Raw genomic sequence first — 53,283 nt, 5'->3', positions numbered from 1 at the left:
CGTGGTGCCGGACGACGTCAAGCAAGACCGCTGGGAGCGCTTCATGGCGCATCAGCAGGCCATCAGCTCGGCACGCCTGCAACTGCGCATCGGCAAGGAAATCGAAGTGCTCATCGATGAAGTCGACGAGCAAGGCGCGGTGGGCCGCTGCTTCTTTGACGCCCCTGAAATCGACGGTAACGTGTTTATCGACGATGCCAGCGGCCTGAAGCCGGGTGACAAAGTGTGGTGCACCGTGACCGACGCCGACGAGTACGACTTGTGGGCCGAAAAGCGCGACTGATCGCCCGATGATAAAAAAGCCCCGCCTCTGAGAAGATGCGGGGCTTTTTTAGGTCTATCGTATTGCCCATCAACCCCGAATACAGCAAGGGACAGCGGGTATGCGTCAGCATTCGGTGATTCACACACCTAAAACCAGCGACTACGCGCGCCTGGTGCAGATCTGGGAGGACTCGGTACGTGCCACCCACCACTTCCTCCCGGACAGCTATATCGAGTTGCTGAAAAACCTGGTGCTGACCCGCTACCTCGATGCGGTGATGCTGATCTGCACCAAGGACTCGCGCCAACGCATCAACGGGTTCGCCGGCGTGTCGGCGGGCAAGGTGGAGATGCTGTTTATCGACCCGCACTACCGTGGCCAGGGACTGGGCCGGCAATTGCTGGGTTACGCGATCGAACACATGAATGCCGATGAACTGGACGTCAACGAACAGAACCCCCAGGCCTTGGGGTTTTACCTCAAGCAAGGCTTCGAGGTGATCGGGCGCACAGAGCATGATGGGCTTGGGCAGCCTTATCCGTTGTTGCACCTGCGTCTGCGCCAGCAGCAACAGGCGCGTAATGCCTGAAAGCACACCGTACAAACTGTGGGAGCTGGCTTGCCTGCGAAGACGGCCTTACAGTTGGACCGTGTACATATCCATTCCTGCGGTAACGGCCACTTAGGGTTCCGCTCTGACAGCGGCTCACTTTTGAAAAGCGCAAAAGTAAGCAAAACGCTCTTGCCCCACCACTCGGCACCTCGCCTAGGCTCGGTGTGCCCGTAATCCGCCAGTGATTTGGGGGGCCGCCGCCACGCGCCATCCATGGCGCGGGGCGGCTAAACCGGCATCCCTGCCGGTTTACCCCCCAAATCCCTGTCGAATTCCGGCCAGCGTGGTTTAACGGGGCGCCTAAGATCAAGATCAAGGGCGACTCGCTTCGCATCGTGGTTACCGTTTGCTGCAATGGCGGTATACCAGCGCCCGATAGGTAGACTGACCCGCCGCCTTCGCAGGCAAGCCAGCCCACATTTGACCCGTGTCGCGTCAGTTAAATATTGTTAAGGCACATGCGCTGAAATGGAGCCGGGATTAACCGGCGCCAGACAGGTACAATAGTGGCCCCCTTTTGTTACGGCCCTTGTCATGACTGACCCCATACGCCTCTCCAAACGCCTTATCGAACTGGTCGGTTGCTCCCGTCGGGAGGCTGAGCTGTTTATCGAAGGCGGCTGGGTCTCGGTGGACGGCGAAGTGATCGACGAGCCGCAGTTCAAGGTCACTGACGAAAAAGTCGAGCTGGACCCAGAAGCCAAAGCCACCGCGCCAGAGCCGGTGACTATCCTGCTGCACGCCCCCGCAGGCGTGGACGCTGAAACCGCCATGGCCTCGATCAGCGCCGATACCCTCTCTGAAGAACACCGCTTCGGCAAGCGCCCGCTCAAGGGCCACTTCCTGCGCCTGAGCGCCAGCGCCGACCTGCAAGCCAAGGCCAGTGGCCTGCTGGTGTTCACCCAGGACTGGAAGATTCTGCGCAAGTTGACCGCCGATGCCGCCAAGATCGAGCAGGAATACGTGGTGGAAGTCGAAGGCGACATGGTTGCCCACGGCCTCAACCGCCTGAACCACGGCCTGACCTACAAAGGCAAAGAGCTGCCTGCCGTCAAAGCCAGTTGGCAGAACGAGAACCGCCTGCGCTTTGCGATGAAAAACCCGCAACCGGGCGTGATCGCGCTGTTCTGCGAAGCCGTTGGCCTGAAAGTCATCGCCATCCGCCGCATCCGCATCGGCGGCGTGTCCATCGGCAAGGTGCCAGTGGGCCAATGGCGTTACCTGTCCGGCAAAGAGAAGTTTTAAGCCGTTCCCCTTTTCCCGACACCGCCTGATTCCGGCGGTGTCATCCGTTGAATACCAGGATTGCCCACCATGATTCACAACGACGTACTGCGCAGCGTGCGCTACATGCTCGACATCAGCGACAACAAGATGGTCGAGATCATCAAGCTCGGCGGCATGGACGTGACCAAGGAAGACCTGCTGACCTACCTCAAGAAAGACGAGGAAGAAGGCTTTGTGTTCTGCCCGGATGAAGTCATGGCCCACTTCCTCGATGGCCTGGTGATCTTCAAGCGCGGCAAGGACGAAAGCCGCCCGCCGCAGCCGATCGAAACCCCGGTGACCAACAACATCATCCTGAAAAAGCTGCGTGTGGCCTTCGAACTGAAGGAAGACGACATGCATGCCATCCTCAAGGCGGCGGAGTTCCCGGTGTCCAAGCCAGAGCTGAGCGCGCTGTTCCGCAAGTTCGGCCACACCAACTACCGCACCTGTGGCGACCAGTTGCTGCGCAACTTCCTCAAGGGCTTGACCCTGCGGGTTCGTGCTTAAGCCATGAGCTATCAAGTCTCACCGGTCGGCTTCGTGCGTTCCTGCTTCAAGGAGAAGTTCGCCATCCCGCGCCAACCGCAACTGGCACCGGCTGCCCGCGGCGTGCTGGAGTTGGTGGCGCCGTTCGACCAGGGTGAGGCGGTGCAGGGGCTGGAGCAGGTCAGCCATGTGTGGCTGCTGTTCCTGTTCCACCAAGCCCTGGAAGACAAGCCGCGCCTGAAAGTGCGCCCGCCACGCCTGGGGGGCAATACCTCCATGGGTGTGTTTGCTACCCGTGCGACCCATCGTCCCAATGGCATCGGCCAGTCGGTGGTGAAGCTGGACAAGGTGGAGCCGGGGCGGCTGTGGATTTCCGGCATAGATTTGCTCGATGGCACGCCGGTGCTGGATATCAAGCCGTATGTGCCGTATGCCGATAGCGTTGATGCGGCCACCAACCACATCGCCAGCGATGCGCCCGCGCTGATCGGCGTGCAATGGCTCAAGGCAGCGCTGCAACAGGCGCAAGGCCATGCCCAGCGCCTTGGTGAACCGTTGGTAGAGTTGATTGATCAGTGCCTGGCGCAAGATCCGCGACCGGCCTACCAAACGCCCGGCCCTGAGCGTGAATACGGTGTGCGGTTCTGGGACGTGGATGTGCGCTGGCACTACCCGGAGCCGGGGATGATTTGTGTGCTGGAAGTGGTTCCGGCGCAGTAAATCGCAGAAACGCAAAAGCCCGCGCTGCCTTCACAGGCAACGCGGGCTTTTCTTTGCAACACATTCAACTGTAGGAGCGAGCTTGCTCGCGAAAAACGAGCAGGCACCGCGTTCAGTCAAGATGCCAGCGTTATCGTTGACGGTCTTCGCGAGCAAGAACTAGGCGTCCCCCTCGCTCCTACAAGTGACCCGAAGTCACTTTTCGACGAACGCGCGCTCGATCAGGTAGTCACCCGGCTCACGCATCCGTGGCGAAACCTTGAGGCCGAAGCTGTTCAACACTTCGCTGGTCTCATCCAACATGCTTGGGCTGCCGCACAGCATGGCGCGGTCGTCCTCGGGGTTGATCGGTGGCAGGCCGATGTCGCTGAACAGCTTGCCACTGCGCATCAGGTCGGTCAGGCGGCCTTCGTTTTCGAACGGCTCGCGGGTTACGGTCGGGTAGTAGATCAACTTGTCACGCAGGGCCTCGCCGAAGAACTCGTTCTGCGGCAGGTGCTCGGTGATGAATTCGCGGTAGGCGACTTCGTTGACGTAGCGCACGCCGTGGCACAGGATGACTTTTTCGAAACGCTCGTAGGTCTCCGGGTCCTGGATCACGCTCATGAATGGGGCGAGGCCAGTACCGGTGCTGAGCAGATACAGATGCTTGCCCGGCTTCAAATCGTCAAGCACCAGGGTGCCTGTCGGTTTTTTGCTGATGATGATCTCGTCGCCTTCCTTCAGATGCTGCAACTGGGAAGTCAGCGGGCCATCGGGCACCTTGATGCTGAAGAACTCCAGATGCTCTTCCCAGTTCGGGCTGGCAATGGAGTAAGCGCGCATGAGCGGGCGGCCGTTGGGCTGTTGCAGGCCGATCATCACGAACTGACCGTTCTCGAAGCGCAGGCCCGGATCGCGGGTGCACTTGAAGCTGAACAGAGTGTCGTTCCAGTGATGAACACTGAGGACACGCTCGTGGTTCATGTTGCTCATGTACGGGGGACTCCTGGAAATGGGTCTGCGCCAAAGGTAAGGATGCGCAATTGCACAGCATTCTAATGGCGGCGACAATATCTGTTAACTGGATTATTAAGATAAGGGTTATCGGTTATATCGATATGCGATTTACTCTCCGTCAACTGCAAGTTTTCGTCGCCGTCGCCCAGCAGGAAAGCGTCTCGCGCGCTGCTGGCCTTCTGGCCTTATCTCAATCCGCCGCCAGCACCTCAATTACCGAGCTGGAGCGTCAATCCAGCTGTCAATTGTTCGACCGCGCCGGTAAACGCCTGAGCCTCAACGCCCTCGGTCACCAGCTATTGCCCCAGGCTGTGGCATTGCTGGACCAGGCCAAGGAAATCGAAGACCTGCTCAACGGCAAGTCTGGCTTCGGCTCGCTGGCGGTCGGGGCGACGCTGACCATCGGCAATTACCTGGCGACGCTGTTGATTGGCAGCTTTATGCAGCAACACCCCGAGAGCCAGGTAAAGCTGCATGTGCAGAACACTGCGCATATCGTGCACCAGGTGGCGCACTACGAAATTGACCTGGGTCTAATTGAAGGCGACTGCAGCCATCCGGATATCGAGGTGCAAACCTGGGTAGAAGATGAGCTGGTGGTGTTCTGCGCCCCTCAGCATCATTTGGCCAAGCGCGGCGTGGCCACCATGGACGAATTGACCCACGAAGCGTGGATCCTGCGGGAACAAGGCTCGGGCACGCGCCTGACCTTCGACCAGGCCATGCGTCATCACCGCAGCGCACTGAATATCCGCCTGGAGCTGGAGCACACCGAGGCGATCAAACGGGCAGTAGAGTCGGGCTTGGGGATTGGCTGCATTTCGCGGCTGGCGCTGCGCGATGCGTTCCGCCGTGGCAGCCTGGTGCCGGTGGAAACCCCGGACCTGGACCTGGCCCGGCAGTTCTACTTCATCTGGCACAAGCAGAAGTACCAGACCTCGGCGATGCGCGAGTTTCTCGAACTGTGCCGCGCTTTCACCGCAGGGGTGCAGCGCAGCGACGAGATCGTGCTGCCGAGTATCGCGTGATCCTCAGATCAGGATGACGGCCCATACCAGGGTGATCATGGTCAGCGCCACGAATTGCGCGGCGCTGCCCATGTCCTTGGCATTCTTGGACAGCGGGTGACGGTCCAGGGAAATACGGTCAATGGCCGCTTCTACCGCTGAGTTGAGCAATTCGACGATCAGCGCCAACAGGCACACTGCAATCAGCAACGCCCGTTCAACCCGACTGACCTGCAGGAAAAAGCTCACGGGGATCAGGATGACGTTCAGCAACACCAACTGGCGGAATGCCGCCTCGCCAGTGAAAGCTGCACGCAGGCCATCCAGGGAATAGCCCCCTGCGTTGAAGATACGTTTGATACCGGTTTGACCCTTGAAAGGCGACATAGATGTAGGCAACTGAACCAAAGAAGTGGGGAAGCTAGATCACGCAAAGTCAAAAAAGCGTGAAGCGGCTGTAACTTAATGTTGCGAAATAGACTCAAGTTGCTGCAACAGCAACGCCGCCTGGGTGCGCGTACGCACGCCTAACTTGCGGAAAATCGCCGTAACGTGGGCCTTGATGGTCGCTTCGGACACACTCAACTCGTAGGCAATCTGCTTGTTCAACAACCCTTCGCAGACCATGGTCAATACCCGGAACTGCTGGGGCGTCAAGCTGGCCAGGCCATCGCGGGCGGCCTTGGCTTCATCGGACACATTGATTTCTTCAAACGCCTGGGGTGGCCAGGACACATCGCCGTCCAACACCGTACGCACAGCTTTCTGGATATCTTCCATCGCGCTGGACTTGGGAATGAAACCGCTGGCGCCAAACTCCTTGGAGCGCACCACCACATCGGCTTCTTCCTGGGCCGAGACCATCACCACCGGTATTTGCGGGTATTGCCCACGCAGCAGCACCAACCCGGAGAAACCGTAGGCGCCCGGCATGTTCAGGTCAAGCAACACCAGGTCCCAGTCGGATTTTTCGGTAAGGCGGGTTTCCAGTTCGGCAATGCTGGCCACTTCGACCAGACGTACATCGGGGCCAAGGCCCAAGGTTACGGCCTGATGCAGTGCGCTGCGAAACAGCGGGTGGTCATCGGCAATCAGGATTTCGTATGTGGCCATTGGTTAAATGATCCTGTTTTTTATGGGAGCCCTGATGGGTTCAGGGTTCACCAATACACGAGGCGACGGCCAGGCAGCGATCGCCACAGGGCCCGTTCAACGTCAAAAACACATGAAACGACGTCGATAATTCACGGTTGCACCCAATCGGCGCACAGCATGCCCAGCGTAGCCTGGAGGGTCAAGCACTACGCCCGTGGGGATTTTAGCGGGTTGCGGGCTTACAGTGCCATCATGCAAACGTCGTCTGGTTATCCCGCCGGGATGTAGGGTGCAAGGCGCGTATGCACGGTATCCGCTGCATCCAGTGGCATTTGAAACTTGGCAGCCAGGTAATGGGTGCTGAACACATCAAGGTAGGCATCCAGCACTTCGCTGGCGGCGAGGTCATCGGCCAGCTCCAGGCACAGCGCCGCCACCTCGGCGGTGCAGAAATGATCATCACGCTTGGAGCGCCGTAGCTTGTAACGCGACAGCTGCTCGGGCGCCAGGCTCAGCACGGGTAAATGTTCCAGGTAGGGGCTTTTGCGAAACATCTTGCGCGCTTCGCTCCAGGTACCGTCCAGCAGAATGAACAGCGGGCGCCTGCCCTCCTCCACGCACACTTCACTGACCACCCGTTGCGGCGCCACGAATTCACCGGGAAATACGATATACGGTTGCCACTGCGGGTCGGCCAGCAACCTGAGTAGCTCAGGGTCGACTTCGGTGCGCGACCAGGCGAACGCGGTGGTGTCGCGTATGACATCGGCGATCAGCCAACCCGTGTTGCTGGGTTTCATCGGTTCAACGTCATGCATCAACAGGCACATGGCGGACTTGGCTTCTACCTGCGGCCGCCAGGCACACAGGCAATACTCAGGAATGACCCGACAGCCGGGACAGCGCTCAGCACGCGAACCCCGATTGAGAAACGGCCTGACGGCACGCGCCAGACGCTGGGTACGCAAACGGGAGACGGCGTGGCTCATCGGGCACGCGGCGAAGAAAAGGAAATCAACACGGAACAAACTCGTGAAAAACAGAAGTCCCGCAGTTTACCAGCGATACGCCTGGCTGTAGTGGCAAGGGCTCACCTATAATTGCGCGCCACTGAACGCACAGCCCAGTGGCTGGTCTATGCACCAGTAACCGAATCAGGAGAGTTTCATGCTGCGTTCCATGCTGCGCCTTGTTGCCCCATCCGTCGCCCTTGCGCTGGTCTTGCCTATGGGCGCCCATGCGGCCTCGCTGCTGGAGGCTCAAATGAACAAGAAGCTGCAAAGCGTCGCGGCTGAAAGCAACAAAGACCTGCCCCGGGAAATCGATGAAAAAACCCTGGAAGTCGCCTACACCGTTGAAGGCATGCAGCTGATCGATCACCTCAGCGTGCTGCCCGACCGTGCCGAACAGATGCGCGCCAACCCCAAGGCTGTGTATTTCCAGCTGGGGCGCAGCGTGTGCACCAACCCAGGCTATCGCGAGCTGATGGCCAAGGGCGCAGTGATGCGCTATGAAATCACCGAGAACAAGACCAATCGCCCGGTGGCTTCGGTCAAGTTCGCAGAGTCCGATTGCCCGGCGCCAGCGAAGAAGAAAAAGTAACCTCTGCTTGACCCTCCCGCGCTGCTTCCCAGCGGCGCGCACGCTTGCTCTGCGTTTGCCACCAACGACTAAACTGCGTAATGAGCCACCAATAAGCGGTTGCCAGCCAAGGGTTTTTCGGCCCATGATCAATTCATCCCAGATGCCCGCCCACCACAGCTTCTAATGCTGTTCTGTCATATTTTCAGGGCAAAAAAGGCCTGCCCTCCTGCGGCATGCCGCGACACAAGCAGTGTCGTGGCCCAGGCGACGTTTTCGTCGACGACCCAGGCCCTGTAAAGAAGGAGAAATTGAATGCCTTATGAATCAGATGACTTGCTGCTTCGTCATTTTGAAAAAAACGGGACCGACCTCACTCAGCAGGTCGACGCACAAATTCAGTTGATCGCCCCCAACAGTCCGAATATTCCTCTTTATCGAGACATGATCCTCACCGTCCTGCGCATGGCACAGGACGACCGTGACCGCTGGAACGCCAAGATTACCCTGCGCGCCATTCGCGAATTGGACCATGCCTTTCGCGTCCTCGAACAGTTCAAGGGCCGGCGCAAAGTCACAGTATTCGGCTCGGCGCGTACGCCAGTGGAAAGCCCCCTGTATGCGCTGGCCCGAGAGGTGGGTGCGGCGTTGGCACGTTCCGACCTGATGGTCATCACCGGTGGCGGTGGCGGCATCATGGCCGCAGCCCACGAAGGCGCGGGCCTGGAGCACAGCCTTGGGTTCAATATCACCCTGCCCTTTGAACAGCACGCCAACCCGACCATTGATGGCACCGACAACCTGCTGTCATTCCACTTCTTCTTTACCCGCAAGCTGTTCTTCGTCAAGGAAGCCGACGCGCTGGTGTTGTGCCCTGGCGGTTTCGGCACCCTCGACGAGGCATTGGAAGTGCTGACCCTGATCCAGACCGGCAAGAGCCCGCTGGTGCCGGTAGTGCTACTGGATGCGCCGGGCGGTGGGTTCTGGCAAGGCGCCCTGGACTTCATCCGCAACCAGTTGGAAGCCAATCGCTATATCCTGCCCACCGACCTCAAACTGGTCCGTCTGGTCTACAGCGCTGAAGAGGCGGTAGACGAAATCAACCAGTTCTACGCCAACTTCCACTCCACCCGTTGGTTGAAACGTGAGTTTGTGGTGCGCATGAATCATCCCCTGAGTGAGCGCGCCCTGGCCCATATGCAGCAAGCGTTTGCCAGCCTGCGGCTCAGTGGCGAATTCCAGCAACTCGCCTATACAGGCGAAGACCATGACGAACCGCGGTTCAGCCATTTGACGCGCCTGGTATTCAATTTCAACGGTCGCGATCAGGGGCGGCTGCGGGAGTTGGTGGATTACATCAACCTGCCGGAGAACTGGGCGCACGCTCAGGGCAAGGCCCAGCAACGGATGACGCCAGAGACGGCGTGACTTTTTACAGGCGAAAAAAAAGGCCCACTATTTTCATAGTGGGCCTTTTGTTTTTTGGCGTTCAGTCGTCCATATCCCGACCGCTTAACAAGCGGCTGATCATGTCCATCGAAAACCCGCGATAACTCAAGAAGCGACCTTGCTTCGCACGCTCCCTGGCATCAATTGGAAGGTGGCCCGCAAACTTTCGACGCCAGGTTTCCTCCAATTGCGACTGCCAACTGATACCGCACTCACGTAGCGCGAGGTCGATATCGGCACGTTGCAGGCCACGTTGGCTCAACTCTTCGCGAATCCGCGCAGGGCCATAACCGGAGCGTGCGCGGTAAGACACAAAACTTTCAAGGTAACGGGCTTCCGACAACAGCCCTTCTTCCGTCAACCGGTCGAGGGCTGTTTCGATCATCTCAGGCTCTGCACCGCGCTGACGCAACTTGCGCGTCAGCTCGACTCGACCATGCTCGCGGCGAGCGAGCAGGTCCATTGCCGTGCGCCGAACGGCGACGAGCGTATCCAGTACAACAGTCATCGTTTGCTTCAGATATCAGTGTCGGCTTCTTCCACTTCTTCAACCGGCTCACGGTTGGCAGCCGCTTTTACATCTGGCGCGGCAGTCAGCAGCTTGTCGCGGATCTGCTTCTCAAGCGTGGCAGCGATATCCGGGTTATCCGCCAGGAACTTGGCCGAGTTGGCCTTACCCTGACCGATCTTGCTGCCGTTGTAGGCATACCAGGCACCGGACTTCTCGACGAAACCGTGCAGCACGCCCAGGTCGATCATCTCGCCGTTCAGGTAAATACCCTTACCGTAGAGAATCTGGAACTCGGCCTGACGGAATGGCGGCGCCACTTTGTTCTTCACAACCTTGACGCGGGTTTCGCTACCCACAACCTCGTCGCCTTCCTTCACCGCGCCGGTACGGCGGATATCCAGACGGACCGAAGCGTAGAACTTCAGCGCGTTACCACCGGTGGTGGTTTCCGGGCTACCGAACATCACGCCGATCTTCATACGGATCTGGTTGATGAAGATCACCAGGCAGTTGGCGTTCTTGATGTTACCGGTGATTTTACGCAGCGCCTGGGACATCAGGCGGGCTTGCAGGCCCACGTGCATGTCGCCCATTTCGCCTTCGATTTCAGCCTTGGGCACCAGAGCAGCCACGGAGTCGACCACGATCACGTCGATGGCGTTGGAGCGCACCAGCATGTCGGTGATTTCCAAGGCTTGCTCGCCGGTGTCCGGCTGGGAAACCAGCAGGTCATCAACGTTGACGCCCAGCTTGCCGGCGTACTCAGGATCCAGCGCGTGCTCGGCGTCGACGAACGCGCAGGTGGCGCCCATCTTTTGCGCCTGGGCAATCACCGACAGAGTCAGGGTGGTTTTACCGGAAGATTCAGGACCGTAGATTTCAACGATACGGCCTTTTGGCAGGCCGCCAATGCCGAGTGCGATGTCCAGACCCAGAGAGCCAGTGGAAATAGCCGGGATCGCCTGACGGTCGTGATCGCCCATACGCATTACGGCACCCTTGCCGAATTGACGTTCGATCTGACCCAGGGCCGCAGCCAAGGCTTTCTTCTTGTTGTCGTCCATTAAAGTCCTCACGTAATCAATAAGGCCTGACGGCCAACACCTGTATAAGTAGACAGTATTGTTCCACAAAGATCGGTGATCGCCTACCCCTGATTGTCTATTTCTGCTGCAGCTCGTCGCAACAAGCCCTCCAGCGCGGCTTTTACCGTTTGTCGGCGGACCTCGTCGCGGTTGCCGGGGAAGTGCGCAAGCTCGGCCGTGACTTCGTCGCCCACGGCAAAGGCCAGCCAAACGGTGCCCACCGGCTTGTCCGGCGAGCCGCCATCGGGGCCGGCCACACCGCTGACCGCCACGGCAAATCGGGCCAGGCTTTTTTCCTGCGCGCCCCGGGCCATCGCTTCCACCACTTCCTGGCTGACGGCCCCGACTTTGGCGAACAGTTTTTCCGGCACATTCAGTTGCCGGGTCTTCTGTCGGTTGGAATAAGTGACATAGCCCGCCTCGAACCAGGCCGAACTGCCCGGGATCCGCGTGATGGCTTCGGCAATACCGCCGCCGGTACAGGACTCGGCAGTGGTGACGTGGGCGCTGAGCACCTGCAAACGGCGCCCCAGTTCGGCAGCCAGTTGAGTGATTTCCTTCACGGTCGTCTCCAGGAATGGGCGGGGGTTTGCCTACCCTACAGGAGCCCATCGACCATGCAAGACACAGAGTGCATCAAGAGACTAATGCGCGACGGCCTGCAAGTAGGCCTGGCAAGCACGCAAGGCGATCAGGGCGTTGTCGCCGTCGTCGGTGATGCGGATAATTCGCTGAGCATGCGCCGGGTCAAGTCGGGCTCGCGAGGTTGCATGAACCACGCCGCCGGGGCTGGGGGCGGCAGGCACTGTGCAGCCACTGGCGACGGTGTCGAGAAGGACTGACAACCGCACATCAGCAGTGGCCAGGCGGTCACGCAGAGCAGCTTGGTTGCCTTGGGCATCGTTCAATTCCTGAATATGTTGGTGGTCACTAGTAGAGAGCTGTTGTTCAAGGGCCTGGCGTTTGGTCTGTTCGGCCTGTTGCTGGTGGAGGATTGCCTGGTTTTGCTGGCTGAGCGCCTGTGCATGTCGGACTGATTGCAGCTCCAACTGCGCCCCGTATCGCCATGCCTGCACCTGCCACACAAGCGCCATAAGCAGACACACACCGATCAAGCCAAACGCGCCTAGGAAACGCATAGCACCGCCTTCGCCCGCGCCCACAACTGCAAACGGTCGTCCAGGCCATTGAGGCCGCCATTGATGCGCCGGGTGATGGTGGTGAACTGGCCTTTGTCGGCGAGCTCGTTGAGACCGTTGCTTTGCCAGAACCAGGCGGCGGATTCGCAGGCCCATTGCGGTTGTTCCAGCAGTTGCGGCTGGAGCAGCAGGCGATCATCGCCGAAAAGTGCCTGGCTGCACGCAAGGTAATTACGGCGGCCGGTTATCTGGATCAGCCCTCTGCCACGATACTTTTGTCCATCTGCGTCCGCTTCGGGAGTGTTACCCAGGCGCGCCGCCAAGACGCCGGTGTCGTATTTGCTCAGGTATTGATCACTGCCCAGTTCGCGCACGTAGTGCAGTTCACCGGACTCGTGACCGATTTGAGCGAGGAAGGCAGCGGCGCGTTGGGGAGTGTTGATTTGCCGATTCCGCATTGCCAAGTTGAGTGAGGATATGAAAACGCCCGCTAGAGAGCGGGCGCGTGGGAAGACTTGCTGAAGTTGCGTGAGCGTCATGGGATGACCTTGCCACGGGCCACCGCCCTGGCTGCCAGAATCGCTTCGGGTATGGGCGTATTCTCTTCAAGGAACCGCAAGCTGTACCAGTCGGTAGACGCCAGATAAGCAAGGGCCTCACGCGAATCAGCTTGTGCCTGGAGGTCTTGGGGTGTCTGGTTTTTTTCAAGCTTCGACAAATCAAACATCGCTCAAGTCCTCCGCAGGTTTGGCTGAGTGGTTGGGCAGATCAATCGGCTCGACCGGAAAGGGAACCGGCCCGGCCGATACCTGGAGCCTGCCGTTCTGCCACATGTAAGCTGGCGCATCCGCATTGACGGCCAGTCTCAAGGTCAACTCGATCTCGCCGTTACGACGGCTGACGGGCCCTGCGAACAACTCATGTCCGATGGCGGACATGGGTAGGGTCATCCCTTCAGGGATCAGCGAAAGGTCAATCCTTTGGTCATTCAGGATCAATGTTTCACCCTCGACAAAGGCTGTCGTGGGAGTCGCGGCGCCAAGAGGCCGAAAAGGAACGTGGTGAATGATCATGCGTGCCATCTCCCGATTGCCGTCACTGTCACGATATTGTTCAGCGTCCGGTCGGACATAAAGAAGTAGGAACCGACGTTGCCGTAGCACCTGGCAGACATGTCCCAGTCAACCGACGGGTAAATGTTGGGGAACACCGCCACAGGGGTGTCCGCAAAAGCCGCCAGCCACGCGACGTTACGCGTGACACCAGCGGTGTAGCCGGTAAACCGCTGCTGGCAAATTTGCAAGCCACCGGCAAAGCGGAAATACCAGTTATCAAGCGAACCACCGCGCTCGATGAGCCCCGAATTAATCGGCAAGGCGCCCGAAGGGCCAGCATTGAGCACCCCGGATATCGCGTTGCCGTTATGAAGAATGCTTCGCCAGTTGGGCGCAGCTGCACCTGGGTTAACGCTGAACTGGCGGAAGTGAATACCATCCCCCGATACAGCCATCGACAATTGCGCTCGCCATTGTGGGTCATGTCCCCAAGCCTGAGACAGTACGCTGATTGCCCCGAAGCCTGGCACGCCATCCGGGTGGCCGTAATAGCTGTACAGACCCGTGTTGGCTTTATTCGGAGACGCGGATTGTGCAGATGACAACCCCATCAGTTCCCCCGCAGCGGCACCTTGCCCTATACCGATCGCAAACAACGATGAATTGATATCGGCACGCCATGGAGACCAGGCACCATCACCCCGTCGCCCCCGCATATACACGGACTCATCAAGCATGGCCTTCGCCGTTTGCCAGACGTAGCCGCCTGAATTGGCAATTTGCAGGATCTGCACGTAAGGATTGGGCAGGTTCAGCCCTCCATTACCGAACTGAAACAACCCACTGACACGCGGCAACTCATTGGCGTCGTCGGTCGGCTGTTTCGAAATGGGCTCGGCGCCCCAGCCCGCATGCCCCATCATTGACACCCGGCCAGGGGTGAAGTCATCGCTGCCGGTCACTACGTTTTGAGTGGCTGCTGTGCCCAACTGAGCCTGGCGAGCGAACAACTCCTGGGTCATTGCGTTGATCTTGATACTGGCGCTGCGCGGTGTGTCGCCGCCGACGCCAGTGGGTGCCGCACCAATATTGATTTCCTGTCGTGCCATGGGGACTCTCCATAGTCTGGGCAATAAAAGACCCGTTAAAAAGCGGGTACGGGATGTCTGTGCATTTTTCAGGGCAGGCGTTTTTCAGCAAGCCTGTAGATCGTGGCGCGTGCCGCATTGCGAGCGGCTTTGATATCCGCAGGCATCGGGGTGCCTTCCTCCATCTGCGCAAACGCATACCAGTCACTGTCCCTGAGGTAGCCATGGGCCTGATCAAGGGCGAGATCCTCCTCCAGCTCCTGGGCGCTCTTTATTTTTTGCAATTGGCTGACATCAATCATGGATCACCTCTTCCTGGGAGGGTGCTGAACGTTCTTCAGTTATTGCAGAGGTGGGTATTTCAACTGGCCCATTGGAGCTCACCTCAATGATCGTAGGCTCAACCGGGTTGCGCAGTGACGGCGGATCATCCCACTTGACCGGCAATTTAAGCGTCAGTGTCAGCTCGCCGTCGATACGTACGACGGCATCGACAAAGCAGTCACTTCCCATTGCACTGGCCAGAATGCGATAACCGTCCGGGATGACCGAAAGATCAAAAGCCCGACCATTAACCGTGATCACTTCATCGCGCACAGAGACCTTCAGCGGCTCATCCGTCAAAAAGGGAAACAGTTTGATCCTGATCATTTCCAGGCTCCCCATACAGTCACGGCGTTTTGGAAACTTTGAGCTGTCGAGCCATTTCTAATGATGATGTCCACCGCACTGGTTCCATTGACATAGCAGTTCACCGCACCGAAATGTTCATAAGTCATTTGTGGCTGCGGATTCACGTAAACACTGCCACTTCCCAAAACGATTGCCACGGGCAACGAAACCGTCACCACCGTCGGCTGATTCGGTGGCAGAACCGCACTGACCGCGCTGACGCCCTGAACGCAGATTTGGCCGTTGATGTACTTGCTGATGTTCCAGCCACCGACCACCGTTTTACTCATCAACCCGATTCCGGATGCCGGGTCGCCCTCGGCGTTGGCACCGGTGTACAGACGCGCCCATGGCGTCCACGTGCCGTTGGCATTGACTCGCCTGAACGCGGTGTTCGTGGTGTCGGGGTTGACCCACTCCTGAGTGGAGTACACAGCCGACAAATATTTGTGCGACAAAAAGCCATAGCTGTTGGGGCCATTGGGACCGGGAATATTGTTGCCGTAGTACTCTCCGGTGGCCGCCACTGCGTCCGCACTGGTGGTGAGTATCTTGACCACACCGCCTACGCCAAAATCACCCGCCTTGATAACCTGCGTCCAGGCTTTGCCCGCAGCGGCTCCTTGCAAAAACTGACGTTCCCAAGTCACGTTCTCTAAAAGGCTATAGGCAATTTGCCGCACATATCCCCCCGATCCCGAGAGCACCTGAATGATGAATACGTAAGGGTATGGCAGGGAGACACCACCATTGCCGAACATGAACAGCCCATTTATCACGGGTAGGCCATCGGCGCTGTCGGTGGGTTGCATAGCGAAGGGAACATTCCCTCCCCAACCACTGGCTTTTGCCAGTGCATCGCCTTTATACAACTCGTTGGTCATTGCATTGATTTTGATCATGGCGCTGCGCGGTGTATCACCGCCCACACCGCTGGGGCGCGTACCGAGATCAATTTCTTGTCGAGACATCCTTAACCTCCAAATTGAAAATCCATTTCAACCTCAGCAAGTTCCTTATCTTATTATCACTTGCAGTCATATCCCGCTCACATCGACTACGAGGTAGCTGTAGGCTTCAGCTCGATAATTGAACTCTTTCACCTGATGCTGCTTGGTATACCCATAGTAATAATAATATTTGACCTTAAAATTTATTTTACCTGGACCATGAGTGAAGAAGTTAGTGCTCGCATATTCATTAATCCTGAAGTTTCCACCACCACCCGTAAATTGCGTGGTACGCCAACTTCGCCCACATCGACCTCCAAACACAACTGCATATTTCTTGCCTGTCTCATAATTATGATCGCCGACCACCGCCTCAAAATTATCCGTCCCTACCAATACGTCTCTTACAATTAACTGAGGCGTCGTCGCGTCATACACCAACTCGCCATGGTCATTGAATATCTGCATGCCAAAGGCTCCTCCCGCAGACACGCCCGGCCGGAAACGATAAACGTCCAGGTTGACGATCGTTGAACCATCCGTGACGTAACGCTGGATGTAACCGCCTCCACTGCGCGATACATTCGCCAAGCACACTGAGTGAGCTTCATTCTGAGCGCGTACAGCCACAATTTCCTCGGCATCCGGTATCCAGACATCCAAGTACTGCCCCCATGCTGGGTTACTGCTGGCGGCGGTACTCACCTGAGTTGTCTTACTCACAAAACCATAGGTTTTAAAGTTTTGGTCGAGTAGCACACTACGGTCATCGTTTAGAACTTGAAAACCAATAGCCATCATGAAATACCGTAAGTAATAATCCCTGGATTGACACAGGCACTCCACATCAACGTGTTCTGCGAAATACTGCATTGGGGCCCATCAGTGACATTGATGCCGGCCTCAAGTGTGACCATATACCAAGGGCGACCTTGAGCGAATGCATCAACCACCAATGACCCTGCTCCCGTTCCGCTACTTATTCTGCCAATTACCCGGGCAAGCCGACTGTTTACATCGACCAGTACTTCGCCCTGCGCGTTGAACGCTTGAAATCCTGCTGCCATACCCTCTCTCCTGTTGGTGGATGGGTGACTAACCCCAGATCCCGAATCGAACACGCAACACTTGGTTAGCATCAAATACTTGAACCAACTGATTGCTGATGGTCATCCGACCACCGCCCCCCACGCCGTTAAGTTCCAACCCACCAGCCTTATCAAGTTTCCAACCACTGACACCCGGCTGATAATCATTGGACTGAATAACCTGACCAATTTTGGCGTTAGTGATCGTGCCGTTCTGAATGAATGCACTATCGATAAATGTTTCAGCACCTCTAACCGCGAACGGTGTCGAAGGTTTACCCGGCGTATTTTCGTTATAAATCGCAAACTGATCCGCCGAAATCAGAAACTGACTTTGCAACCCACCTGGACCATTCTCGATACCCAACCCAATACCGGCGAACTTGTACCCTCCGCCTGCGGCAACCTGCATCCGCACTGACCAATTCGCCGCCAACTTCCCATTGGTATCCGCAATCGCCGAGGCATTGGTCTGGATACTCACTGACTGTTGGTTAACTTTGGTCTGCACCGTCTCAATACTTTGGGCCAGCGTTTTGTCCGCTGTGGCCAAGGTCGTCAGTCGCGTATCAATCGACGCCGAGTTGTTATTGACCTTTGCATCCAGCTGCGTAACCCGCTGGGCAAGGGCCTCATCCCGGGAAGCTGAAGCGCTGTCTACGTTGGTGATACTGGCCTGGTTCTGACTGACCCTTGCATCCAGCCGCGTAACCCGCTGGGCAAGGGCCTCATCCCGGGAAGCAGAAGCGCTGTCTACGTTGGTAATACTGGCCTGGTTCTGACTGACCCTCACCTCCAACGCATCGGTCTTCATCGCCTGAGCAATATCACCCTCGACAATCGCTGACATCACCGACCAGGTGCCAGCCATGGAAACGTCATCACCCGCGAATGAGGTTTGCTCATCACCTGCCATCTTCGGGTTGACCTGGGCATACACCCCGTCGGTTTTCTGGGCAGTGCTGGTGACCTTGCCGTCCACCGTCTCGATCGCCGTTTTGTTCTGCTGGATCTGCAACGCCAATGCATTGCTGGTTTGCACAAGGGAGCCAATGTCCAGCCAATAAGCCGCGTTAGGCGGTGGGCTGTTAGCCGGTACTGCCTGGATAGCTTGGTAAAGATGATTCTCCTGGCGTACAAACTCGCCACTGGCATATGCCCTGGCCGCGTCGTACAGCAACGCATCCGTGACTTGATCAACCAGTGCTTGCAGTTCTTTACGGGTATTGTCCAATCGGTCGTTGACCGAACCCGCGCCCGATCCATCAATCAGCTCGATACGGTCGAGCAAGTGCTTACCCAGTTCCGTCTCGCTGATTTGCCCGGCGATCAGATCCAGGATCGGAGATGCATCCGAACTCGCTTGCCCGTTGACGCCCGATCCGTTTGGAAACCAAGGCCCGATATTCCCCGTACGATCCACCAGCCGCGCCCAGAAAAACAACGACGCCCCCGCCGCCAGCCCCATCATGGTCAAATCGGTCTGCGGGAACGCGTAATCCCCGAGCTTGGTCGCTTGCGCCAAGTCGGAGGTCTTCCCGTACCAGATTTCCGTACGCTGCAAATCCGCCGTGCTCACTCCCTGCGGAATCAGCCATTTCACCTTGATCGCAAACACCAACGACTCCGTCGTCAGCGCTGCCACGGTCGGCGGCAATGTGGTCTTGCCGTTAAGTACAGTTTCTACAGACTCGCTATACAGGGAGCCGATATCCAGCGCGTTGATCGCCCGTACCTTGGCCACATAACGCCCGGCATAAATGCCGGACACTTCGATAGAACTGCCGCCCGTGCGGCCAGCGTAGATCCATTCACCGTCGTTCTTGCGCCAGTAAGCCTCATAGGCAATGGCATTGACCGCTCGCTGCCATTCGATGGTCATGACATTGACCGCGCTACCCTGCTCGACGAAATGGTCATTGCTGACACTCACGCCGGTCGGGGCCGCTTGTACGCTCGGTGGGATTACGGTGATCGGTGGGCTGTCGATTTTGGCGCCGTTGTCGATGGCGGCAAATTTGCTCGGTACGTGCTTGACCGCGCTGAGGCTGTATTTGATTTCGTTATCCGAGAAGTCTTCGGAGATCGACAGGACGCGGAACTGTTGCAAAGCCAGGGTCGCGGAGTCGATGGCCCAGATCGATTGAGCCGGCGGCATGTCGTCGAGCTTGGTTTGCAGCGTAACCAACTGCTCATCCGCGCCTGAGGCACTGACGGATTTGACCTCTCGGGACACAGCCTTGCCGTTGGGCATCACCAAGGTGATGGTGTCGCCGGCAGTGGCGGTGACTTCAGCGTCCAGGGTCAGGGTGTCGAGGGTGGCGGCACGCAGGCGCCCGCCAATGCGGCGGCCGGCGCGGTCGTTGTCGGCCACGCGGATGATCTGGCCGGGCCGCGCCAGGGTGCCGTCGAGGCCGACCGCGAAGGTCACGCTTTCGGTTTCCAGGCGGTTGGTCAGCAATGCCCATTTGCCGATGCGCTGGGCTTGCGCCTGGGAGGTGCAGCCGGTGGCGCTGATTTCGGTTTGCTGGATGCCATAGCGCGCGATACCCTCGGCGTCGTCGACGTATTGCACCTTCTGGCGATAGAAGTCCGTCGGGTCGTTCCAACTGACCAGGGCAACGGTGTAGCGGGTCTTTTTCGCCGAACCGCCGTAGATGAACTGGCCACCGATCACGTTGGCGTTGGAGTAGGTGTACACCGGGTCTTCCGGCATATCCGCCACGGCCATCACGGAACCGGCCCCCCAATAGGCCATGCCCCGGAAGGTGGTCGCCAGGTCTTGCAGTACCTTCAGTGCATCGGCACGTACCGACAGATACAGGTTGCAGGTGAAGCGCGGTTCGGTGCCGCCCTTGCCGTCGGACACCGGCTGGTCGCAGTACTGGCCGATGCGGTAAAGCTCCCACTTATCCACTTGGCCGGCGTTGAGCAGGTGGCCCAGGCCATAGCGTTGGTGCAATAGCAGGTCGTAGTAGATCCACGCCGGGTTGTCGGTCCAGGCCGATTTGAACGTACCGTCCCATACACCGCTGTAGGTGCGGGTTTGCGGGTCGTAGTTATTTGGCACCTTGATGATGCGCCCGCGCAGTTCGAAGGAACGCGAGGGGATCGACTGAAATTGCGCGGCATCGAATTGCAGGCCGATCAGCGCCGAGCCCGGGTAGCGCAGCTTGGCGTCAATCACCTCGGTGGACGATTCCACGGTGGTGGTATCGGCAATCGCGCCACTGGTGGAGTTCGGCGTGATACGGCGCACGCGCAAGGTCCAGCCGACTTTCGCGGGTGGCAAGTCGACACGGTGGGAACGTTCGTACTTGGTGGTGGTTTTGCCACTGAACGCGGCGGCCAGCACCTCTGTAAATGCGCCGCCGTCGGTGGACAGGTCAATGGCGTACTGCACGGTATAACCGTTGGTGTCGCCGTTGCTGGTGTTGGTCTGCGACAGCCGCGTCACGGCCAGGCGAACCCGTACCGCCGACAGTTGCAGGTTGGAATAGGACTTGGTCCAGGGCTGATCGCTGCGCAGCTCGATCGACACCGGGCTTTCGTTTTCCACTGCCGGGAAGCCAGGGATATGTGACTGGTCCTGGCTGCCATTGCGGGTGTCGAGGGTCACGCCACTGAAGTTGAGGCTGCCATCGGCGTTGGCCAGCGGGGTCTCGTCGAGAAACACCGAGCGCTTATCGTTTTTCAAACCGACAATCTCGCCTTCGCTGACGAGATCGAGGATACGGGCATAGGCCGTACTTTGCAGGCTGTCTGGCGCCTCCACGGAGGGACGGGGCTTGGACGCGCCGCCTTTGCTGCCAGCGAGAGTGAAGTCAGTCATGGCTTTCCTTCAGGCGAAATAAAGCCCGCACTCGGCGGGCTGGTTGAAGAGCAGGAACGTTAGAGTTGATCCTGGGTGTAGATCCCGGCGCTGATCACGGAGCTGCCCACGATCAGTTGGCCGTAAAGCAGGCCTACCGGGTTGCCCTGGGCACTGGTGTTGACCGGTCCGTTGAAGCTGTAGCTGGCGCGGTTATTGGGGCCATCTTGTGCCGCCAGCCCCTTGGGTACAGGTGACAACATCTGCATCACGCCTCCCATTACCATGGAGGCGCCCATCATGATCATGCCTGAACCAAACGGTGCGCCGGCACCAAAGGTACCGCCTGTGATAATCGCGCCAACGACAATCAGCACCGCGCCGACAATGGTCTGCAGGGCGCCCGCGCGCTTGCTGCCGATCAGCACTGGCGCCAGGCGGATGTCGTCATTGCCGACCGGGGCACCGAGGCGCTCCTGGGGAATGTTTTCCTTGCCCGTGAACACCGAATAGGTCAGCCCGTTGTCTTTGGACTCCATCAGGAAACGTTCAAAGCCAGGCAGGAGGATGCTCAGGGCATGTATGGCCTCTGAAACGCTACTGACTGCCAATCGATGCACTCTGCCAAAGCGCGCACCCAGCACGCCATACAGGCGAACCGTGCGCACCTTTTCGGCAGCAGTTTGTTGTATGGCTGGCACACACGTTTGGGAATTGGGAGTCACCGCAATCTTCCTCATAGTTGGTCCTGTGCATAAATGCCCGCGCTGATTACCGCGCTGCCTACCGTCAACTGACCATAAAGCAGACCCACCGGGCTGCCTTGAATACTGGTATTGACCGGCCCATTGAAGCTGTAACTCGCACGGTTTTCCGGACGGTCCATGGTGCCCAGGCCCTTGGCCATCGGCGACATCAACTGCGCGACGCCCCCCATGGCCATGGAAATCCCCATGCTCGCGGCAAAGGTCCAGCCAGTGGTGGATGAAGCACCGATCAAGGCAGAGGAACTCCCCGAGGCCAGACCGCCTGAGAAGTACGACGCCGCCACAATCAGCGCAACGCCAATAATGGTTTGCATCGACCCTGCGCGCTTACTGCCCACCAGTACCGGTGCGATACGGATATCCGCAGCGCCTGGAGGTGCCTTGAGGCGATCCTGGCCAATGTTGTCCCGGCCCAGGAAGATCGAATACGTCACGCCCCGGTCCTTGGATTCCATCAGGAAGCGCTCGAACCCCGGCACCAGAATGCACAGCGCATGGATCGCTTCCGAGGCGTTGCTCACCGCCAGTCGATGCACGCGCCCGAAGCTCGCGCCGAGGCTGCCGTAGAGGCGCACCGTCCTGACTTTTTCATGATGCATGGCATCCTCCCGGCGAATGATCCGCCGATGTGGTTAATGTTTGGCCCGCAGGCCGTGTCGCCAATAGCTCACTGTCACCTCACCCCAGTAGCCGCCGTAGGTGTCGCGCTTGCTGTCGCGACCATACAGGTGGTGCAGGATCGAACCTGGCGCCGGGTAATGTTCGGGTTCGCTTTGCAGCACGCCGTCGGCCAGGTAGATCGCAGCATGGTTGGGCACTGGCGAGCGGATCTGCATCAGTACGATATCGCCCTGTTGCAGTTGGCTGACCTGCACGAAGCCAGCGGCCGGCAGGTTGTCCAGGTAGAGGTTGCCGCCCTTGTCCCACCAACCGTCTTCACGCTGATAGTCACCCAGCTCGATGCCCAGCTCGCGGCGGTAGTAGTCAAGGATAATGCTCAGGCAGTCATGCACGCCGTGGGCGAAGGCGCGACCGATCAGGGGCGCCTGGTAGCCGTTTGGCGTGCAACTGGCCCATTCACCGGTGCGCACCTGCCCGTCGTCGTCGGTGCGTACTTCAACGATGTGCCAAGGCAACCCGGAGGCTTCGCACGCCACGCGGTCTGCTTCACTGGGTGTCGCCGGGCAATCCGGATGGCTGTGCACTACAGCGAGGATTTCGCCGCGTTCTTCCGCGGCGGCATAGTCCTCGGGCGCCAGCCGAAAGTGTTCGCTGGGTGTGCTCGCCGTATTTCGACAAGGCACATACACACGCTTGCGCCCTTCACGAATCAGCAAGCCGCAACACTCATGGGGATACGCGGCCACGGCGTGCCGGGCAATCACCGCCAGGTTGGTCTTGTTCATGCTCAACTCCGCAACAGGCCCGCCGCTGGAAATGAACCGTAGGGCAGTGGGTTGTTCTCGCCGAAACGCAGCTTGCAGCTAGTCAGCCGCCCACCGCATTTATCCTTGGCAGCGTCGGTGACGATCACGTCATTGGCATCCGCCACCGGCCCGCCGTTGTAGCCGCAATAAGGGCCGCGGTAACCGCCGCAACTGAGCCACCAACACACGTTGGCGACGATCTGTCGACGTGGCAGTTGCACGCCGTTGAAGTCCAGCGCACTGGCCAGTTCAAACTTCACCGTCTCGCTGCTTTCCGCGACTTTGCGCTCGACGTACCAGATGTCCGGCGGCAGTTCCTCTTCAGGGTCGGCTTCGGGTTGGCCGTCGAGGTACTTGCCCAAGGTGCGATGGCGGATCAGCCGCGCGCCTACCAGATCTTCGAAATACAGCACCAGCGCCGTGATGAAACCGCCGACGTTACCTACGGCCAGCGTCGGCGTCGGTTGGGTACCCTGCCCCGACATTTCAAAGCCTTCGGCCTGGATCGGCCAGGGTGAATATTCGTGGCCCTGCCAGAAGATCGATGATTCCTGGGGGTAACCGTGAAACCGGTACAGCTCGGCGCCCAGGGGAGTGGCATCGAGCTCGAAAAGCTCCACCCAGGCCCCGGGCTCCAGGGTCTGGATATCTGCGGTGATGGACATATGATTCTCCGGGCAAAGAAAACCCCGCACTGTGGCGTAATGCCGTTCAGTTAAGGCTTTTTGTAGGAGCGAGCTTGCTCGCGAAAAACTCACAGGCGCCGCGTTCAATCAGGAAACACGCGTTATCGTTAACGTTTTTCGCGAGCAAGCTCGCTCCTACAGAGGCGATATACGCTTAACTGAACGGCATTACGCACTGTGGCGGGGTGGAGGCGGCGCTAGGGGTGGAAGGCTTGCTCGAACGTCGCCGTCAGGGAGTAGAGCCCGGCGCCCATGGGCGTTGGCTGGTAACCCTTGCAGCGATACAACGCAGCTCCTGCCAGTGGTGCGGTCCAACTGAACGCTTTGGCGCCAGCATGGCGATCAAGGAAAGCAACGATCGCTTTGATGCGCGCTTCGTCACCCACGAACGTCAGTGGCCAGGATTGGGTTTTGTTGTTGGTCCCGTCCGCGGCCGTTTGCTGGTAGCCATCGCCGAACTTGGCCGTCTTCAGGCGAAACTCGACGCTGCCGACGGGCTCCACCTTGGGCACCCATGTGAAAGTTTCTGTGCTCATGTTTTCTCCAGGCGTAAGCCGTTGATGATCAGCGGCCGTTGATGGCCGACCAGATTTGCCCGCCCGGCTTGAGGTCGCGTGCGATCTGCTCGGCGGCGCCCTGGCGGGCTGAGCCGGCGTAGGCGCGGGCGACGTTCTGGGCGTTGGTGTCGGTGCCTGAGCCTTGGCCGTCGGCAACGTTGATGGTTTGCTGGATCACCACTTGGTTGCTGCTGGTGTTGCCTGCTTGGCTGCCGCCCAGTGCGCGCACGCCCAGGGAGCCGTCGGAACCACGGCTCAGAGGCATGATGGCTTCGGGGCCGGCTTCGCCGAAGAGGGCCATTGGGGCCAAAGTTGGGCCTGTGGCGACGGAGTTGGTGAAGGTGCCGCCATTGGCAAAGGCTTGAACACCGTAGTTCCAAGCGCTCCCTTTCGCGTTGTAATGAATCCCCGCCGTGTTGAGCTGAGGGTTAAAGGTGTAGCTGTTAGCACCTACACTGGTGGTTGTCGGAGTCGGCGTGCTGCTGCCCAACCAGGCACTCACCGCCGAACTGGCCAGCCCGAACAACGAACTCAGCGCACTGGATGCCGCGGTCTTGGCCGCCATCGTGGCCATGTCCTTGAGCACTGACGTGGCAAAATCCGAAAAATTGAATTTGCCCGTGGTGGCGAACGTCAGCACCGCCTGGTCCATTTTCTCGAAAGCACTGGTAAACACTGCCTTCGATTGTTCGGCTGCCGTGCCTGCCTTATTCGAATACTCATCGAACGCACTGTTCGCACCCTGGCGCCAGTCATCAAGCAACTGCGTCATTTCGGCGAAGTTGCTCTTTACCTGCCGGGTCTTTGCGTCGTCCAGAAATGCCATCGCCGCGTCGTCACCCGAAGGCGTCGGTACAGCCTCTGCGTACGGCCCACCCACTGGAAACTTCAGCCCGGCCCGCTCGGTGTAACTGGACTGCGCATCCAACGCGCCAAAAAAATCATTCTGCGCCCCCTGGCTCTGCTTGAGCACTTGCACCAGTTGCGCATTTTTCTGGATAAATTTTTCCGCCGCATCCGTGGCCGGATCATAGGCCCGTTGAAAGCCCTTGAACTGGCCGGATGTAACCTGTAGCGCCGCTGCGGCAGAGGCGCTGACCTTTTTACCGGCGTCCTCGATCTTCTGCTGCATCTCGCGCATGCTGTTTTCGGTAATCCGTGACGCCTTCGCCAGGGCCTGCTCCAGGCTGCCGAGGTTGAGCGTCAGATTACCCTGGGTAGCAGTTGCCATAGGTTTCTCCGGGTCATGGATAAAACCCGTCGAAACGGGTTTCAAAGAAAGTGGCGTCGTCCTTAACGCCACTCGTTCATCGCACGTTCGAGCGACACACCCCGGCGCAGCTCATGGGGCATGAAGTCAATCATCTCGGCCGTGCCGCCGCCCAGCCGGTGGGTCTGCAGCGCTATCAACGCGCTGCCCGCCTCCAGCCGCCTACCGGCGTGCAGGGAGCCATATCGGTCGATATAGCGTCCCCAGGCCAGGGCTTCGTGGTAGGTCATGCGTTCCTTGGCTTCGGCGATCGTGCGGCCGCCGACTCCGTTCAGCACCAGTTCGTGCCAGAACTCATCGGCGACCGTCAGTTCTTTGCGCCGCCACCCTGGGTGCCATTGACCTCATTGACTGCATTGAGCATCACAAACCCCAATGACGGCTCAAGGCCGAAGGCATCGTCATAACTCAGGGCTTCATCACCCTCGGCACCCAACGACACTGAGGCGGCGAGGTAGCTGGCGTTACGGCTCTGTGCCGATTCGCCCTGACTGAACAGACGCTCGATTACGCCGAAGGACTGGCGGCGAATGTGCAACGTGAACGTGTCAGTCACTTCCTTGCCAGTTTTGCTGTCCAGGTGCGTCCAGCTGATTTCCTTCTTCACCAGTTGGCCATCGACGATGCCGCCCTTGGCTTTCAGTTGTTTGAGGTTCATGGCGTCTCTCAGGCTTTCTTGATCCAGGCGCTGGCGCCGGTACGTTGGATGGTGACGGTGGTGGTCACGACCGCGTTCAGTGCGAAGTTGAACGGGAAGTCCGACACGTAGCCGTCAAAGGTGAACCAGGTGCGCGTCGCCGGCAGTTCAAAGCCATCGCCTTTAGCGTTGACGGTCGGCAGTACATCCTTGCCGTCGGACCAGCCCACGGCCCACTTCACGCCGGTATCGCCCTTGGCTTCCGACAGCTGGTGCAGGCGGATGTGGCTGGCATTGGTGGGGTCGGCGTTCAGGCCCAGGCTCGCTGTGCCAGGGGTGCGCAAACCTTTCTTGTAGCTGCGCTCTTCGGCATTGAGGCTGGTGTCTTCAATCTGCTCGGCCGGCGCGCCGCCCGGTTCGAACGAAGTGGCGTGCTCGACTTCCAGCACGGTATAGGGCCCGGTGCCGGAGACCGGCGGAACGAGGGCGAAAATCTGGGTACCTTGGGTAAGAATCGACATCGAGTGTTCTCCATGAACAATAAAAAACCCGCGAAGGCGGGTTGTGGGGTGCAACGGCTATGGTGCTGCGTACAAGGCAGGTCGAGACGGGATCAGGGCGCCGGTTTGCCGTCCAGGTAAGGCGGTGCATTCGGGTCCGGTTCTCGGCTCTTGATCACGTCGACCAACGCCTGGTTGCTCTGGGCCAACAGCCGAATGGCGGCATTGAGCGCCACCTGGCCATCGGTCTGGGTTTGCAGGGCGGCGATCAAACGGTTGATCGCGGCCAATTCTTCGTCATTCATAGGCATCCTGGTTCCTGTAGCGAGTCAGTGGTGAACGTGCAGCGGTGGTGATCACGACGCCAAGCCACCGGCCAGGATCGAACTGCGATATCCCGTCGCAGGGTCCCCAACGTGGGTCACCTTGGTGATCGACCAGCGCCCCTGCATGTACACAGGCCAGGTGTCATCCAGCACCAGCAACCCTTCGGCCGCCAGCAACGGGTTGCCTGGGCAATCAATCTGTAACTTCAAGCCTTCACGGCCCACGCGGCGCAGTTCGCCTTCGGCCACGGCGCGGGCTTCGGCTTCGTTCTGGCAGGGCTGGCGCAAGGTCTTGAACGGGGCGATCCCGACCTGGACCACCCGCTGCTTGCCGGCGGCGGCGTCCCACCAGCTGACGCGGCTGCCCATGTATTTGGAGCGTGATTTTTCATCAAGTTTGGCGGTGATAAAGGCCTGCTCTCCCGGGCGGTTGTCGCGTGTCACGGATAACTTCACTTCGGGCAATAGCTGGCCGGTGAGTGATTTGGCCTGCCCCGCTTCGGCCAGCACATAAAGCTCGTTGAACGGCTTGGTGACCGCGTTGTAACGCTTGGCCAGGCGGGTGATGAAGGCCATGTCGCTTTCGTTTGACTGATCGATATGCTCAATCGCAATACCGTCCAACGTCGGTGCCACACGCGGTGAAAAACCATGACGGCTGACCAGTTGGCGAAACAAGGCGCCCAAGGTGGTCGGCCCATGGCTGGCGGAACGGCGCTGGCGGTAGCCGCTTTTATCCACCACGCTGAAGGGCGCGGCGGTGGCGACGATCATCAGGCGCATCGGAAACAGCACCGGGGTTCGCTGGGTGACCACAAACTCGCCTTTTTCCACCAGCCCCGTTTCCTGATAGCCGACGCGCAGGCCGATCTTGCCACTGAGGCTGGGCAAGCCTTCCAACCCTTCGATATTAAGGGTCAGTTCCAGTCGATCGGTCTCGATGCCTGCAGCGTCGGTGTGGCTCCAGTGCATCAGGCGTTGATTGAGCAGCGCCGCGTTGGCGCCGTAGAACTCCACGATCGGCGTAAATTCCTGTGCCATGCAGCCTCCTCAATCCCAGGCCAGAACGGGCCGCATGGCGGCCGGTCGTGCTTGTATCTCAGGCACGATCACCCAGACACCGGCTGGCAGTACCGGGCCGTATTCGCCGAGTTCGGGGTTCAAGCGCCAAAGGGTTTCTTCGGCGGCGTCATCGCAACGGCCCAACTCGCGGTAGAGCAACAGGTTGACCGAGTCACCGGCAATACTTCGCACTCTACGCATTGACGAATTCCTCCAGCTCAAGGGTCCAATTCATGACCATGGCGGTGCCGTCATCGATCACATTGCTTTGGGCTTCCACTACCGAATTGATACGCCACAGGCCCCAGTTGCGGCCGATGCCATCCACCAGCGGCAAAGGCGCTCGCGCATTTTGCAGAGCGCGCAATTGGTCCAGGCGCTGCATGCCGATAGCGCGCATGGCTGTACCGCTGAACGTGAGTTTTTCCAGCTTCTGGCCGTTCTGCCGCGACTGGGGTTTGCTGGCGATAATCGCCAGGTCGCTCCAGCCACCATCGCTGTTGCGGGTCAGTGTTGAATAGGCGAACCCTCGGGATAAACCAAAAATAAAGTCGCCCAGTACCATTTGTTGTCGCATCAATCACCTCCTGGATCGGCCAATGCCGCGTTGCGTCGAATGCCCAGGGAATCGGTGACCATCGGCACGCATTGGAACTGCAGGGCCTGGATCACTTGATTGACCACTTGCTGGGCATCCGCCGGGTTAACGCCGGTAATCTGGATACTCGGTGAGAGCGTGACCTGGACATTGTCGGTACGGGCACTGTTGAGTTCCTTGCTCAGCGCGTTGGGCGCAGGTAGGCGATCATTTGCGCCAAACACCTTGTCACCCAGCCAGCTGCCCGCCTCGCTGCCCAGCAGGCCACCGATGGCGCCGCCGATTGCGGTGCCGACACCGGGGAAAACCAGGGTACCGAGCGCGGCACCGGCGGACGCTCCAGCCCAGGCGCCACCGGCGCTGCTCAGGCCAGTCCCGACCGCCTTGGCATCCCCGTTGCGTACGCCCTGAATCACATCAAAAGCAGTGTCGGCGTACCTCATCGGGCCAAGGCGGCGAGCACCGGCCACTCCCAATTTGCTCACTGTTTCCAGCGGGTTGGAAGGCATCTTCAGCGGGCCAGGCAAAGCCTCACGACTGAAATGGAGAGTATGGGGCGCAGCAGCAGTTACCCGGCCTTCGGAAGGCAAGGGGATAAGCTTGCGCTCTACTGCCTCGATCAACCCAGGGCCTCTGCTCGCTGTCGACTGGCCTGAAGACCTGCTCTTGCTTGGACGGTTCGCCACGACCGCACGCGGTTGCAACCTTTGAGCCGTCCGCCCCGCATCGAAGCCTAAGAACGGCGCAGGTAACAATGCCTTTGCATCACGTTCGAGGCTGGTTAGCAGCCTCGAAAATACACCGCCTTTTTTGCTGGCAGGCGATCGTTTGGTCGAGGCTGTCTTGGGCACTAGCGGCTGTTTTTGCTGCCTGATCTGCGCGCGCTGAGTGTTTTGAACGCTCTGCTTTTTTTGCGACTTCGACTGACGAGGGCTCTTTTTCCCGCGCGAGCCCTGCGAGCGCGAACGAGGACTTTCGATGGGGTGCTGAGTGGCCGTCGCACAACAGCACGATTTATCTTTCGCAGAACCGCCATCCTTGAACAGCTTGCCAACACCGGGAAGCTTACCCAGCGTCGCATCAACCACGTTGCCAGCAACGCGGGTTTTTATCGTGTCTCCCACACTTGAAAAAAAGCTGGAAAACACCGGCGTAATGGCTCCAGCCGTTTTAATCGCGCCAGCCAGAGCCGGTGAATCTTTAGCCACGTCACTGGCGCTGTCCATCAGGCCCGCCTTGGCTTTCAGCCAAAGCGCTTCGCCCAATACCGGCGTGGCATCCAGGGTCGTAGAGAAACGTTTGCCGCTTTCGCTGGACTCCTCGCGCAGCACCTTGATCGACTTTTCCGACGTTGCGGTTTTATCAAACTTCAGTTGGCTGCCTGAATGCTGCAGCGCACTTGCCAGGTCGATTATTTGCGCGGTGCCCAGCGTCATGGCCTCGCGGGTATGGCGCAAATTCTCTGAGGTAGTCGAGGCGGATTCAGACACCCTCTTCGATTCTGCCTGCTCACCCAGCTTGGGTGAACGCACCTCAATGGCCCTCAGCGACGACAGCGCCGTGTCGAGAGAATCCACACCCTCACGCAATGAGCCGAGCGACAGTGCGAGCTCATCAAGTTTGAGCGTTGCGTTGGTGAGTGCGGCAACGGTTCCGGACAAGTCAGCCAAATCTGTTGACGGGGTAGAGCTGCCAACCGACAACGCGCCAGGGCTAAGGATATCGGCGTCACGTGCGCCGCCTGTACTGCCGAACGCATCCCGGCCATTCCTGGCGACGGCATAGGCGAGCGAATAATTGTCCTGCATCCCGCTTACTCCTGTTTGACGCCAAGGCGAGTGATCGCGATGTCGTAGCGGCGCAATGCTTTTCCGGCGTCCCAGTCGAGGATCTCCGCCTCATTGACCGAGTAGATCAGCGGCACCACATCGAGGATTACTTCGATGTCGCGCTGCGAAAGAAGGCCGCCGGTTGATTTAAAAAATCGTCGATACGCTCCTGCAGTTCCGTCCAGTCGGGCACGGTCAAACCGGCCAGGTCGGGGATCATCAGGCCGGTGCAATGGGCCGTGATGAACTCGGCGCGCTCTTTGTTGGTGGCGAGTTTCTTCATCACCTTGGTAGCGCGCAGGGCGGGCATTTCCAGGGGCAGTTCGGTGAAGGTTCGGCCAGCGGCTTCCAAGGGCAAGAGCAGAGGGACGGGTTGGTCGTGGGGCGTCACGTCTTGTGCCTTCAGGAAGAACGACGCTGGCCGGGTCGACATTTCGTGTACGTACTGAGCAATGCTCACGTAGTCCGGGCGCTTGAGTTGGTCGAGCTCTTTTTCCGACAGGCCGGTGGCGAGTTTGGCCAGTTCAAAAAACTGATCGTCCTCGTCGTCACCGGCCCGGGCCAGCGCGTCTTTTTGCGCGGCGTAGAACAACGGTTTGAGCTGAACCTGCTGGATCGTCGCACCGGTATCGGCGGTGATCGGGGACAGCAGGATGTGCAACGGAGGCATCCAGGCCATGGGGCAATTCCTTGTTGAGCGGTGTTGAAAAGTGCAAAAAATCTAAACCTGAGCACGGCCCCTGTGGGAGCTGGCTTGCCTGCGATGGCATCCACTCGATACTCCAGGGATACCGAGTCGCCTGTATCGCAGGCAAGCCAGCTCCCACCTTGACCGTGCTCGCTTCAGATTGCGCCGACCCTTAAGGCATCAGCACGGCCCGGCGGGCATCGCCCAGAATGTCGACGCCGTTGAGCACGAACTTCTGAGTGCGTACGTCGATGTCGATCACCGAAACGCCGTTTTCCAGACGGTTGTAAGTGCGGCAGGACAGCTCCAGCGTGGTGGTGGCCTTGTCGCCCATTTTCAGCTTCGCCTCCTCCAGGGATTTGAGCTTGCCGCCCACGGTGTGGTAGGTGAAGTAGGTCTTGCCGTCCTGGTCCTGGCCGGCTTCACGCACGTTCAGCAAAATGTCGTCGCCCATGCGCACGCCCAGGGCCAGCATGATTTCCGGGCCGGCACCTTGCAGCACCAGCTTGGCATTGAGCACCTTGCCGCTCTTGGCCATTTCCTCGGCAATAAAGCGCCCGCCGGACATGGCTTCCATGTCGAACTCGATCTTCGGCGGGGTGAACTCTTCCACCGTTGCGGACAACGGCAGGCCTTGAAGGGTGGCCGCAATGGCCTGTCTGACTCGGTTGGTAAACATTAGAGAACGTCCTCCAGGAACTGCTCGATGATTTCATCGCGGGCGTTGAGTTGATAAACCATGTGTTCGTTCGGCGCGTAGCGGCCGTAGTCGATGACGATGAACCAGGTGCCGTTCTTGTACTTCTCTACGCTGTTCAGCTCCGGGTGCAGGTACACGCTGCCGCCGGGAATGGTTTCGTCGGCCACCAGGGTTTGCAGCCAGTCGTTGATGCGCTTGACCTCTTGGTCCATGAAGGACTTGGTGAGGTTCTTGGCCATGGCTTTCTGGCCGGCCTTGACCAGCTTGCGGCTGATGGCATCTTCCAGGCCAACGTAGCTGATGAACTTACCGGTGATGGAGCGGTTACCCAGCAACGAGAAACCGCCGAGGATGGTGCGGGCGTAATAGCTCACGCCGTAGCGGTTGAGCAGGTCGCCTTCGGTGGAGGTGTCGAGGATGTTGTACTCGACCACGCGGGAAACGTCCTCGGCGAAGGTCACCTGGTTACCCGGGCTTTCCCACTGCTTGACCTTGGCCAGTGCGGCGATGGCCAGCGAGGATGGCGACAGGAACACATTCTTCTTCGCGGCCTTGGAGTACACCGACGGCATGTTGTGTACCAGCAGGCAACGGTCGAAGCCCAGGTCGGCACCGCCCAGCTCGCCGCTGTAGGTCACTTGGTCGGCAACGGAAGCGTCTTTGCCATCGAGCACCACACGGGCCTTGATGCGTTTGCCGAACGAGGCGAACTCACCGGCCACAGCCTTGGTGCCGGTAAAGCCTGGAGCGCCGATGATGGTCAGGTCTTCTGGCACGCTGCTCAGGGCCGCCAGGCCCAGTTTGCGACCGGTGACCGGGTCGTTGCCGCCGATCACATTGTTGATCGTGTCGGCCGGGGTAGCGCCTTCTTCGACGATGACCACATAGACCGGCACCTTGACCACTTTGAGGATCTGGTACACCGCCTGGAACAGGGTGCCCGACTCGGTGCCGGTAGGGTCCAGCAGCGCCTGGGCGGTGAAGCTGTTGATGCGAAACGGCGCGTTTTTCGGGATCGACGCATGGGCATTCGGTGCAGTGCCGACCAGGCCGATGACGTTATCGCCAAGGCCACCCATGGCCTCGGGGGATTCAGTGGCATTCACAGTGATGCCGTTGTGCTCGAAGTTCAGGACTTCTGCCATGGTTATTCAGCCTTCTTGGGGGTGGAGTTGAGGACGCTGGTCAGTTCCAGGCGGCCAGCGGTGCGCAGGGCGGATGCTTCGACGTCGAGCAGTTCCAGCTCCTCGCCGGCGGTGGACCAATGGCCGTTGCCGATGGGGAATGGGATGAGGACGGTGTAGGTTTGGCGGGTGGGCATGGGTGGAAATCTCCGGGTGGAAAATGCAAAAGCCCCTGCGGGGAGGGGCTTTGGGGAGGCGAAAAAAAACCGCTTTCGCGGTGGGGGTCAGTTGCGATCAGGCAAGGGGTAAAGCGCCTTGATTTCGGCGACTTTGTCACGCCAGGCCTTTTCTTTTTCTGGAGTTTCGTCGTATTGCCATTCCAGAAACAATGGATCAGCTTCAGTTACGTACAACGTACGACGCGCAGAGATAACGCTCTCCAACTTGGCATTGCTTTCCGCCTGCATGACGAGTTCATCTGCGCGAACCTCGTCAAATCCCAATGCCACCAATGTTGGGCGGTCCGCAGGAACATTGATCAGCGTCTCTCCGGAGGGAAGCAGTAGTGTTTTGATATATCCAACCATCTTCATACCCCTTTTGCTGTGTAACGCAGATCGTTATCCAACGTATAAGCCAAGCGGCTTTCCGGATAAATTTCTCCAAGTTCGGTGGCGGTTATCGCAAACGGTTTCACCTTCCAGCAAATTTCATATTCAGGGGTCACTGCTTGGCTCAATTCCACTTCAGCATCTGAGCGACTGTACTTCACAGGCTCCTCAAAGCTCTTGGTGACGATATACGTCAGCCCGCCACGCAAATAGCAGCCAGATTCCTGCGGGGACGAGACCAATGTGCCTGGTATCTGGTTAAGCCAGATGGGCTTCAAGCCAGTGACCGGACGGACGTACGACCACATCCCGAATTGAGCACGACGGACGGTCTCTCGGTAGGTTTGAGAGATACGCTTGATAGTCAAAAAATTAGCGTCCCCATTCCATGGGATCCCACAGCCCTCCATTTGCAGATTTAGACCGGCGACATGTGGCTCAAAATTGTTGTTGAATGGATTGAGGCCTGCGTCCAAGCCATAGTTTCTGGAAATTATGATCTCCGACATACCTCTCTCGTTACCTGGCATACGCCACCAGACAGGATAAAAAATATTGGTAGAAAGTCCCGTAAGATCAATTGTTTGTGTATAAGAGGCACGGCCATTAATATCCTTAGCCTGCACACTATTACGCCAAGCAGTAAACTGATTCGAAGCGGCCTCTACCCGCGCATCAATCTTCCCAATTTGGTTGGTAACCGTCTCCGTAAGCTTATTACATGCATCCACAACTTTCGTGATAGTCGTTTCAAGTCCCATCATCAACTCCCTGTCAGTTAATCTTTCCCGCACTTTTGTCAGTGCTACTACTTCGCTTCGAGCTGCATAACCCGAAACATCAAATCAACGTGGCGGGACATATTGCCAACCGAAGCCGCCGCCATAATCGCGATCTCCTCCGCCAACAACAGATTCAAGTTCTCACTCCCCACCACAATCGTCACGCTATCCGCCGGCAACGGCGAAACATCCAGCGTAAACTTCTGCAGCACCCGCGCCGCCGCCGCTTTATACGTCAGCAACTTCCCCGCCACGGAATACACCGCCAGCAAGGTGCCGCTGGCGAGGTAAAACCCGAACTCGCCAATCTCATACTCGCCGTCGCCGTCAAACAGCGCGGCCATCCTGAGTTGGCGTTCGCCCAGGTCTTCGTAATCGACGATGGCCACCCGTTGACGCTCGTCACGCAAGGCCACTTCCGTGCCGTCGGGGTTGTAGCGGCCGGTGCCGGCGCCGATGTGGGTGATTTCGCCTTTGAGGCCCTGGTTCTTTGCCTGTAGCACTTCATCCAAACCTTTGGAGGTGAAGCGCACCAGGCGCGTGATTTCATCTGTCATGGCTGCGCCCTGAGGTCGTAATCGTTAATGGTGTAGTGCTGGGCAACCCCGGCACTGTTGAGCCGGGCTACCAGCGCCAATTCCGGCAACGCGCCGTTCAGGTAGAACTCGCCGTCGCTTAAAGGCGCGTCGAGCACTTGCGTGAGCGCGAGTTGGCCTTCGGTTTCATGCACGATGGTGATCGTCGCCTGATCGCGCTCACTTTTTGCCGCGTTGATGCGACGGATCAGCCGGTTGTGGTCGCCGCTGGACCAACTGCGCCCGATGATCGCCTGCACGTCGAAGGTGTAAGGCACGCCGAGCGGATGTTGCTGGTACCAGGCGCTGATATTGGGCGTGAAGCCCAATGATTCCACCGCGTGGCTCAGCGCCTTGGGCGTACCTGCCTGGCGCTGGATCTGCCAGGACAAAGCCACGGTCAGGCGTTTTTCCGCTTCGCTGGCCTCGGCATCCCATTCGCTGACGCCGCGGTCGGCGGCCAGGTAAGGTAGGAATTCGCTAGGGGTATAGAGCGGGTTCATCAGCGCCGGAAACGGCGGGGTGACGCGCTCAAGCAATCTGCCGAAACCCAGGTCCAGGGCCTTTTCCAGCGGCGAGCTGTTGGCCGGCAGCAAACTTGCGTTGGGTTCACTCATAGTGTGCGCACCTCCACCTCGACGCCCGTGCAGTACGGGGCCTGGAACGCGGTACTGACAATCGGCGCCAGCGGTTCGAGGATGTGCAGTTGCGCAGCGCCAGCACTGTGGATGGCGTAGTCGATCCAGCTGGGGTCCACCCGCCCTTCCAGGCGGTGGCAGGACTCTGCGTAGTCTTGCAGCAGTTTCTGCGCCGCCACTTGGGTCAGCCCCGAGTCCGGGCCGGCGTTGATCTTGGCCACCACGCGAATTTTATAAGGTTGAATCTGTGCGCCTTGAACGCTGACTAGATCGGTTTCGGGCCGTACATCCGGCCGTGCAAAATGTCGACGTACACCGTCAAGCAAGTCGGCAGATGGCGTGCCGTCACCTTCCCTGGAAAGCACAGTGACCATGACTTCACCCGGTGCGGTGCGTCGGGCGTTGCCGTCCTTGATCTGGGCCGCATAGCCGTCCGGGTCGAAGGTGTAGGTCACCGTGACCACACCGGGCGTCGCACTTTGCACTTTCACCGCTGGGCGCTCGCCCAAGGTGAACACTTCGCGGCGATACTGCATGCGCGAGCCCGCCGCTGGGGCGTGGGGTGCCAGGTAGTAGCGCAGGCGGGCGTCGTCGTCGCTTTCCAAGGTGGGCGGCACCGGCGGAAACGCGGCCGGGTCGCCTGGGTCGAGTACTTGGCGTTCCAGGCCCATGTCGGCCAGGCGTGCGTCCAGGTTGCTGCCGGTGGCCCACCACGCCAGCATCTGCTTGATGCGGGCGTTGTATTTGCGCTCGTGGGTTTGCAGGCGCACGCAAAAGGCTTCCAGGGCCAGGGTCAGCAGTTCGCTTTCGTTGTCGAGGCTGACCTGGAGTTTGGCCGCGCTTTGCGGCGCGCGGGTGGCAACATAGTCGATGACAAACGCTTTGAATTCGGCCAGCAACGGTTCGAACTCATCGACCTTAATGATGGCCGGTTCCGCCAGTTGGTTCTGGCCGGGGATCAGCATGCTCATGTCACGACCTCGAAGGATTGATGGCGGTTTTTCCAGGTGCCGGCAAACCGCAGCAGCAGGCCGGCGCCTTGGCGGGTGGCGACGATGACCTGCGGGTCGAAGTCGCCGATGCCGTTGTGGGTGTTGTAGAAGGCTTGCGCGGCGTGGCTCTGGGCGAGGATCAACAGGTCGTCACCGAGGTTTTGGCCGAGCAATTGCGGGATCAGCGAGCCGTACAACGGGCGCTTCTGGCGAGTGCCCACAGGGGTGGTCAGCGCTCGGGTGGCGCGCTGCACAAATTGCAGCCAGTCGTCGACGGCCGCCCCGGTGTTCCTATCGATTCCGAGCATGGGGTGTCCTTATCGGGGGCTGATGACGCGTCCTTGATGGTCCACCACCGGGCCGCTGAAGTGCGCGCCGCCGGCATCCAGCAACAGGCTGGTGCCACCGACTTGCAGGGTGATGCCCTGGGCGCTGAGGGTCAGGCTGGCGGCGCCGACTTTGACGTCAACCTGTTCGCGGGAACCGCTGAAGGTGGTCGGGCCGTTGACCCAGTTGAAGGTATGGCTGGCGTCGTCGTAGTCGCTTTGGGTGCCGTCTTGATGTCGGCGCCGGGTCAGCGTCGCAACGCTGGAGACTGGCGGGAAGCGATCACTGTTAAGGCCGAACAGGGCCACGGATTGCACACCGCCCTCCCCCCCGCCGTAGTTGAGCAGCAGGCATTGCTCACCCACGGTGGGGATGCGGGTTTCGGTTTGTGCACCGGCACTGGGGTTGAAAAAACGGATCGCCGGGGTGAGAAGGTCACCGTGGCTGACCTTGCAGGTATTGCTGGCCGCATCGACCTGCTGGCAAATACCGATCCGGCAGAAGCTCTCGGCGCGGCGGTAGAGGTCCTCGAGCTGGGACTCCATCTCGGCCAGGCGTTCGACGATCGGTCCCAATTGCATGCGTAACAGCGCGTCGAACATGGGCTACTCCGCCAGTGGCTTGTATTGGGCCGGGTCGTCGATGTTGGAGACGTCCCAGGTGCAGGCAAATAGCGGTTGGCCTGTGGGATCGTCGAGTAACGTCGGCCCCAGATAGAGGGTTTGCGTGAAGGAAACCGTCCAGGTGTCGTAGTCCGTTTGCACAGACGTGCGCACAGCGGGCGCAGCGACGATATTCGCCGGCAAATCGCACTGTGCCTGGGGCAGGTTCCAACGGTTATCCAGCACCAGGTCCATGAGTTGGCTGGCCAGGTCGCAGGCGTCGAACGGCAATGCACCGGGGGCGACCATGGCCCTGAGTGAAATGGCCAGAACGTGGGCCTTGCGCCCCTCGCGAGAGCGAATGCCCGGGCCATTGCCTTCGACCGTAACCATTACGCCGGTTTGTTCAGCATCGCCTTGAAAGTCCTGGTGACTGCCGACCTTGATGTCCGGGAAGGCCGCATGCAGCACCGCGCCGATGGCCTGGGGCAGTTGGGATGGCTTTTCGATAAACGTCATTTTAAGTCGCGTCCTTGCAACGATTAGTGCGGGTCCTGGCCGGAGCCTTGGTTGATCCCGATGCGCTTGGCCGCCCATCGCTCATAAAGGCCGATGGCCACGTCGGCACCGGCCATGGCGGTCAGGCAACCAATGGCGCCGGCGGTCCAGATCGACATGCCGGCGGCGTAGCACAGCATCAAGGCCGACACCCCGCAGACCATGCACGCCCCGGAACGCAGGGCCAATCGGCGGATCAGCGACCAGCCACGTGCGCCCTCTTTATCGGCGCGCCACATTTCACCTGAGACCCCGCCGATCACCGCCAATACGATCACCAGCCAGATAGGCATTTCCGCTAACGCTTGCTGTTCATTTGTCATGTCACGCCTCCTGGCTGAGCAATAAATAGTCCGTATTTCATTTACAAATGCTTGGGTAGGTAGGCATTCCAAAAAGCCCGGTCGCCCGGGCTTTTCAGTAATGCTGTCCTCGGACTTTCGGCGCTACTGGCGCGGTACGGTCCTTTCCTCGATGTTTTTCCGACCACGATCCCTGTCTGCCGGATAACTGCTTCTGGTGCTTTACGCTGCACACCCGGGTCAGTTGCCAACCCTCTGAACCGTTAAGGCCGGTTCATCGCTGCCTGTTGTTGAAGCGTTAAAACTAAAGAGCGTCGGCATCCTTGCCGGTGTTGCCTGGCATCCCTGCCATCGCTTCGATGGCGTCCTTGCCGATGTTGCGTGCCTTCCTTGTCTTCCTTGGCAGCATCCTTGCCGCCTCCACCAAGCCTTGTTGGCTGGCTTGAGATGAAGAATATGCATGTATGCATATACAGTCAATGCACAGATGCATTTATTTTTGCTGTGGAAATGCATTGATGCATTGAAAGCCTTACGGGCTTGGGCTTGGCCGGTTTTCTAGGGGCGAAAAAAAACCCGCACATGGGCGGGTTTCTTCTTACGCGTGGAGGTTAGCGGGCGTACATGCCCCACCAGAAAACATGACCGAGGATGCTGATCTGCTCATCCTGAATTTCCTGGAAGCTGTAGTCCTCATCGGGGTGCTCATCACGATTGAAGCTGCGCAGGCGAATGCCGGAAGGCAGGCGGTAGAGCTGTTTAACCCGCAACTGGCCGTTGTGATTGATGGCATACAAGTCGCCATCCACAATATCGCCAATGCCGCTCTTGCCAGCATTCACCCCCACCGTGGCACCGTCGCGCAACACCGGCAACATACTGTTGCCGCGCACCGTCACGCACTTGGCCTGGTCGAACTGCACACCGTTATGCCGCAGGCTGCGCTTGCCGAACCGCAGGCTGGCCTTCTCGCTTTCCTCGATGACGAATCTTCCTGATCCAGCAGCCAATTCAACCTCGCGCAGAAAGGGGATCGACACCTCGTCATCATTGACGGGGGTGTCGTCGTCCCACAGGCTTATGTCCTTGAGTTCCGAATGCATCGGGTCGCGCCCGTCATCGCGCAAAGCGCCCACTGCCGAGCGCCCGCGCAGGTAATCAGTGCTCACGCGAAAATACTCGGCGATACGGGAGATGTGTTTATCCGACGGATCAACGATCTTGCCGCTGAGGATCCGGGATAGTGTGGATTGAGGCACGCCAGTGCGTCGGTGAAGCTCCGTGGGGGAGATCCGGTCGCGGTCCAGCAGCTCTCTTAAGACGATAGAAACGTTGCGTTTTTGCATAGCGCGGATAGTGACGGGAGTTTTAGGGGTTGGCAAATGCTAATTTGCATATTTATGCATTGAACATCCGAACTTCACTTAATTCGAATCAAAATACTGTATATGCAACCAGCTATCGACACCCTATTATTCCGACAGCTTGGTATTGCTGCCGGTCGACACCTTGCATGTCGACAACTCAAGGCCTATGTATAAAACTCTTGGACAACGTAGCCAGCAACGACGGAGGTGCTCATGGCTTATTCAGCGCTAGCTGTCGCTAACGCCTTCATTGAACGTGCGAAGGAAGGCAAGCTTTCGGGCCTGACGCCCATGAAGCTGCAAAAACTGCTGTTTTATACGCAGTCCTGGCATTTGCGCGAACGGGATCAGCCCCTTATGGATGATCACTTTGCCCGCTGGCAATATGGTCCGGTCATCCCGTCGCTTTACCATGAGTTGAAATCCTACGGTAATCGTCCGGTGACGTCGTTGCTCAGCAATCTGAAGCCCGACGCCGAAGATATTGTGTTCGTGACACCGAGAGTGCCTGAGAGCGACACCTACACCCATCGTTTGATTGACCGGATCATCAACAAATACGGCAAGTGGTCTGGCACCCAACTGTCCAACCTCTCCCACGAGGACGGCACAGCCTGGGCCCTCAAGGGCGCCGACGGTTCCGCCATCGACTGGGAAGACATGGCAACACTCATTCACCCAAAGAGCCGCATCCGTGAGTGAAGAACTCGACAACCTGGAACTCACCCTGCCCCCCGCGGCAGGGCCTGACCAGGACACCCAAGCCGGTGGCGAGCAAGCCATAGGCACCGACGATGAAAGAAACCAGAACCTCAAAGACCAGAAGGCCGAAAGGCAACTGCGCAAGAAATATGCGGGTCGGGCGTTTTGGTTTGCCGCTTGTGGTGTGATCTTCTGGGCGGTTTTACTGGTGTGGAATGGGTGGTCGACGTATTACTCGGGTAAAGCGCCGTTCTCGGATAATGTGTTGATTGCTATCACTACGGCAACTTCTATCAATCTGTTTGCGGCGTTTCTTGGGGTGATCCGAGGGTTGTTTCCGGCTAGTGGGCGTAGGTCTAAATAGACTGTTGGACCGCGCAGTCATTCCAACTTTGAAGGGTTAATATGCTGCGAAAAAGCCAGATCATCTCGGCATTGATCGCATCGGCTTTGAACCGAAGAGTAAAATGATTCTGGTCTGCCTGCCTTATCCCAACGTGACAGGTTGTAAAAATGGCGCTGGAAAAAAGAGTGATCAGAGCGATAAATCGCTGAGTTATGGCGGTGTTACTGCTTGGTGATTCGGCGCGAACTGCTTCCAGAGCGGCCGGTAGCTAATCATTCAGAAACGCAGAAATGGACTTAGCTGAAGTCAAGCGACTCGAAAACTCCTCCCGTAGCCTCCCCCGAGGAGATGCAGACTTTGAACGGATACCAGCAATCGTCCACATACCATCCCTCCCCTGTAATGATCCCATCCGCGAGCGAGATTTGGATATTTCTAATCCCGTCCAGAGACAGGCGCTCAGAGCACCAGACCTCAGCCTCGCCTTTAACAAGCCTGAGCCACACCCCATTTGAAACAAGGATGCTGTCTAATTCTGGAATGCTGACCAAGTACTCGATATCGCCACCGAAATGCTTCAAGAGAACGCCGCTACGAATGTCCACGATATAACCCTGACCACCGGCAACTATCATCACATGAAAAGTTGAACCCAGCGTCAGAACGCAACTGAAGCGGCAAAAACCCGGTTGAAAATTCCCCACCCAAGAAGGCTTAGCCTCTGGCGAGAACCTGATGACGAATCCTTCACTATGGTGCCCTTGGCCGGTAGCGCTGAACTGCAAAGGAAGAGGCCCTTCGCCCGGTAGCCCAGCAAGAATCTGATACTTCAGGGTACTCGTCATAAATTTTCCAGGTTGCGAAGTTCAAACTAGTCGAATCATGATATTACCTGCCACATCGTTCTAGGAGGCTTGTTTCTCCAATGCTGCCTACTGGAGAAAAGCGGACGCATTTATTTCCAGGACACAGTTTCCCAGTTGCACCCTCCCTATCACCACGCTACCCTTCCATTCGTCGCTGCCAATTCAGCGACCGGGCCTGATAACCCGTCAAGATGCAGGCGCAACAAGCGCCACCAAACCCGATTTGCAGGCGTTTTTTTTCGCCCCTCATTTCGTGCAATGGCGGCTGTGCGTGGGAGACCTTCGGGTCTGCCGGGTTCCTGTATCTCCGGTTTATCAGCCTGCGCACAGCTGCCACCCCATTCGCCTGATAACGAACGTGGTAGCTCTCACTTGATATGGGAGTTTTACCGATGAACGCTACAAATCCGCCTGCGTTAACCACCCTCGGCGTCACCCCCTTCTCCTTTCACTCCGACCAACCTCTATTCCGCGTCAACAGCGGTGTTTCCCTGCAAGAAGCCCTGCACCACGCCTCCGATCTTCTCCATGTCGCCAAGCTGCTCGCAGAAGATGCGGCGATGACCAAGGAGACGGACCGTTATGCGTGGGCGTCGCATTACTTGCAGGAGATGGTCAAGGCGGTAGTTGATGATGTGGTGAAGGTGTTGGATTCGCCCGGCAACATTCAGTAAAGGGGCGATAAAAAGAAGGGGGCGGCGTATTTTGATAAATGCGCCGCCCCTCCTTCTATTTCTACCGGGTCGTTTGCGACCTGCGAAGGGTCGACTTCGCATGTTAACCTTGCGCCCATCGCAAAAAATGCTGGGCCAAGCGCCCAATGCCGATCAGTTAAGCGACCACGATTGGGCAAGGTGTGGAGCTTTGAACTTCAGCGATGCGGGTGCTTCGGCCCGCCGGTACAGGGCGGTGATCCCATCGCAGCCTCGCTGAAGCTCGACAGCTCCCACATTCGACCTGCTTTGTTTTGACGGGCGCCTTTCTAAACTGATCGACACTGGACCACGCGCCCCCTTTGCCCCATCACTTTCAACGAATTTGCCTATTACCCAATGAGTAAAAACACCTCCGATCTGTCCTCCCACACCCCGATGATGCAGCAGTATGGGCTGGAAATGGGCGAACACCGCTGACCGCGTGCCTTGCAGCGATCCACTGTCTAAAACTCTACCGTCATTTAGCTGCTGTTTTGGTCAATTAATGCTGGATATATCGAGGTAGTTTTAGACAGCTTTTTTGCCTTTTCGCGCCACGTTTTGCGACTCAATAAAACGTGGCGCAGATTTACGTTACCCTGCGTCCTGCCGACCGAACACAGCTCCAACTACTTCTGGAATAATTTCAGGAATATTTCGCTTCTTTTTTGTCGTTCCTTGAGCCAGCTTGCGATTTTGCGCAGGTTGACAAATCGACGGATCAGCAAGGAAGTCAGGTTGACAAAACCCCGAATTCGCCATAACGGGATTTTCCTTCGCCAAATCCAGATAACGGGATTCGGTCCGAATGGTGCGCCTGCTACGCTTTTCCTACGTGAATTGAGGTTCATGCTAATTTTCACGACCACGAATGTAGGTCACTTCGCAATCGCCCTGACATACGCCTGGCACGCCCGCAGCGCGATCACGGCGTTATCCCCGTCGTCGGTGATGGCGATAATTCGTTGCGCATGCGCTGGGTCAAGTTGGGCTCGACGGACTGCATGAACCACGCCGGCGGCGCCGGGGGCGGTAGGCACGTTGCAGCCACTGGCTGAATCCTCGATGAGGACTGACAGCCGGACATCAGCAGTAGCAAGCTGGTCACGCAGGCTAGCCTGGTTGCGCTGGGCATCGGATAATTCCTTGGTGTGTTGTTGGTCCTGGAGCGCGAGCTTTTCCTCGGTGGCCAGGCGCTTATCCAGTTCGTCCGACTGCTGACGCCACGCCTCACCAGTGATTGCATCCAGTTCCTTCTGGTGGTGGGCGCCCTGCTCCGCGATACGCTCAGCCATCTTCTTGCCCAGGCGCCAGTCCTGGACTTGCCACGCCCCGCCAAAGCCGAGGACCAGCGCCAGCAGGATTGCCAGCCCCAGGCCGATCAGCTTCTGTACGGGCGTCATCACGGCACATCCTTGAAGAAAACATGGTGACCGAGGCGCAGGGTCTGTTTGGCCTTCGCCGCCCAGGCCGGGGCCTTGGGCATCGTGGTTGCGTAGTAGTGCGTGGCGCCCCCGGTTGGATCCGGTACCGCGCCCGACATCACCTGGTCAGCCGCACGCTGGGCCTGGGCGAACTGCGCGGCCGGGATTTGCTTGGCACCGCTCAGGTAGGCGTAGTTCGGGTCGTTCTGGTTCCAGCAGCTGAACTGCCAGGGCTTCAGGCACACCCCGGCGTAGCCCTCACCCCACCAGGACTTGGCCTTGCCGTCGAACACACGGTTGCGGATGGTCCACGCCACGGCGATCTGGCCGGCCAGTCCCTCCCCACGGGCCTCACCCCACAGCGTGCGCGCCAGGATGTCCCGATCTTTTTCAGTTGCGTTCATATTTTCTCCAGGCGAAAAAAAACCGCACAAGGCGGCGGTGGTATTTAGCTCGGCAGTCAGGCCGGAAGCACAGGCCACTCAATAGCGCCCGGGTAATGCTCTTGCTCGGGCACCCGGCTCAGCGCAACGCGGTACTTCTTCCAGCCCTTGAGCAAGGCAATCTCGGCGTCAGTGGCTTCGTCCACATCGACCGCATCCTGCAGCGGCGCGACGGCGTAGTCTGCTATGGCTCGTAGACGGATGAGCTCGGCCTGGGCAGCTTCCAGTGGGTTAACGACAATCGGCGGAAGGGCCGGCACTTGTTCCAGCGGAATATCGGGCACAAGGATGTGAAGCGTGACCATCGTTTTCAGGTCGTAGGGTTCGCCATCCATCGTGACGGTCACGGTCAATAGGCCTTCAACGAAAGCGATATCGACCTTGGCGGTGTTCTCCGAAGGATGCAGCGAGTAGCCCCAGCCCTGGTCCAATGGCGGAAAAGGAACCATGCCCAAGGTGCCCGTGACGCAATACACCCCAACACCAGAGCGGTAGCTGTCGACGTCTGTACCGCCCAGCGAGGTCAGATCGAACTTCGCGCCGGTCTCGCCCACGATATTAATTGCTGCTCTTGCCATGATTAAATCGCCTTGAGGGTGCCATCTTGGGCACGGGTGGTATTTGTTGTGTCGTATATCTGCCGCCACCCAAGCGGGATGCCACTTGCGTTCACCTGGCGCCAGTACAGACCGGCGGCGGTCTGGTAAACGCCAGCAACGATGTCAACAGCCCAAAGGCTGTTATCCGCAAACCTTGAGCGAAACCCAACCGCGTTAGGTGCGCCAGGTGCGCCGCCTGTAGTAGTGCCGTCCAGATGGGAGATGAACCGGCTGCCATCAAGCGCGAAAGAAGAGTTGCCCACAACAGCCGCAGAAGCAGCTACTTCCATTACATTACCTTCATTCACGCCTACATTTCTATTGGATGCAGTGCCCAACAGAGAATTCCTGTTGTAAAGCTCCTGGGTCATAGCGTTAATTTTTACGGCAGTACTGCGAGTAGTGTCGCCGCCAGCGCCTGTTGGGGCCGTGCCGATGTTTATTTCTTGCCTTGGCATTTAAGCCTCCTGGGTGGGTTACACATCAAAACTCGAGAACCTTACAAAAAACCAATATCACGTGATCGGCTTAGCAAATGTAACTGAGATATATAGATATATTGAGTTTGCTACCCCCTCAACAAAAGGAACGATTCTGTTGTTCTGGTAATCCCAGGTGCAATAAAGCTTGCAGAATCTGGTAGAAGCTCCCCCCACATCCATACCTATGTTGTTTACCAGCATGTAATCACCGGTATTCAATGGCGATGTGGCAGTCCAGCTCGACTTAGTTGTACCCTGTCCAGTGGATGAAGATCCTAGGTAGGTCCAATCGGTAATCGTCCTGGTGAATTGGGCACATGGAGTACCGCTATCAATTAACAGATTGGCAGATGGTCCCCACAGCCTGAACCCATAGGTTGCGACAGGTCTAGCCTGAAAGGCTGCAACGAAGAAGCTTCCAGCTCCGTCGACCAGGAATGAAAATCCTGTCCAGTTGCCTGGAGTTCCAAGGATCGTTACATAACTGAATGTGCTTGTTGCGTCCGGCCTAACAAAAACCAAAGGAGGCTCTTGAGTGGTGATAGCGGGCGAGAAGGTGGCCCCGCCTGAATACCTGCCTTTTTGTAGAATAGACAGTCTCGAATATTCTGAATCCAATGTAACTACATCGGATCCATTCCTGAACTCCATGCCGTATGCCATTCATCTGTACCTCATCACCATCAATCGCTGAGTACCTAACGCCATAGTCGCAGTCGGGTGGGACCGATTGGCAAACCAAACATAAACCCCGCCTGAGACGACCTGAGTATCAAATTGAACCGCATAAGAGTCTTGGGCGTTTGGGTCTTTGGGATATGCACCCGCTGGAATACATATAGCCGAGTGGGTGCTCGGCTCTACTCCAGGCAACGCTATAAACGTGTTCCTTGGTCCTGAGTTATTAGGAGGCGATCTTGTGATTAGTGACGAGTGTATGATCCTCACTGTAAACGAGGTTTCATCAAGCTCTAATGCACCAGTCGACCCCCATACCCTTATCCCGTAGCTCATGCTGACAAATCCCCCCACTGGAATCGTTTGACGTTGTTTTCATCAAACACTTTCCCGCCGCGATTATTGATAACTTGCCGGGCGTCACCTCCGAATGCACCGTTGATCTCAAAAGTCCCGTCGAAGAACAGCTTCCAGCCAGCCTTGCCTGGGTCATAGTTGTTCGACTGTATGTAGTTACCGATCTTGGCGTTGGTGATCGTGCCGTCCTGGATGAACGCTGACTTGATGAAGGTCTGCCCGCCTTGTACGGCGAACGGCACGGTTCCGCCCTGGCCGAGGGCGAAGAGATCAGCATCAATGACGAACTTCGTTTGAAGTCCACCAGGGCCGTTTTCAAGACCAAGGCCAACGCCAGCCCACTTGTACTCGCCCGTGCTGGCCTCATATTGCAAGCGAACAGACCAGCTACCGGTAACCTTGCCGTCGACCGTTTGAATTGCCGTGGTGTTGGTCTGAATGGCCAGGGTATTGCCGTTCACCGAGTTTTTGACCGTTTCGATGCTGGACGACAGAGCGCCGTAGGTATTGATGCGGGCAGTTTGCTCGGCGACAACTGCGGCGGCATTGTTAGCCACCTTCACTTCCACTGTGTCAGTTCGCTGTCCCTGCACCAGGTCACCCTCGATCAGGGCAGACTGAACAGACCAGACACCAACGTATTTCTCGTCCGAACCGATTAGCGCCGTGTCATCACCCTGAAGAGGTGGGTTGACCTGCAAGTAAATGCCGTCGACCCGCTGCGCCGTGGTGGTGACCTTGCCGTCGAGCGTGGTTACCGTGGCTTTGAGGGTGCTTAACCCGCTGGCCGTAGCGTTCACGCCGGTGACTGGGTCGTTGACCGTCACCTTCACCGCATTGAGCTGTTGCGCCTGGGCGGTGATGTCTTGCCCCTGCTGGTTGATCGTCGCCGAGTTCTGCTGAACCTGCGTTACCAGGGCATTCACCGTCTGCGTTACCGTGCCGATGTCGGTCCAGTAGGTTGCGTTCGGTGGTGGGTTGTTCGCCGGTATCGGGCCGTTGGCCTGATACAGGTGCTGGCCCATGCGGACGATATCGTTAAGCGCGTATGCCTTTGCAGGGTCGTACTCCAGCGCGTCGACGATCTGGTCAATCAGCCCTTCCAGCTCATCCTTGGCCGCTTCGATGCGTCCATTGACCGAGCCAGGGCCATTGCCGTCGATAAGGTTGATGCGCTCATTGAGCAACTGCCCGAGGGATGTCTCGTCAATCTGCCCCTTGATCTGCTCAAGAATCGGCCCAGCATCAGAACTGGCTTGCCCCATCACCCCATTCACCACCGGATAGAACGGACCGATGTTGCCGGTACGGTCCACCAGGCGCGCCCAGAAGAACAGCGTTGCGCCCGGCAGGAGAGACTGCATCCGATAGTCGGCCTGCGGGTATGCCAGGTCGGCCAGCTTCGTCGCGGCCGGCAGGTTATTCGCCGGACCGTACCAAAGCTCGGTGCGCTGGGTATCCTCGGCGCCAGCAGGGAAGCCCCACTTGATGCCGATGCCGAACAGCTCGCTGGTTGTGGTCAGGAACGACACCGCCGGCGGCAGGCCGGTCTTGCCGGTCAGTACTACCTCAGGGCTAGTACCCCAGATAGAGGCCACGTCCATGGCGTTGACCGAACTGACACGCGCAACGTAGCGGCCGCTGTAAATGCCCTCAACGTCCGCGCCAAGATTCCCAGTGCGCGGCAAGCGGATCCAGTTACCGCTGTCCTTGCGCCACTCCACGTTGTACGCAATAGCCCCCGGCACCGAATCCCACGTAATACGCATACTGGTGACAGCAATGCCCTGCGACACGACGCTGCGCGCCTCGATGCCGATGTTCTCCGGCGGAGACATTACCCCGGGCGGGATGATGCTCGTTGGCTGCGGGTCAATCCGTGCACCCGTGTCGATCGCCTGGTACTTCAGGGGTTCATGTTGAGTGGCAGCTATTTTGAACTGGTGGAGTCCTTGCGGTTCGATGGTCTGCACACGAAAGCGCATCACGGCCAGGTCAGCGCTCTCCACGGACCAACTGCATTCAGCCTCTGGGAGCTCCGAATAGTCGGCCATGACGGTGACCAAGCGGCCAGAGACGGACTTAACGATGCGCCCTTCGGTCTTGCCGCTGGGTAGGTTGAGGATTAGCCGATCCTCTTCGTGCACCTCGGCATCGATATCGAGCGTGATCACACGCCTGGTCGCGGCGCTGATACGCCCACCATTTGCGCGCCCCGAGAACAACTCATCAGCCACGCAGATAATCTGGCCGGGCTCGACGTTGCGGCCCTCCATGCCGGTGGTGAAGCTTACCGACCACTCCTCATACTGCTCAGACTTGAGCGCCCAGATACCGTGGCGGATTGCTTCTCCCTCCACGGTACAGCCGAAACGCGAGATATCCAGCATCCGGTGGCCGAGTTCGCCGATCAGCTCTTCGTTGGTAACGGGGGCCGGCTGTGTCTTGAACTCGTTTTCAGGATTGTCCCAAGCCACCTTCGCCCGTGTATGGCGATCAGGAAGCGCTGCGGAGACGTACTCAAATTCACCGATGATGTTCGAGCGCGTGAAGACGTAGCCGTCCTCATTACCCGGAATGTCCGCCACCATGGTGACCTGAGAACCATTCCAGCAACTGCTGCCACGGAACACGCTGGCCAGGTCAGAAAGGAGTGCATAGCCCTCAACCGAATCCTGAATGTAGACGTTGGTGGTCATGCGCGGCTGCATGCCGCCCTTCCCGTCTGGAACCATCACATCGCAATAGCGGCCGATCTCGTACAGCGTCCAATGGTCCACCATGTCGGCGGTGATGCGACGGCCCAGGCCGTAGCGACGATGCAACAACAGGTCGCGCCATACCCAGACAGGATTGTTGGTGTAGGCAAGCTTAAAAGTGCCGTTCCAGTCACCTGTATAGGTTCGAGTCTCCGGGTTGTAGTTGGTCGGCACCTGCACAATGCGGCCGCGCATCAGGAAGCTGGCCTTCGGCGTGTCCTGGAACTGCTTTGCATCGAACTGCAGGCCGCCCAGCGCCAGGTTCGGATAGCGCAGCTTCTTGTCGATTACCTCCGTCAGCCCCTTGATGCGCATCAGGTCTGCAAAGTTGGAGTCATTGCGGTTAGGGGTGAGCCGGCGCACGCGAACCAGTGCGCTCGTGAAACCTTCGGGTAGGTCGATTCGATGGGTGCGCTCGTATTCGGTTGTCCCCTTGTCATCCAGGGTCGCCGACAAAACCGTTTGATAGCTTCCACCATCTACAGAAAGATCAATGGCGTAGTCGATGCGGTAGCCGATCTGGTCACCGTTTGTCTTGACCTGCCAAATTTGCGGCCAGGACAACCGGATGCGCACAGCCGACAACTGCTGATCAGTGATCGCGCGCGTCCAGGCGTTATCCGATTTCAGCTCAACCGGCAGTCCCTGGGACGCCTCGTTCTCAATGGCCGGAAAGCCTGGAATGTGCTCTTGATCCACAGTGCCCGGGCGGAAATCCCAAACGGTACCGGGAAAGTTCTCGCTACCATCAGGCGAGACCAGCGGCGTACCGTTGAGTTTTACCGACCGTCTGTCATCCACCAAGCCTACAATTGGCCCCTCACTCAAGGCATAGAGCAGTTTCACGGTCGCGACAGAAAGCGCGGTGTCGGGTGCTTTGTAGGGCGTGTATGGCTTCTGCTCGCCGCCCTTGGCGCCCAAAACGCGGGCAGCAGTAGGCCGGCGCCTACGCTTTGCAGCAGGCGCTGTTGCGATTTTGGACATGGGTTTTCCTTACTGCTGATCTTCCGAAAAGACGCCAGCCGAGATGAGAGCGCCGCCGATATCGCGTTCGCCATACAGAAGTGGTTTGCAGCGGCCCTGGGCCGTGGTGGTGACCGCGCCGCCGAACGCATAGGAAGGCCTGTTGCCGTCGCCCTCCTTGTCCAACACGCCAACCGGTGACGGAGACATGCTCATGGCGATGCCGCCGATCATCAGGCCAGCACCAGCAGCCACCAGGTAGTATTGCTGGGTGATCGCGCCAATCACCACCAGGGCAAGACCGGCAATGGTGGCGAACAGGCCGCCTCCCTTGCTGCCGATCACAATTGGCGCAATACGGATCGGCTCAACGGTGTCCTGGCGCATCTCAATCTCGGTTTCGCTCAGGTTCTTCTTTCCGCGAAAGACTGCGTAAGTCAGGCCGCGCTCCTCCGAAAAGCGAAGGAACCGTCGGAAGCCAGGAATCTTCACGCAAAGGGCGTGGACCGCCTCAGCGCACGATGCGACCGCCAAGTGGTGTACCCGGCCAAATCGTGCGCCCAGTACTCCGTAAAGCATCACCAACACCACCAGGGGCTGGGGGCGAACCGTTGCTCTCATGGCCATCAGTCAACCTCCGACACTCGTTGGTGCCGAAGAATCAGCACGGTGTAATCAGCCCACATGCCGCCATACACATCGCGGGTGGATTTCTTGTTGTAGCGGTGATGCAGGAAGGTGCCCGGGGCCGGATGTAGTTCCGGGGCGCTGGTCAGCAAACCGTCACCCAGATAGATTCCTGCGTGGTTCGGTGCAGCGGCGTTGATCTGCATGACGATCATGTCGCCCTTGCGCGGCATCGAAACCGGATAGAAACCGGCCTCCTCGTAGTATTTCTCGTAGAGGCTCTCACCATCGTTCCACCAGCCGTCCCGGCGTGGGTAGTTCGGCAATTCAATCCCATGCTCGCGCTCGTAGTAATCGCGGCACAGGGCATAGCAGTCCAGCAGACCATGGCCGAACTCGCGGCCAACCAGCGGGGCCTGGTAACCATCAGGCTTGAACTCGAAGTACTCGCCAGACGGCCAGCTCACAATGCCCCACGGCTTTTCATGCATTTCGCAGCTGACACGATCGGTCATGCTCGGCACGGGCGGCACGTCGGGATGAGAGTGAATGATCATCGTCACCTCGCCACGGTCCTCAGCGTCACACTTATCCTCGGGGTTGATGATGAAGTGCTCACTCGGCGTCTTGGCATCGTTGCGGCAGGGAACGTACTTCAGCCGCCCAGCCTCACGAATCACCACGCCGCAGCTTTCCTTCGGAAACTCCGCCTCAGCGTGGGCCTGAATTTGTTTCAGCATCGTCTTGTTCATGGGGTCTATCCAATAAGCGCAGCGCCAGGGGCGCCGCCGAACGACAATGGGTTGCCCTTGCCAAAGCGGATTTCGCAGTCACTTGGCCGGCCGCCACAGCGATCCAGTGCCGGGTCGTCCACTGGGTTGCCGTCGAGGTCGAACATCTTGATCCCGGTGTAGTTGCAGTCCGGGCCGCGGTACTCGCCCCAAAGGCACCATTCGCACCGGTTCATGATCAGGCCGCCCGGCAACCTCTGACCTTTAACAGCAGTCGGAGGGGCCAACGAAAACACTACCTCTTCACGCAACAGGCTGGTGACCTGGTTGATATAGGAGATGTCGAGCCTTTCCATGGTGCTGGCCGTAGGGTTGCCCTCTGGAAAGTTCGCTGCATCCAGGTATTTCGCGTACGTCTGTCGAACCGTCAGCTTTACCCCGCTCATCCCCTGGAAGCGTCGACAGAGTGCGGTGATCGTGCCGTCGATATTGCTGATCTTCAGCATGGGCGTGGAGTTGTTGCCCTCAACGCTGCGCCCAAAGCCGCCCGTTTCGTAAGGCCTGGGCAGGTATGTCTCACCCTTCCAGATGATCGGCGTGGACTGCTGGTGCGCGTGGTACCGCAAGATGCCCATGCCCCTCGCCTCACCGTCCAGCTCGATCAACTGGATTATCGCGCCGGGTTCTAGCTTTTGGTCGTCCAACGTAATCATGGGTTGAATACCTGCTCGAAAGTGGTGCTAAGGGTGTATTTCTTGTTGCCGTGGGTTTGCAGTTGCCAGCCACCGGTGGTGATGTAAGCGCCCTGTGTTTCAAGCGGCGGTGTCCAAAGGAAGTGATTTGCGCCCTTGTGCCGCTTGAAGAACTTTTTGATCTCTGCGATGTAGGCTTCATTGCCCGTGAACGACACGACATAGGCGCCAGACACGTTGTTGATGCCGACCGACAATCGCTGGCTGTAGCCATTGCCAAACTTGGACTCAAGCGTGTCTGTCTGTTCGTCGCCAGACGAGCCTACCCGTGGAGACCAGTTGAATACCTCTGCCATCAGCTGTTTCTCCGATTGTTTGGATCAAGCAGGCCGTTCTGGCCTTTCTCCTGCTGAATCACCTGCCGGGCGATCTTTGGCATTTCGGAACGAGCGGTGGCCAGCAGCGCCAGGCCCATTTTCTCGTAACCTTCCGGAGCGTTGACCGCCCCGCCCGATCCGTCGCCATTGATGTGCAAGTGGATCTCCGGCGCAGATCCTGAGCCGGCGGCGGCTGCGACAGATGGAGCGGTGAAGGCTGGCGAGATACCTGGGCTTCCGACAAATCCGCCGGTTGCATAACCCGGCTTACCGCTACGGTTCAGGCCGATGAGGTAATCCTTCATCCCGGGCTGATCGACCACTTCCTTGCGGATGACGACCTCGCCGCCGTGAACCACCCCCTTCGGCTCAAACTTGCCACCGTGGCCGGTATAGCCACCCTCAGAGAAGCCGGCCAGCGCCATGCCGGCGACCATGCCAGCATTGGCGTAACCTGCAGCAAGGAGCGCTGCGCCGACCGGGATACCACCCAAGATGGTTAGTTCGGCAGGCGCTTTGGCCGCAGCGATCTGCGCGTTCATGATGATCGAAGCCACCGCGAACGCCTTTTGCGCTACAAACAATGCCTTGTACGCGCCGGACTGCTCCCCAGCGATCTTGCCAACCATGTCGGCGGCCTGGCCTGACAACTCGCTGAAGGTGCCGATCACCGCCACTTTATAGGCGCCCTGAATGTCAGAAAGCCGCGCCTGGTTCGTCTGATTGATCTCGAC

General features: G+C 58.5%; 69 protein-coding genes (2 of these 69 cut by a window edge). 11 read left to right on the top strand and 58 right to left on the bottom strand.

Translation table 11 applies throughout. The annotated features are described in order from the left end of the window. The 5 genes from rimO to tsaA form a co-directional block, all read left to right on the top strand. On the top strand, positions 1-283 hold the 3' portion of the coding sequence (gene rimO, locus ACWHXD_RS06965; protein WP_003231334.1) for a 30S ribosomal protein S12 methylthiotransferase RimO. It extends 1,058 nt beyond the left edge of the window; only the last 283 of its 1,341 coding nucleotides appear in the window; its start codon lies beyond the left edge, outside the window; it ends in the stop codon at positions 281-283. 100 nt (positions 284-383) lie between these two features. Continuing rightward, positions 384-854, top strand: a complete 471-nt coding sequence (locus ACWHXD_RS06960; RefSeq protein ID WP_032893246.1) for a GNAT family N-acetyltransferase — start codon at positions 384-386, stop codon at positions 852-854. A 558-nt stretch (positions 855-1,412) separates the two neighbouring features. Then, positions 1,413-2,123, top strand: a complete 711-nt coding sequence (locus ACWHXD_RS06955; protein ID WP_003189059.1) for an rRNA pseudouridine synthase — start codon at positions 1,413-1,415, stop codon at positions 2,121-2,123. Between the two features lie 69 nt (positions 2,124-2,192). Beyond that, the gene (locus tag ACWHXD_RS06950) at positions 2,193-2,654 is read left to right on the top strand and encodes a YehS family protein (protein WP_005785469.1); all 462 of its coding nucleotides are present in this window, start codon (positions 2,193-2,195) and stop codon (positions 2,652-2,654) included. A gap of 3 nt (positions 2,655-2,657) precedes the next feature. After that, positions 2,658-3,353: a tRNA (N6-threonylcarbamoyladenosine(37)-N6)-methyltransferase TrmO gene (tsaA, locus tag ACWHXD_RS06945; protein ID WP_044272215.1), complete on the top strand. Its 696-nt coding sequence runs from the start codon at positions 2,658-2,660 to the stop codon at positions 3,351-3,353. Positions 3,354-3,548: 195 nt separating this feature from the next. Here the strand turns inward: tsaA and fpr are convergent, their stop codons facing one another. Beyond that, positions 3,549-4,328 carry a ferredoxin-NADP reductase gene (gene fpr, locus ACWHXD_RS06940; RefSeq protein ID WP_003189055.1) on the bottom strand — a complete coding sequence of 260 codons (780 nt, stop codon included), beginning with the start codon at positions 4,326-4,328 and terminating at the stop codon, positions 3,549-3,551. Between the two features lie 125 nt (positions 4,329-4,453). On the opposite strand from fpr, the gene ACWHXD_RS06935 reads away from it, so the two are divergent. Further along, on the top strand, positions 4,454-5,380 hold the full coding sequence (locus tag ACWHXD_RS06935; protein WP_003189054.1) for a LysR family transcriptional regulator: 927 nt from the start codon (positions 4,454-4,456) through the stop codon (positions 5,378-5,380). A 3-nt stretch (positions 5,381-5,383) separates the two neighbouring features. Here the strand turns inward: ACWHXD_RS06935 and ACWHXD_RS06930 are convergent, their stop codons facing one another. From ACWHXD_RS06930 to ACWHXD_RS06920, 3 genes are all read right to left on the bottom strand, one after another. Beyond that, on the bottom strand, positions 5,384-5,746 hold the full coding sequence (locus tag ACWHXD_RS06930; RefSeq protein ID WP_019817716.1) for a diacylglycerol kinase: 363 nt from the start codon (positions 5,744-5,746) through the stop codon (positions 5,384-5,386). A 75-nt stretch (positions 5,747-5,821) separates the two neighbouring features. Further along, complete coding sequence (gene erdR / locus ACWHXD_RS06925; protein WP_032893252.1) at positions 5,822-6,472, bottom strand: response regulator transcription factor ErdR; 651 nt, start codon at positions 6,470-6,472, stop codon at positions 5,822-5,824. Positions 6,473-6,723: 251 nt separating this feature from the next. Then, positions 6,724-7,443, bottom strand: a complete 720-nt coding sequence (locus ACWHXD_RS06920) for a tRNA-uridine aminocarboxypropyltransferase (RefSeq protein WP_138761419.1) — start codon at positions 7,441-7,443, stop codon at positions 6,724-6,726. Positions 7,444-7,621: 178 nt separating this feature from the next. Here ACWHXD_RS06920 and ACWHXD_RS06915 point away from each other — a divergent pair, with 178 nt between their 5' ends. Next, complete coding sequence (locus ACWHXD_RS06915; RefSeq protein ID WP_003189047.1) at positions 7,622-8,056, top strand: PA3611 family quorum-sensing-regulated virulence factor; 435 nt, start codon at positions 7,622-7,624, stop codon at positions 8,054-8,056. Between the two features lie 294 nt (positions 8,057-8,350). Then, on the top strand, positions 8,351-9,463 hold the full coding sequence (locus ACWHXD_RS06910; protein WP_138761418.1) for an LOG family protein: 1,113 nt from the start codon (positions 8,351-8,353) through the stop codon (positions 9,461-9,463). 61 nt (positions 9,464-9,524) lie between these two features. Here the strand turns inward: ACWHXD_RS06910 and recX are convergent, their stop codons facing one another. From recX to ACWHXD_RS06700, 42 genes are all read right to left on the bottom strand, one after another. Further along, complete coding sequence (recX, locus tag ACWHXD_RS06905) at positions 9,525-9,992, bottom strand: recombination regulator RecX (protein ID WP_003189043.1); 468 nt, start codon at positions 9,990-9,992, stop codon at positions 9,525-9,527. Positions 9,993-10,000: 8 nt separating this feature from the next. Beyond that, complete coding sequence (gene recA, locus ACWHXD_RS06900) at positions 10,001-11,059, bottom strand: recombinase RecA (protein WP_003189042.1); 1,059 nt, start codon at positions 11,057-11,059, stop codon at positions 10,001-10,003. An 83-nt stretch (positions 11,060-11,142) separates the two neighbouring features. Then, positions 11,143-11,643 carry a CinA family protein gene (locus ACWHXD_RS06895; protein ID WP_020301157.1) on the bottom strand — a complete coding sequence of 167 codons (501 nt, stop codon included), beginning with the start codon at positions 11,641-11,643 and terminating at the stop codon, positions 11,143-11,145. Positions 11,644-11,724: 81 nt separating this feature from the next. Next, positions 11,725-12,219 carry a lysis system i-spanin subunit Rz gene (locus ACWHXD_RS06890; RefSeq protein ID WP_138761417.1) on the bottom strand — a complete coding sequence of 165 codons (495 nt, stop codon included), beginning with the start codon at positions 12,217-12,219 and terminating at the stop codon, positions 11,725-11,727. Continuing rightward, positions 12,207-12,758: a glycoside hydrolase family 19 protein gene (locus ACWHXD_RS06885; RefSeq protein ID WP_098949386.1), complete on the bottom strand. Its 552-nt coding sequence runs from the start codon at positions 12,756-12,758 to the stop codon at positions 12,207-12,209. The genes ACWHXD_RS06890 and ACWHXD_RS06885 overlap by 13 nt, the downstream gene beginning before the upstream one ends. After that, the gene (locus ACWHXD_RS06880; RefSeq protein WP_078802604.1) at positions 12,755-12,946 is read right to left on the bottom strand and encodes a hypothetical protein; all 192 of its coding nucleotides are present in this window, start codon (positions 12,944-12,946) and stop codon (positions 12,755-12,757) included. Before ACWHXD_RS06880 ends, ACWHXD_RS06885 begins: the two co-directional genes overlap by 4 nt. Further along, complete coding sequence (locus ACWHXD_RS06875) at positions 12,939-13,292, bottom strand: hypothetical protein (protein ID WP_098949387.1); 354 nt, start codon at positions 13,290-13,292, stop codon at positions 12,939-12,941. Before ACWHXD_RS06875 ends, ACWHXD_RS06880 begins: the two co-directional genes overlap by 8 nt. Then, positions 13,289-14,383 carry a pyocin knob domain-containing protein gene (locus ACWHXD_RS06870; RefSeq protein ID WP_078802602.1) on the bottom strand — a complete coding sequence of 365 codons (1,095 nt, stop codon included), beginning with the start codon at positions 14,381-14,383 and terminating at the stop codon, positions 13,289-13,291. The genes ACWHXD_RS06875 and ACWHXD_RS06870 overlap by 4 nt, the downstream gene beginning before the upstream one ends. 68 nt (positions 14,384-14,451) lie before the next feature. Further along, entirely contained in the window at positions 14,452-14,664 is a 213-nt protein-coding gene (locus ACWHXD_RS06865) for a hypothetical protein (RefSeq protein WP_078802601.1), read from the bottom strand. Next, positions 14,657-15,013 carry a hypothetical protein gene (locus ACWHXD_RS06860; protein ID WP_098949388.1) on the bottom strand — a complete coding sequence of 119 codons (357 nt, stop codon included), beginning with the start codon at positions 15,011-15,013 and terminating at the stop codon, positions 14,657-14,659. Before ACWHXD_RS06860 ends, ACWHXD_RS06865 begins: the two co-directional genes overlap by 8 nt. Further along, the gene (locus ACWHXD_RS06855) at positions 15,010-16,005 is read right to left on the bottom strand and encodes a pyocin knob domain-containing protein (protein ID WP_098949389.1); all 996 of its coding nucleotides are present in this window, start codon (positions 16,003-16,005) and stop codon (positions 15,010-15,012) included. Before ACWHXD_RS06855 ends, ACWHXD_RS06860 begins: the two co-directional genes overlap by 4 nt. A 66-nt stretch (positions 16,006-16,071) precedes the next feature. Beyond that, the gene (locus tag ACWHXD_RS06850; RefSeq protein ID WP_138183484.1) at positions 16,072-16,782 is read right to left on the bottom strand and encodes a hypothetical protein; all 711 of its coding nucleotides are present in this window, start codon (positions 16,780-16,782) and stop codon (positions 16,072-16,074) included. Next, entirely contained in the window at positions 16,782-17,051 is a 270-nt protein-coding gene (locus ACWHXD_RS06845) for a hypothetical protein (RefSeq protein WP_138183485.1), read from the bottom strand. The genes ACWHXD_RS06850 and ACWHXD_RS06845 overlap by 1 nt, the downstream gene beginning before the upstream one ends. A 28-nt stretch (positions 17,052-17,079) precedes the next feature. Continuing rightward, on the bottom strand, positions 17,080-20,904 hold the full coding sequence (locus ACWHXD_RS06840; RefSeq protein ID WP_138761415.1) for a TipJ family phage tail tip protein: 3,825 nt from the start codon (positions 20,902-20,904) through the stop codon (positions 17,080-17,082). Positions 20,905-20,963: 59 nt separating this feature from the next. Next, entirely contained in the window at positions 20,964-21,623 is a 660-nt protein-coding gene (locus tag ACWHXD_RS06835) for a tail assembly protein (protein WP_238344534.1), read from the bottom strand. Continuing rightward, positions 21,620-22,249 (bottom strand): tail assembly protein, encoded by a 630-nt coding sequence (locus ACWHXD_RS06830; RefSeq protein WP_098949391.1) that lies wholly within the window; start codon positions 22,247-22,249, stop codon positions 21,620-21,622. Before ACWHXD_RS06830 ends, ACWHXD_RS06835 begins: the two co-directional genes overlap by 4 nt. A gap of 33 nt (positions 22,250-22,282) precedes the next feature. Beyond that, positions 22,283-23,056, bottom strand: a complete 774-nt coding sequence (locus tag ACWHXD_RS06825) for a C40 family peptidase (protein ID WP_032893274.1) — start codon at positions 23,054-23,056, stop codon at positions 22,283-22,285. 2 nt (positions 23,057-23,058) lie between these two features. Next, positions 23,059-23,742, bottom strand: coding sequence for a phage minor tail protein L (locus ACWHXD_RS06820; RefSeq protein WP_032893275.1), 684 nt, complete (start codon positions 23,740-23,742; stop codon positions 23,059-23,061). Between the two features lie 218 nt (positions 23,743-23,960). Further along, positions 23,961-24,299: a phage tail protein gene (locus ACWHXD_RS06815; RefSeq protein WP_138761414.1), complete on the bottom strand. Its 339-nt coding sequence runs from the start codon at positions 24,297-24,299 to the stop codon at positions 23,961-23,963. Positions 24,300-24,327: 28 nt separating this feature from the next. Continuing rightward, positions 24,328-25,551, bottom strand: coding sequence for a phage tail tape measure C-terminal domain-containing protein (locus ACWHXD_RS06810; protein ID WP_138761413.1), 1,224 nt, complete (start codon positions 25,549-25,551; stop codon positions 24,328-24,330). A gap of 62 nt (positions 25,552-25,613) precedes the next feature. Then, the gene (locus ACWHXD_RS06805; protein ID WP_078802591.1) at positions 25,614-25,868 is read right to left on the bottom strand and encodes a hypothetical protein; all 255 of its coding nucleotides are present in this window, start codon (positions 25,866-25,868) and stop codon (positions 25,614-25,616) included. Between the two features lie 29 nt (positions 25,869-25,897). Further along, positions 25,898-26,248, bottom strand: coding sequence for a phage tail assembly chaperone family protein, TAC (locus tag ACWHXD_RS06800; RefSeq protein ID WP_032893278.1), 351 nt, complete (start codon positions 26,246-26,248; stop codon positions 25,898-25,900). Between the two features lie 8 nt (positions 26,249-26,256). Beyond that, positions 26,257-26,748 carry a phage tail tube protein gene (locus ACWHXD_RS06795; RefSeq protein ID WP_032893279.1) on the bottom strand — a complete coding sequence of 164 codons (492 nt, stop codon included), beginning with the start codon at positions 26,746-26,748 and terminating at the stop codon, positions 26,257-26,259. Positions 26,749-26,840: 92 nt separating this feature from the next. Continuing rightward, positions 26,841-27,038 carry a hypothetical protein gene (locus tag ACWHXD_RS06790; protein ID WP_236466640.1) on the bottom strand — a complete coding sequence of 66 codons (198 nt, stop codon included), beginning with the start codon at positions 27,036-27,038 and terminating at the stop codon, positions 26,841-26,843. A gap of 45 nt (positions 27,039-27,083) precedes the next feature. Further along, a complete protein-coding gene (locus ACWHXD_RS06785; protein WP_032893281.1) occupies positions 27,084-28,094 on the bottom strand; it encodes a contractile injection system protein, VgrG/Pvc8 family in 1,011 nt (336 codons plus the stop codon). Positions 28,095-28,103: 9 nt separating this feature from the next. Continuing rightward, entirely contained in the window at positions 28,104-28,316 is a 213-nt protein-coding gene (locus tag ACWHXD_RS06780; protein WP_032893283.1) for a tail protein X, read from the bottom strand. Beyond that, the gene (locus tag ACWHXD_RS06775) at positions 28,309-28,692 is read right to left on the bottom strand and encodes a phage tail protein (protein WP_032893284.1); all 384 of its coding nucleotides are present in this window, start codon (positions 28,690-28,692) and stop codon (positions 28,309-28,311) included. Before ACWHXD_RS06775 ends, ACWHXD_RS06780 begins: the two co-directional genes overlap by 8 nt. Next, complete coding sequence (locus ACWHXD_RS06770) at positions 28,692-30,521, bottom strand: glycine zipper domain-containing protein (protein ID WP_032893285.1); 1,830 nt, start codon at positions 30,519-30,521, stop codon at positions 28,692-28,694. The genes ACWHXD_RS06775 and ACWHXD_RS06770 overlap by 1 nt, the downstream gene beginning before the upstream one ends. Before the next feature lie 127 nt (positions 30,522-30,648). Then, a complete protein-coding gene (locus tag ACWHXD_RS06765) occupies positions 30,649-31,221 on the bottom strand; it encodes a phage tail assembly protein (protein WP_032893287.1) in 573 nt (190 codons plus the stop codon). A gap of 181 nt (positions 31,222-31,402) precedes the next feature. Continuing rightward, complete coding sequence (locus ACWHXD_RS06760) at positions 31,403-31,909, bottom strand: phage major tail tube protein (protein ID WP_032893288.1); 507 nt, start codon at positions 31,907-31,909, stop codon at positions 31,403-31,405. Further along, a complete protein-coding gene (locus ACWHXD_RS06755; protein ID WP_014717166.1) occupies positions 31,909-33,075 on the bottom strand; it encodes a phage tail sheath protein in 1,167 nt (388 codons plus the stop codon). The genes ACWHXD_RS06760 and ACWHXD_RS06755 overlap by 1 nt, the downstream gene beginning before the upstream one ends. 2 nt (positions 33,076-33,077) lie before the next feature. Beyond that, the gene (locus ACWHXD_RS06750; protein WP_003189022.1) at positions 33,078-33,251 is read right to left on the bottom strand and encodes a hypothetical protein; all 174 of its coding nucleotides are present in this window, start codon (positions 33,249-33,251) and stop codon (positions 33,078-33,080) included. An 87-nt stretch (positions 33,252-33,338) separates the two neighbouring features. Continuing rightward, on the bottom strand, positions 33,339-33,641 hold the full coding sequence (locus ACWHXD_RS06745) for a hypothetical protein (RefSeq protein ID WP_032893291.1): 303 nt from the start codon (positions 33,639-33,641) through the stop codon (positions 33,339-33,341). A gap of 2 nt (positions 33,642-33,643) precedes the next feature. Continuing rightward, on the bottom strand, positions 33,644-34,426 hold the full coding sequence (locus ACWHXD_RS06740; protein ID WP_138761412.1) for a phage tail protein: 783 nt from the start codon (positions 34,424-34,426) through the stop codon (positions 33,644-33,646). A 47-nt stretch (positions 34,427-34,473) separates the two neighbouring features. Continuing rightward, positions 34,474-35,004 (bottom strand): phage tail protein, encoded by a 531-nt coding sequence (locus ACWHXD_RS06735; protein WP_073453118.1) that lies wholly within the window; start codon positions 35,002-35,004, stop codon positions 34,474-34,476. Next, entirely contained in the window at positions 35,001-35,639 is a 639-nt protein-coding gene (locus ACWHXD_RS06730; protein WP_138761411.1) for a phage tail protein I, read from the bottom strand. Before ACWHXD_RS06730 ends, ACWHXD_RS06735 begins: the two co-directional genes overlap by 4 nt. After that, complete coding sequence (locus ACWHXD_RS06725; protein ID WP_138761410.1) at positions 35,636-36,631, bottom strand: baseplate J/gp47 family protein; 996 nt, start codon at positions 36,629-36,631, stop codon at positions 35,636-35,638. The genes ACWHXD_RS06730 and ACWHXD_RS06725 overlap by 4 nt, the downstream gene beginning before the upstream one ends. Continuing rightward, a complete protein-coding gene (locus ACWHXD_RS06720; protein ID WP_138761409.1) occupies positions 36,628-36,960 on the bottom strand; it encodes a phage baseplate protein in 333 nt (110 codons plus the stop codon). Before ACWHXD_RS06720 ends, ACWHXD_RS06725 begins: the two co-directional genes overlap by 4 nt. A 9-nt stretch (positions 36,961-36,969) precedes the next feature. Beyond that, on the bottom strand, positions 36,970-37,581 hold the full coding sequence (locus ACWHXD_RS06715) for a phage baseplate assembly protein V (protein WP_032893296.1): 612 nt from the start codon (positions 37,579-37,581) through the stop codon (positions 36,970-36,972). 3 nt (positions 37,582-37,584) lie between these two features. Continuing rightward, positions 37,585-38,100, bottom strand: coding sequence for a hypothetical protein (locus ACWHXD_RS06710; RefSeq protein ID WP_032893297.1), 516 nt, complete (start codon positions 38,098-38,100; stop codon positions 37,585-37,587). A 23-nt stretch (positions 38,101-38,123) separates the two neighbouring features. After that, positions 38,124-38,462, bottom strand: coding sequence for a phage holin family protein (locus ACWHXD_RS06705; RefSeq protein ID WP_003189007.1), 339 nt, complete (start codon positions 38,460-38,462; stop codon positions 38,124-38,126). Between the two features lie 590 nt (positions 38,463-39,052). Continuing rightward, complete coding sequence (locus ACWHXD_RS06700; protein ID WP_192901620.1) at positions 39,053-39,796, bottom strand: LexA family transcriptional regulator; 744 nt, start codon at positions 39,794-39,796, stop codon at positions 39,053-39,055. A gap of 225 nt (positions 39,797-40,021) precedes the next feature. Between ACWHXD_RS06700 and ACWHXD_RS06695 the strand changes: the two genes are divergently transcribed. Then, positions 40,022-40,510 (top strand): Panacea domain-containing protein, encoded by a 489-nt coding sequence (locus ACWHXD_RS06695; protein WP_003189004.1) that lies wholly within the window; start codon positions 40,022-40,024, stop codon positions 40,508-40,510. Next, entirely contained in the window at positions 40,503-40,874 is a 372-nt protein-coding gene (locus ACWHXD_RS06690; protein ID WP_032893301.1) for a hypothetical protein, read from the top strand. The genes ACWHXD_RS06695 and ACWHXD_RS06690 overlap by 8 nt, the downstream gene beginning before the upstream one ends. 278 nt (positions 40,875-41,152) lie before the next feature. On the opposite strand, the gene ACWHXD_RS06685 is transcribed toward ACWHXD_RS06690, so the two are convergent. Then, positions 41,153-41,701, bottom strand: coding sequence for a hypothetical protein (locus ACWHXD_RS06685; protein WP_032893302.1), 549 nt, complete (start codon positions 41,699-41,701; stop codon positions 41,153-41,155). A 413-nt stretch (positions 41,702-42,114) separates the two neighbouring features. On the opposite strand from ACWHXD_RS06685, the gene ACWHXD_RS06680 reads away from it, so the two are divergent. Continuing rightward, entirely contained in the window at positions 42,115-42,396 is a 282-nt protein-coding gene (locus ACWHXD_RS06680) for a DUF3077 domain-containing protein (protein WP_138761407.1), read from the top strand. Positions 42,397-43,295: 899 nt separating this feature from the next. Here ACWHXD_RS06680 and ACWHXD_RS06675 read toward each other — a convergent pair. The 11 genes from ACWHXD_RS06675 to ACWHXD_RS06625 form a co-directional block, all read right to left on the bottom strand. Continuing rightward, positions 43,296-43,820, bottom strand: coding sequence for a lysis system i-spanin subunit Rz (locus tag ACWHXD_RS06675; RefSeq protein ID WP_499083713.1), 525 nt, complete (start codon positions 43,818-43,820; stop codon positions 43,296-43,298). Continuing rightward, positions 43,820-44,245: a cell wall hydrolase gene (locus ACWHXD_RS06670; protein ID WP_288855781.1), complete on the bottom strand. Its 426-nt coding sequence runs from the start codon at positions 44,243-44,245 to the stop codon at positions 43,820-43,822. Before ACWHXD_RS06670 ends, ACWHXD_RS06675 begins: the two co-directional genes overlap by 1 nt. A gap of 56 nt (positions 44,246-44,301) precedes the next feature. Then, the gene (locus ACWHXD_RS06665) at positions 44,302-44,862 is read right to left on the bottom strand and encodes a tail fiber assembly protein (RefSeq protein WP_499083711.1); all 561 of its coding nucleotides are present in this window, start codon (positions 44,860-44,862) and stop codon (positions 44,302-44,304) included. Positions 44,863-44,864: 2 nt separating this feature from the next. Then, entirely contained in the window at positions 44,865-45,341 is a 477-nt protein-coding gene (locus ACWHXD_RS06660) for a hypothetical protein (protein WP_133632926.1), read from the bottom strand. 57 nt (positions 45,342-45,398) lie between these two features. Beyond that, on the bottom strand, positions 45,399-46,028 hold the full coding sequence (locus tag ACWHXD_RS06655) for a hypothetical protein (protein ID WP_133632927.1): 630 nt from the start codon (positions 46,026-46,028) through the stop codon (positions 45,399-45,401). A gap of 347 nt (positions 46,029-46,375) precedes the next feature. Beyond that, positions 46,376-50,143, bottom strand: coding sequence for a TipJ family phage tail tip protein (locus tag ACWHXD_RS06650; protein WP_499083709.1), 3,768 nt, complete (start codon positions 50,141-50,143; stop codon positions 46,376-46,378). Between the two features lie 9 nt (positions 50,144-50,152). Next, on the bottom strand, positions 50,153-50,749 hold the full coding sequence (locus tag ACWHXD_RS06645; protein ID WP_499083707.1) for a tail assembly protein: 597 nt from the start codon (positions 50,747-50,749) through the stop codon (positions 50,153-50,155). After that, on the bottom strand, positions 50,749-51,501 hold the full coding sequence (locus ACWHXD_RS06640; protein WP_499083706.1) for a C40 family peptidase: 753 nt from the start codon (positions 51,499-51,501) through the stop codon (positions 50,749-50,751). Before ACWHXD_RS06640 ends, ACWHXD_RS06645 begins: the two co-directional genes overlap by 1 nt. Before the next feature lie 5 nt (positions 51,502-51,506). After that, the gene (locus ACWHXD_RS06635) at positions 51,507-52,193 is read right to left on the bottom strand and encodes a phage minor tail protein L (RefSeq protein ID WP_499083705.1); all 687 of its coding nucleotides are present in this window, start codon (positions 52,191-52,193) and stop codon (positions 51,507-51,509) included. Further along, entirely contained in the window at positions 52,190-52,528 is a 339-nt protein-coding gene (locus ACWHXD_RS06630; protein ID WP_153871616.1) for a phage tail protein, read from the bottom strand. The genes ACWHXD_RS06635 and ACWHXD_RS06630 overlap by 4 nt, the downstream gene beginning before the upstream one ends. Then, a protein-coding gene (locus tag ACWHXD_RS06625; protein WP_499083702.1) for a tape measure protein crosses the window boundary here: on the bottom strand, positions 52,528-53,283 show its 3' portion. Its footprint extends 2,622 nt past the window's final position; 756 of the gene's 3,378 nt are visible here — the last part of the coding sequence; its start codon lies off the right edge, out of view; the stop codon is at positions 52,528-52,530. The genes ACWHXD_RS06630 and ACWHXD_RS06625 overlap by 1 nt, the downstream gene beginning before the upstream one ends.

The organism is Pseudomonas fjordensis (genome assembly GCF_976987115.1).
This window is presented reverse-complemented; position numbering and strand designations above follow the sequence as displayed.

Bases quoted from the DNA above. Each gene is read 5' to 3' on its own strand.
- ACWHXD_RS06680 (WP_138761407.1), top strand. From the start codon at position 42,115: ATGAACGCTACAAATCCGCCTGCGTTAACCACCCTCGGCGTCACCCCC.
- ACWHXD_RS06650 (WP_499083709.1), bottom strand. From the start codon at position 50,143: ATGTCCAAAATCGCAACAGCGCCTGCTGCAAAGCGTAGGCGCCGGCCT.
- ACWHXD_RS06795 (WP_032893279.1), bottom strand. From the start codon at position 26,748: ATGTCGATTCTTACCCAAGGTACCCAGATTTTCGCCCTCGTTCCGCCG.
- ACWHXD_RS06830 (WP_098949391.1), bottom strand. From the start codon at position 22,249: ATGCATCATGAAAAAGTCAGGACGGTGCGCCTCTACGGCAGCCTCGGC.
- ACWHXD_RS06875 (WP_098949387.1), bottom strand. From the start codon at position 13,292: ATGATCATTCACCACGTTCCTTTTCGGCCTCTTGGCGCCGCGACTCCC.
- ACWHXD_RS06960 (WP_032893246.1), top strand. From the start codon at position 384: ATGCGTCAGCATTCGGTGATTCACACACCTAAAACCAGCGACTACGCG.
- ACWHXD_RS06665 (WP_499083711.1), bottom strand. From the start codon at position 44,862: ATGGCAAGAGCAGCAATTAATATCGTGGGCGAGACCGGCGCGAAGTTC.
- ACWHXD_RS06815 (WP_138761414.1), bottom strand. From the start codon at position 24,299: ATGAGCACAGAAACTTTCACATGGGTGCCCAAGGTGGAGCCCGTCGGC.
- ACWHXD_RS06845 (WP_138183485.1), bottom strand. From the start codon at position 17,051: ATGGCAGCAGGATTTCAAGCGTTCAACGCGCAGGGCGAAGTACTGGTC.
- ACWHXD_RS06800 (WP_032893278.1), bottom strand. From the start codon at position 26,248: ATGAACCTCAAACAACTGAAAGCCAAGGGCGGCATCGTCGATGGCCAA.
- recA (WP_003189042.1), bottom strand. From the start codon at position 11,059: ATGGACGACAACAAGAAGAAAGCCTTGGCTGCGGCCCTGGGTCAGATC.
- ACWHXD_RS06710 (WP_032893297.1), bottom strand. From the start codon at position 38,100: ATGACGTTTATCGAAAAGCCATCCCAACTGCCCCAGGCCATCGGCGCG.
- ACWHXD_RS06890 (WP_138761417.1), bottom strand. From the start codon at position 12,219: ATGCGTTTCCTAGGCGCGTTTGGCTTGATCGGTGTGTGTCTGCTTATG.
- ACWHXD_RS06645 (WP_499083707.1), bottom strand. From the start codon at position 50,749: ATGGCCATGAGAGCAACGGTTCGCCCCCAGCCCCTGGTGGTGTTGGTG.
- ACWHXD_RS06705 (WP_003189007.1), bottom strand. From the start codon at position 38,462: ATGACAAATGAACAGCAAGCGTTAGCGGAAATGCCTATCTGGCTGGTG.
- ACWHXD_RS06730 (WP_138761411.1), bottom strand. From the start codon at position 35,639: ATGAGTGAACCCAACGCAAGTTTGCTGCCGGCCAACAGCTCGCCGCTG.
- ACWHXD_RS06670 (WP_288855781.1), bottom strand. From the start codon at position 44,245: ATGAACGCAACTGAAAAAGATCGGGACATCCTGGCGCGCACGCTGTGG.
- ACWHXD_RS06675 (WP_499083713.1), bottom strand. From the start codon at position 43,820: ATGACGCCCGTACAGAAGCTGATCGGCCTGGGGCTGGCAATCCTGCTG.
- recX (WP_003189043.1), bottom strand. From the start codon at position 9,992: ATGACTGTTGTACTGGATACGCTCGTCGCCGTTCGGCGCACGGCAATG.
- ACWHXD_RS06720 (WP_138761409.1), bottom strand. From the start codon at position 36,960: ATGCTCGGAATCGATAGGAACACCGGGGCGGCCGTCGACGACTGGCTG.
- erdR (WP_032893252.1), bottom strand. From the start codon at position 6,472: ATGGCCACATACGAAATCCTGATTGCCGATGACCACCCGCTGTTTCGC.
- ACWHXD_RS06655 (WP_133632927.1), bottom strand. From the start codon at position 46,028: ATGGCATACGGCATGGAGTTCAGGAATGGATCCGATGTAGTTACATTG.
- ACWHXD_RS06870 (WP_078802602.1), bottom strand. From the start codon at position 14,383: ATGGCACGACAGGAAATCAATATTGGTGCGGCACCCACTGGCGTCGGC.
- ACWHXD_RS06860 (WP_098949388.1), bottom strand. From the start codon at position 15,013: ATGATCAGGATCAAACTGTTTCCCTTTTTGACGGATGAGCCGCTGAAG.
- ACWHXD_RS06880 (WP_078802604.1), bottom strand. From the start codon at position 12,946: ATGTTTGATTTGTCGAAGCTTGAAAAAAACCAGACACCCCAAGACCTC.
- ACWHXD_RS06930 (WP_019817716.1), bottom strand. From the start codon at position 5,746: ATGTCGCCTTTCAAGGGTCAAACCGGTATCAAACGTATCTTCAACGCA.
- ACWHXD_RS06640 (WP_499083706.1), bottom strand. From the start codon at position 51,501: ATGAACAAGACGATGCTGAAACAAATTCAGGCCCACGCTGAGGCGGAG.
- ACWHXD_RS06915 (WP_003189047.1), top strand. From the start codon at position 7,622: ATGCTGCGTTCCATGCTGCGCCTTGTTGCCCCATCCGTCGCCCTTGCG.
- ACWHXD_RS06630 (WP_153871616.1), bottom strand. From the start codon at position 52,528: ATGGCAGAGGTATTCAACTGGTCTCCACGGGTAGGCTCGTCTGGCGAC.
- ACWHXD_RS06885 (WP_098949386.1), bottom strand. From the start codon at position 12,758: ATGACGCTCACGCAACTTCAGCAAGTCTTCCCACGCGCCCGCTCTCTA.
- ACWHXD_RS06775 (WP_032893284.1), bottom strand. From the start codon at position 28,692: ATGCGACAACAAATGGTACTGGGCGACTTTATTTTTGGTTTATCCCGA.
- ACWHXD_RS06760 (WP_032893288.1), bottom strand. From the start codon at position 31,909: ATGTTTACCAACCGAGTCAGACAGGCCATTGCGGCCACCCTTCAAGGC.
- ACWHXD_RS06750 (WP_003189022.1), bottom strand. From the start codon at position 33,251: ATGCCCACCCGCCAAACCTACACCGTCCTCATCCCATTCCCCATCGGC.
- ACWHXD_RS06835 (WP_238344534.1), bottom strand. From the start codon at position 21,623: ATGAGGAAGATTGCGGTGACTCCCAATTCCCAAACGTGTGTGCCAGCC.
- ACWHXD_RS06755 (WP_014717166.1), bottom strand. From the start codon at position 33,075: ATGGCAGAAGTCCTGAACTTCGAGCACAACGGCATCACTGTGAATGCC.
- ACWHXD_RS06635 (WP_499083705.1), bottom strand. From the start codon at position 52,193: ATGATTACGTTGGACGACCAAAAGCTAGAACCCGGCGCGATAATCCAG.
- ACWHXD_RS06825 (WP_032893274.1), bottom strand. From the start codon at position 23,056: ATGAACAAGACCAACCTGGCGGTGATTGCCCGGCACGCCGTGGCCGCG.
- ACWHXD_RS06840 (WP_138761415.1), bottom strand. From the start codon at position 20,904: ATGACTGACTTCACTCTCGCTGGCAGCAAAGGCGGCGCGTCCAAGCCC.
- ACWHXD_RS06855 (WP_098949389.1), bottom strand. From the start codon at position 16,005: ATGTCTCGACAAGAAATTGATCTCGGTACGCGCCCCAGCGGTGTGGGC.
- fpr (WP_003189055.1), bottom strand. From the start codon at position 4,328: ATGAGCAACATGAACCACGAGCGTGTCCTCAGTGTTCATCACTGGAAC.
- ACWHXD_RS06770 (WP_032893285.1), bottom strand. From the start codon at position 30,521: ATGCAGGACAATTATTCGCTCGCCTATGCCGTCGCCAGGAATGGCCGG.
- ACWHXD_RS06725 (WP_138761410.1), bottom strand. From the start codon at position 36,631: ATGAGCATGCTGATCCCCGGCCAGAACCAACTGGCGGAACCGGCCATC.
- ACWHXD_RS06810 (WP_138761413.1), bottom strand. From the start codon at position 25,551: ATGGCAACTGCTACCCAGGGTAATCTGACGCTCAACCTCGGCAGCCTG.
- ACWHXD_RS06685 (WP_032893302.1), bottom strand. From the start codon at position 41,701: ATGACGAGTACCCTGAAGTATCAGATTCTTGCTGGGCTACCGGGCGAA.
- ACWHXD_RS06850 (WP_138183484.1), bottom strand. From the start codon at position 16,782: ATGGCTATTGGTTTTCAAGTTCTAAACGATGACCGTAGTGTGCTACTC.
- ACWHXD_RS06745 (WP_032893291.1), bottom strand. From the start codon at position 33,641: ATGGTTGGATATATCAAAACACTACTGCTTCCCTCCGGAGAGACGCTG.
- ACWHXD_RS06790 (WP_236466640.1), bottom strand. From the start codon at position 27,038: ATGCCTATGAATGACGAAGAATTGGCCGCGATCAACCGTTTGATCGCC.
- ACWHXD_RS06735 (WP_073453118.1), bottom strand. From the start codon at position 35,004: ATGACAGATGAAATCACGCGCCTGGTGCGCTTCACCTCCAAAGGTTTG.
- ACWHXD_RS06660 (WP_133632926.1), bottom strand. From the start codon at position 45,341: ATGCCAAGGCAAGAAATAAACATCGGCACGGCCCCAACAGGCGCTGGC.
- ACWHXD_RS06950 (WP_005785469.1), top strand. From the start codon at position 2,193: ATGATTCACAACGACGTACTGCGCAGCGTGCGCTACATGCTCGACATC.
- ACWHXD_RS06740 (WP_138761412.1), bottom strand. From the start codon at position 34,426: ATGGGACTTGAAACGACTATCACGAAAGTTGTGGATGCATGTAATAAG.
- ACWHXD_RS06715 (WP_032893296.1), bottom strand. From the start codon at position 37,581: ATGTTCGACGCGCTGTTACGCATGCAATTGGGACCGATCGTCGAACGC.
- ACWHXD_RS06780 (WP_032893283.1), bottom strand. From the start codon at position 28,316: ATGCGTAGAGTGCGAAGTATTGCCGGTGACTCGGTCAACCTGTTGCTC.
- ACWHXD_RS06920 (WP_138761419.1), bottom strand. From the start codon at position 7,443: ATGAGCCACGCCGTCTCCCGTTTGCGTACCCAGCGTCTGGCGCGTGCC.
- tsaA (WP_044272215.1), top strand. From the start codon at position 2,658: ATGAGCTATCAAGTCTCACCGGTCGGCTTCGTGCGTTCCTGCTTCAAG.
- ACWHXD_RS06820 (WP_032893275.1), bottom strand. From the start codon at position 23,742: ATGTCCATCACCGCAGATATCCAGACCCTGGAGCCCGGGGCCTGGGTG.
- ACWHXD_RS06910 (WP_138761418.1), top strand. From the start codon at position 8,351: ATGCCTTATGAATCAGATGACTTGCTGCTTCGTCATTTTGAAAAAAAC.
- ACWHXD_RS06785 (WP_032893281.1), bottom strand. From the start codon at position 28,094: ATGGCACAGGAATTTACGCCGATCGTGGAGTTCTACGGCGCCAACGCG.
- ACWHXD_RS06765 (WP_032893287.1), bottom strand. From the start codon at position 31,221: ATGGCCTGGATGCCTCCGTTGCACATCCTGCTGTCCCCGATCACCGCC.
- ACWHXD_RS06865 (WP_078802601.1), bottom strand. From the start codon at position 14,664: ATGATTGATGTCAGCCAATTGCAAAAAATAAAGAGCGCCCAGGAGCTG.
- ACWHXD_RS06695 (WP_003189004.1), top strand. From the start codon at position 40,022: ATGGCTTATTCAGCGCTAGCTGTCGCTAACGCCTTCATTGAACGTGCG.
- ACWHXD_RS06955 (WP_003189059.1), top strand. From the start codon at position 1,413: ATGACTGACCCCATACGCCTCTCCAAACGCCTTATCGAACTGGTCGGT.
- ACWHXD_RS06935 (WP_003189054.1), top strand. From the start codon at position 4,454: ATGCGATTTACTCTCCGTCAACTGCAAGTTTTCGTCGCCGTCGCCCAG.